The sequence below is a fragment of the Collinsella sp. CLA-ER-H6 genome (assembly GCF_040092305.1).
In the GTDB taxonomy this organism is placed as follows: Bacteria; Actinomycetota; Coriobacteriia; order Coriobacteriales; family Coriobacteriaceae; genus Collinsella.
Genome location: NZ_JBBNLS010000009.1, coordinates 1 through 57,671 on the forward strand (window position 1 = coordinate 1; position 57,671 = coordinate 57,671).

The following is a 57,671-nucleotide window of genomic DNA, read 5'->3' on the forward strand; positions in this document are numbered from 1 at the left end:
TAAAACGCTCCGCGTTTTCTTTACGCCCGCGCCTCGACCGAGGTTCGAATCCATGCAGTGCCGACGTAAAAGAAAAGCCCCCGTTGCCGGAGGCTTTCGATTTCAATTGGTGCGGCGTATAGGATTCCGCGCATCCGCTGCGCGGATCCGCACCGGCTTCGCCCGCCTGCCGGCGTGCTCGCCCGCGGGCTAAAACGCTCCGCGTTTTCTTTACGCCCGCGCCTCGACCGAGGTTCGAATCCATGCAGTGCCGACGTAAAAGAAAAGCCCCCGTTGCCGGAGGCTTTCGATTTCAATTGGTGCGGCGTATAGGATTCGAACCTATGACGTTCTGATTCGTAGTCAGACCCTCTATCCAGCTGAGGTAACGCCGCAGCGCAAGACATATAAAACCACTTTAGCTTATTGGAGTCAAGCACAATCTCAAACTTTTTTGTGGAACGCAGTTTTGTCATGCTGCTCCGCATATACCGCCGTTCCCCGTACGATCGATTGGCTTTTCGATCACGTCAAACTTAGCATCAAGTTCCCTCAGGAGCGATCTCACCCGCTGGGCACAGTCATAATCGGCAAACGAGATGCTCAGCATGCGCGCGACCTGGTTGGAAGTCCCAACTCCATAGAAGTGCTCCAGCGCCACAAGCCCCTCGTGCGTCACAAAGGTCTCGACCACATGCGGCGACTCCTCAAAGCACCATTGTGTCAACGGACCCTCACTCGTCTGCCGAACCACCAGGCCGCCCATGCCAGACGGCTCACACGTTACAAGCAGGTACTCCCCGCCCTCGTCGCTCTCAAACAAAACCACCCGATCATCAAACAGCTCCATCGCGTCCCCTTTCTCTCGCTCTTATTTAGCAAAAGCATAGCAGGTAGATGGCTGTATACAGAACAGTTGTTCGTGTGTTTTCTATTGAGCTGTCCGCACGGCATGGTATGGACCTGCGCACGAAATAGGGCGCCCCCGAAGGAGCGCCCTTGCATATCCCCTATGCAGCCAACTTACGCGACCGGCTCGATCTTCTCGAGACCACCCATGTAAGGACGCAGAACCTCGGGGATCGTGATGGTGCCGTCGGCGTTCTGGTAGTTCTCCAGAATGGCGGCCATGGTGCGGCCGGCCGGCAGGCCGGAACCATTGAGGGTGTGCAGGTAGCGCGAGCCCTTGAAGTTCTCGGGGTCGCGATACTTGATGTTGGCGCGGCGAGCCTGGAAGTCACCGCAGTTGGAGCAGGAGCTGATCTCCTTGTAGGCGTTGTAGCTCGGCAGCCAGACCTCGACGTCGTAGGTCTGACGGGCAGAGAAGCCCAAGTCGCCGGTGCACAGGCTAATCACGCGATACGGAAGGCCCAGCTGCTGCAGCAGGTACTCGGCCTCGGCGGTCATGCTCTCGAGCTCCTCGTCGGACTCCTCCGGCTTAGCGAACTTGACCATCTCGACCTTGTCGAACTCGTGCTGACGGATGATGCCGCGGGTGTCGCGACCGGCGGAACCGGCCTCCTCGCGGAAGCAGGGGGTAAAGGCGGTGTAGCGGCGCGGCAGGGTATCGGCGTCGAGGACCTCGCCAGCGTGCAGGTTGGTGAGCACGACCTCGGCGGTAGGGATCAGGAAGTTGTCGCCCGAGACGTGATAGGCGTCATCCTCGAACTTGGGCAGCTGACCCGTGCCAAACATGGTCTGACGCTTGACGACGATAGGCGGCCACCACTCCTTAAAGCCACGGCTGGTGTGCGTATCGAGGAAGAAGTTGATGAGGGCGCGCTCCAGGCGGGCGCCGGCGCCACCGAGAACGGTAAAACGGCTGCCGGAGAGCTTGTTGCCGCGCTCGAAGTCGAGGATGTCCAGATCGGTGCCCAGATCCCAGTGCGGCTTAAAGTCGAAGTCGAACTCGCGCGGGGTGCCCCAGCGGCGACGCTCGATGTTCTCGTCCTCGTCCTTACCGTACGGGGTGGCATCGCACGGAATGTTGGGCAGGTGAGCCATGAAGTCGTACTGCTCCTGCTCGAGAGCGGTGCGGCGCTCGGCCAGACCGTCAATCTTCTCGTTGACGGCGCGCACGGCCTCCTTGGCGGCCTCGGCCTCGTCCTTCTTGCCCTCCTTCATCAGGGCGCCGATCTTCTTGGACTCGGCATTGCGCGTAGCCTGGAGCTCCTCGACCTCGGTGATGACGGCACGGCGCTCGTCGTCGAGCTCAAAGAACTTCTCGCGATCCCAAGACGTCTGGCGGTTAGCCATGGCGACATCGATGGCATCGGGGTTCTCGCGAACAAACTTGATATCAAGCATTAGATCCTCCGGCGATATACATTCCACTTAGGTTGCAACCTTGTACATGTATGGGCAAGTATATACTTATGAGCGTTTACGACCCAACTCAACTACGCAAGAAGGCACCCAATGGACGCAGTTTTTTCCTTTTTGTTTGGCACCCGCACCGGTTTTGCCATCCTTTTCGCCGGCGGCATCCTGTTATTTGCGATTCTTGCCTTTGTAATGGAGAAGCGCACCCATAAGATGTACGTCGACCGCGGGCCCAAGTCCGAGGATGAGGAAGACAGCTTCTGGGACTAACCCGCCAAAAAGGGGCAGGTTTATTTTGGTCGGTTTTATCTGGGCAAATGCAAGCGCCTCGCAACTGGAATTGAGCCAGTTGCGGGGCGCTTTTCGTACATGTGACAAAACCGCAGGAAAAACCTGCCAAAATAAACCTGTCCCTAAATGGCAGGTTTTACTGGAGAGTTGCGTCGATTGCCTTGACCAGGGCACTGCGCATGCCGGCATCCTCGAGCGCAACGACGCCCTTGATGGTGGCGCCACCGGGCGAGCATACGGCATCCTTCATCGCCGCAGGATGCTGACCAGTTGAAAGCTGCAACTTTGCCGTACCTAGCACCATCTGGCTCACAATGCGATAGGCATCGGCACGCGGGATACCGTGCTTGACCGCCGCATCGCCCAGGGCCTCGATTGCCATAGCGACAAATGCCGGAGCGCAACCACCCACCGTGCCGCCCACGAACAGCAGGCTCGTATCAAGCTCGACCACCGCACCGAGCTTGCCAAGCAGATCAAGCACCACGGCGCTCTGCTCATCACTAAGCGTGGAAGCCTTCTCGCAAGCGATGACGCCCTCGCCCACCGAAACCGGTGTGTTGGGCACCGTCGAGATATGCGCGACGCCCGGCAGGACCTGCTCCCACTTGGCACTGTCCCAGGTCCAGGCAACCGACAGAACGACCTTTTTGGCAAGAGCATCCTTGAGCGGGGCGAATACCTTCTCGATCATGTACGGTTTGACCGCAGCGACCACGATATCGGATGCGGCGACAACCTCGGCGGCATCGTGGCAGGCGACCATGCCGCGCGCCTCGCAGCGCTCAACCAGTGCGTCGTAGCGACCCGCGCAGGCGCACATGTCGCTCGCGGCTACACCGGCAGCGATCCAGCCATCGGCCATGGCGCTCGCCATATTGCCAAAACCGACAAACCCAATCTTCATATCTCATAGTCCTCTCAGACACGCTCTTCAAAACGAAAGCTATTGTCCCACGCCATTGTTTCGTATTGCCGACCTATTTGTGATACGGCTCGCCACGACTGATCTTGCAGGCACGGTAGATCTGCTCTAGCAGCACCACGCGTGCCAGGTTATGCGGCAAGGTAATGCGTCCAAAGCTGAGCATCTCGTCGGCGCGGGCGCGCACCTCATCACTCACGCCGTCCGATCCGCCGATTACAAAGGCGATGTCGCTGTTGCCTCGCAGCATAAGATCGTCGAGCCGCGCCGAGAGCTCCTCACTCGAACGCTCCTTGCCCTCGATAGCCAGCAGGATCACATGCGCTCGAGACGGCAGGGCAGCAAGAATCGCCGCCCCCTCCTTGTCACGTGCGGTATCCACACCGCCCGCCTTGGCCGGGTCGATATCGGCCACCTCGCGGATATCGACCTTGGCATAGGCACCCAGGCGCTTGGTGTACTCAGCGCACGCGTCCTTCCAAAAGCGCTCCTTAAGCTTACCGACGCAAACGACGGTGTATTTCACGCGCGTCTACTCCTTCGAATCGTTTTGAACTTTTCCGGCGGTCAGCATCTGCTCGAACATAGAGGCCGACTGCGAGAAGTCGCTCGGCAGCACGACCGTCGAGGTTTTACCCGTGCGAGCGAACTCCGTCATCATCTCGGACCACTGCGTAAACATGAACAGTTGGTTGGCCTCGTCATTGCCGACACCCGTCTCCTGGATGATCTCGAGCGAATCTTTGATACCCAGCGCGATGGCCTTGCGCTGGTTAGCGATGCCCTCGCCCGCCTTTTCCATTGCCTCAGCCTCGGCGGTCGCCTCGGTGACGCGCTTGATGCGGTCGGCCTCGGCGAGCTCCTGTGCCGCAGCGCGCTTGCGCTGGGCGGCGTTGATGTCGTTCATGGAGTTCTCGACCTCGGTCGGCAGTGCGATTTTGGTGATGAGCGTCGACACGAGGGTGAAGCCGTAGGCGGCCATCTGCTCGGAAACGGTAGCGTTGACATCCTTGGCGATGTCATCCTTCTTGGCAAAGACCTCATCGAGTGTGTAGACGGGAATCGAAGAGCGCAGGGCGTCGGTGATGAAGTCACGCATCTGGTCGACGGGCTCCTGCAGCATATAGTAGCTCTTGTAGATGCCCGAATCCGCCGGGCCAGCACCCATGTCATAGCTCACGTGATATTGAGCCGAGACCTCGAGGCCGATGGTCACGTTGTCCTGAGTCTTAACGTCGATACCAAAACCGTTTTTCATGGTGCGCAGACTCACCGTGGCAGCCTTGCGGTCGATCACGGGCACTTTCATGTGGAAGCCCGCGTTGACGATGCGGTTGAACTTGCCCAGACGCTCGATGATCACGGCATGCTGCTGTTCAACGACATAGCAGGCGCTGGGAAGCAGCAGCAACAGGATGATGATGGGAATCAAAAGGCTGGTAAGGGCGGCAATGATACCGGAAAACAGCATGGTCTCTCCTCTGATAGGCACACGTTGGCATTAGGATACCCGTCCAAGGAGATCGTGCATATCAAAAAAGCCCCCATTGCTGGGAGCTCTTTCATGTAATGGTGCGGGCGAAAGGACGTCCGCGTATCCGCTTCGCGGATCCGCACCGGCTTCGGCCGCCTGCCGGCGTCCTCGCCAGCTCGCTAAAAACGCTCCGCGTTTTCTTTACGCTCGCTCCTTCGCAGGTTCAAGTCCCTGTGATGGGCCCGTAACAAAAAAAGCTCCCATTGCTGGGAGCTCTTTCATTTAATGGTGCGGGCGAAAGGACTTGAACCTTCATGGGGTTGCCCCCATACGGACCTGAACCGTACGCGTCTGCCAATTCCGCCACGCCCGCGTGCAGGAATTAGAATAACGGAGCGCCACCGCGAACGCAAGAACTATTTTTGAAAAAGTTTGCAGGCATTTTCCCAGGCGGCCTGCGCGATTGTTTCGGCGTCCTCACCTGTGCGATCGACACGGTCGTTAACCAGCGCGTTTGCCGTAATGGAGATCATTGCGGGCTCGCATTCAAGACCGCGGATGGGCTCCGGAGCCATATACGGGCAATCCGTCTCGAACAAAATTCGATCGAGTGGGGTTGCCGCAAATGCCTCGCGCACGTCATCGTTGCGCTTAAAGGTGGCCGCACCACCATAGGCGATATAGCAGCCCAGCTCCACAAAGCGCTCCATCGTGGCGCGGTCCTCGCCAAAGCAGTGCAGTACACAACCGGCCTGGGGCACGCCCACCTCACGAAGCGCGTTGTAGGCGTCCACGTGCGAGGTGCGCTCCTGGTCCGTGTCCTCGTGGCGCAGATGTAGCTCCACCGGCACGTTACGGCACACGGCAAGCTCGAGCTGGCGCGCCATGCAGTCAATCTGCACGCTATGGGGCGCCGGCGCGATGTCGTCGTCGTAATCCATGTGGTAGTCCAGGCCGATTTCGCCAATACCGGCGCATAAGGGGTCATCGAGTGCGGCAACGACCTGTGTGTGAACGTCGTCGGTATAGTCCGGCGCGCCATACGGATGCACGCCGGCAAGATACTTGATCTGCGGGATATCCTGCATCGGCAGAATTTCGCGCACGAGCCAGTCGCTATAGTCCGTCACGCTGCGTTTGTCAGCGATGGGGTCGAACATCGTCACCAACAGGTCGACACCCGCGGCTTTGGCGCGCACGAGCGTCTCGGGCACTTCTTTGCCCCAAAACGAAAGCAGATGCGCATGCGTGTCGGCAAGCGGTGCCAAGGGCACGGGGCAGGCGACCGTCTTCTTTTTCTTGGTAAACGTCACGCGTGCGGCATTAGGCATCATGGATTAGCTCCTGGGCCAGACGGACAAAGTCGGCAACATCAAGCGTCTCGGCGCGCGTGGTGGGTGCGATACCGCAAGCCTCAAAGGCGACATCGAGCGCGTCCTTGGCAAAGCCGTTGGCGCTCATGGTATTTCGGATGGTCTTGCGACGCTGGGCAAATGCAGCATCAATCACGCGAGCCACAAACTCGCGATCGAGTCCCTCGGGCACCACGCCGCCAACGCGGTCGATACGCACGACGGCCGAGTCCACATGCGGCGCCGGCATAAAGCAGCGCGGCGGCACCTCAAAACGACCCGTCACCTGCGCATACAGGCCGAGCTTTGCCGTATAGCCGCCATAGGTCTTGTTGCCCGGCACTGCGGCAATGCGATCGGCAACCTCCTTTTGAACCATGACGACGGCGCGCTTGAGCGCCGGCATCGTCTGGAAGAACTGCAGGATGATCGTCGCCGCCACGTTATAGGGCAGGTTCGCGACAAACACCGTCGGCTCACCGCCCGCAGCCTGCTCAATCTGCTCCGGACCCACCTTGAGCGCGTCGCCCATGATAAAGCGGAAGTTGGCATAGTCGGCGGCATGGGCGTCGAGCACCGGCTCGAGCTCGGGGTCGGCCTCGATCGACGTGACGCACGCCGCCTCCTGCAGCAGCGCAAGCGTGAGCGTACCAACGCCCGGGCCAACCTCGAGCACGCGCTCATCGCCCGTGAGCTCGACAAGCTCGCAGATGCGCTCAATCACATGGTTGTCGATCAGGAAGTTCTGGCCCAGGCGATGCTTGGTCGCAAGGCCAAACTCCTCCAGCAGCTCCCTTGTTGCCGTGGGGTTTGCCAAAGGCGAAGTTGTCATAGTTGCCTCCTTAGCATGGTGGCGGCGTCTTGAAACAAAAGGGCATGGACCGTTGCGGCCATGCCCTTACATCTAAACAGCAAATTGCCGATATGGCGCGCGGCGTCTTAGCCCAGACGCGGGAACAGCGGCTCACCCTTCTCAACGGGCTGACCACCAGCAAGCAGGCCCCAAGCGCAAATGCCCTTAAGGTCGTCGCTCGTGGCCTCGTCCTCGCAGGACAGGCGGCGCAGGGCCTCGGCAGAAGTCTGAGGCATGAGCGGCATCAGCAGGTGAGCGGCAATGCGGATGGCCTCGAGCAGGTTGTAGATCACAAATGCCAGCTCGTCAGCCTTGGCCTCGTCCTTGGCAAGTGCCCAAGGCTCGGAGTCCTCGATGTAGTGGTTGGCGGCGTGGATGAGCTCCATGACCTCGTCCTTGGCTCCACCGTAATCGAGCACGTCCATCTTGGCCATGTAGCGCTCGACCAGGCCATCGGCGATCTTTGCCAGCGGGTTGTCGAACGCATCGAACGACGCGGGCTTGGCAGGCGCGCAACCGTCAAAGTACTTGCCGCTCATGTTGAGCGAACGCGAGATAAGGTTGCCCCAGCTGTTGGCCAGGTCGGCGTTGTAGACCTGCTCCATGCGGTCGAAGCTGATGGCACCGTCGGTGCCGGGGACGACGTCGGTCATAAAGTAGTAGCGATAGCCCTCAACGCCCAACATGTCGATAACGTCCTGCGGAGCGATGGCGTTGCCGCGGCTCTTGGACATCTTCTCGGCCTTGCCGGTCTCGGCATTGCGCACGGTCAGGAAGCCGTGGGCAAAGACGTGCTCGGGCAGGGCCTCGCCGATGGCCATGAGCATGGCGGGCCAAATGACGCAGTGGAAGCGGATGATGTCCTTACCCACGATGTGGAACTGCGCGGGCCAGCGATAGGCCAGCTCGGCACGCGCCTCGTCGGTGTCGACACCGTAGCCGACGGCCGTCATATAGTTGAGCAGCGCATCGAACCACACGTAGGTCACATGACCCTCGTCAAACGGGACCTGAATGCCCCAGTCAAAGCTCGTACGGCTCACGGAAAGGTCGTTAAGGCCGCCCTCGACAAAGCTGCGTACCTCGTTCATACGGAACGCAGGCTCGACAAAGTCAGGGTGCTCGTCATAGAGCTTGAGCAGCTTGTCCTGGAAGGCAGAAAGCTTAAAGAAGTAGGACTCCTCCTGCACGCGCTCCAGCGGACGGTGGCAGTCGGGGCACAGGTGCTGGCCGACGCTGCCGTACTCCTCGTCGCCCTTCTGGACCTGCGTATCGGTGAAGTAGGTCTCGTCGGGCACACAGTACCAGCCATCGTAGCTGCCCTTATACAGGTAGCCGGACTCCTTCATGCGCTCCCACAGGTACTGCACGGCATGGTGCTGGCGCGGCTCGGTGGTGCGGATGAAGTCATCGTTGGAGATCTCGAGCTTGTTCCAAAGCTCCTTGAAGTGCGGAGCCTGGCTGTCGGTCCACTCCTGAGGCGTCATGTTGTGCTTGGCTGCGGCCTCGGCGACCTTCTCGCCGTGCTCGTCCATGCCGGTCAGGAACTTGACGTTATAGCCGGCGGAGCGGCGATAGCGAGCCTGAACGTCGGCGATGATGGTGGAATAAGCCGTGCCCAGGTGCGGATCGGCGTTGACGTAGTAGATGGGCGTCGTGATAAAGAACGAAGGCTTGCTTTGATCCATGGGGTTTGTCCTCCAGAAAAACGTTGCATACAGAGGATGATTCTAGCGCAAGGGCTGGATATCCTCCATCTATTGCATATCGAGCACCATGGCATAGACATCGCGCTTGCGGCGCGAATACTTCTGAGACAGGCGCTTGGCCACCGCAGACGCGGGCTCCCCCTCCTCGAGCGCGGCGCGGATATCCTCGCGCAGGGCCTCGTCGGGATCCGCTGCCGCGGCGCCAACCGGCACGGCACCGGCCTCCTCATCCTCGCTCGGCGGCGCGATGACCAGCGCAATCTCGCCCTTTACCTCGCCGCGAGCACGCAGCTCCTCGGCAAGCTGGGCAGCGGGCCCGCGCAAGACTTCCTCGTGCAGCTTGGTGAGCTCGCGGCAGACGGCAACCTCACGCTGGGGAAAGACCTCCGCCACGGCCTCGAGCGTCGCCACGATGCGATGTGGAGACTCGTAGAAGATGAGCGCGCCAGGCACCACGGCAAGGCGCTGCAAACGACGCACGCGGTCGCCATGCTTTCGGCCCAAAAAGCCCTCGAAGAAAAAATGCTCGCAGGGAATGCCGGACGAAACGAGCGCCGTGACGCAAGCAGAGGGCCCGGGAATAACTTCTACGGGTACATCGGCCTCACGTGCCGCCTCGACCAGCGCCTGGCCGGGATCGGACACGCTCGGCATGCCGGCGTCCGAGGCAAAGGCGAGGGTCTCCCCCGCCAGCAGACGGTCGACTAGGCCGGCGGCGCGGCTGGCGATCACATTCTCGTCGCAACGGACAAGCGGCTTGGAAATGCCCAGGTGCATCAGCAGCTTTGACGTCACACGCGTGTCTTCGCAGCAGATGGCATCGGCGGCGGCAAACGCCTCGCCAACGCGCGGGGACAGGTCGCCCAGGTTGCCGATGGGCGTGCCGACCACATAGAGTTTGCCCGTATGGGCGCTGTTTTGCGTCATATCAACCTATTCAATCATGCCGCGCTCGAGCGTACCGAGCGCCGCGCGGGCGTCCCATGCTGCAATGCGCTTCTCGGTCTTCCACGTTTGGAAGAACCAACCGGCAGCCGGCGCAAACGAAGCCAGCTGATTGGCGATAAACACGCGCTCGTAGGCATTGCGGCCCTCGGGCGTAACCGACGAGTTGGCAAAGATCGCCGCGCCCGACCATTCGCCCACCAGCACGGGGAACCCAGTCGAAATCGCTTCTTTGAGCTCGCGCTTGTTGCGCGAAATCGCCGTCGTCAGCCCGCGGGGGCTCGTGATATCGAGCGCATACTCGTCGCGGTAATGGTACAGGTGAAGGTCCATGTAGACGTTCTTGTACTTGGCGCCGCGCATAAAATGCTTCCACTCGCTGGGATGCCCCGAAGACGAAAAGACGACGATCTTATCCTCGGGCATATACGAACGGACGAGCTCATAGGCATCGCGATAGAAGTTGCGCAGGTAGTGGGCCGGAATGCCATCCGTCATGGTGAAGAGGCTCTTGCGGACACTCATCTGCGGCGTATCCAGCAGCTCAATGCCCATCAGGCTCTCGGCCTCGCCGTAGCGATCGGCCAGGCGCTCGAGCACGTCGAGTGCGACATGACGACCGTTGGTGGACGAATGCCACTCGGCAACAGCCTCCGGCGTGGCGGGCGAATCGTTGGAATCGCCCTGGCCACCGGGCACCGTCGCCAGATCGAGCAGCACGCGGATGTCGTACTTGGCAGCCCACTCAATCGCGCGGTCGATGTAATCGACAACCGAGATGTAGGAGGCATCGGACTCCTGTGAGCCAAAGGCATACCAAGGCACCGGCAGGCGCACGGCGTTGAGGCCGATCTGCGCCATGCGACGGAAATCATCCTCGCTCACAAACGTCTCGTAATGACGGCGCATGCGCTCGTTATAGGCGGCGGTGCCCATGGCCTCCTGCAGCTCGGCCGCATTGGATGCACCGGTCGCCGCGTATAGCGACGGGGTCACCCAAGGCTCGGGAATAAACCAGCCAGAGAGATTAACGCCGAGTATCCTCTCCATCACTGCCCCCTTCGGATCGTGCAGGCCGAGCCTGCATCGTATTGCATAGGAAAAGTATCGTTTTGAGTATACCCGCGCGTGCGGACAGACGACCGAACGGTCTGTAAAGTGGCGCAAAAGCGGGAGGAATGTCTGAGCGGGCGGGCCCGAGATGTGCACGCACGTCGGAAGTAAGCGCCGGAAAGCGCATCCCACTCTGAAGCCAAATTCCGGGACGCAATTTCCGCAGAGCCCTCGATAAAAGAAAAGGACCCCTTTGCAGAGGTCCTTGTCAATTCAAGGTGGCGGGGAAGGGAATCGCGCCCGCGCTCCGCGCGTGCGGACCGCTGCGGCGCTTCGCGCCTTGCGAGCTGCGCTGGCAAACGCTCACGCGTTTACTCAGCTCCGCGCCCTCACGGGGTTCGATTCCATGTGGGGGCTGCATAAAAGAAAAGGACCCCTTTGCAGAGGTCCTAGTCAATTCAAGGTGGCGGGGAAGGGAATCGAACCCCTGACACGAGGATTTTCAGTCCTCTGCTCTACCAACTGAGCTACCCAGCCATTTGAGGTGTGCCTTGTTTCAAGGCTTGATTAGTATAACCAAGGACGCGTTCCGGTCAACCGAGAATTTTAAAAAAGTTTTTGAGCACAGCCTCGGTTCTATAAATCGGCACGTCAGAGGCATCAGCCGGCAGCAAGAAGTTTTTCACTCAGAGCCGCACGGGCAAACTCACTTGGCGTCATCCCCTCGGCAGCCGCCCGTCGACGAATGGCCTCCTTCATTCCCAGAGGAATCTTGACCGACAGCGTTGCCGTCCCCTCACCTGAGAGCGGGGGCCGTCCACGCACGATCCCACCAACGGTGTGTTCGCCATCCGGAAACTCTCCGCGCTCGTACGACTCGCACCACGCGTCAATCATTTCATCCGTTACAACCTGACCATTAGCGGCCGTATACGTCTTGCCCATCATCAATCCCTCTGCCGAGCTCGCTCGATCTCTTGCCAGAATTTCTTCTGAACCGGAGACAGGGCATGAATAATGAGCCATCCACGAATTAGTTCGACCGCAACAAGTTCCACACTTCGACCATCTGGAAGCCATCCAATGGCAAGCCATCTCGGCGGCTCGTCCTCCGACTCGCGGCGAATGCACTCAGTAACCGCGAACCAGGCACCAAGCACCTGCTTTTCCGTCAAGTGTTTTTTGGCGTTCGGATGGATCTCAACATCCATGCATCTTCTCCTCCATCTTACCCAATTTCGTATGACGAAAGTCCGCTGTCGCCAATTCTTAAGCCGGTACGCGTTGGAGAGCAGGGGTCGAAACAATGATTGAAGGACGCTCTAGTACGGCCCAGGCGCCGGGGCAGGAGCACATGCGCCAAGGACGAACGTTTTCGTAGCGCGCGAGGATATTGCCGTCGCGATCGATGAAGGCGATGTCGATGGGATAGACCATAAAACACGTATGGACCGAAGAACAGCGTGGAAACGCCATGACGAGCGGCAGGCCGTTGGCGGCAACCGGACGCCGTCCCAGCATGCCGCGCAGGCGCACGACAAACGACTCCGCCACCGCAAACTCGGCCGGCGTCCAACCCAGCCTGTTGAGTGCCCGCGCGTAGGCGATGTAGGACGAGACCGCGGTCACATGACCACCCCCGGACGCCATGGATCGACCGTCACCGCACGCTCGTGCGACAACGTTGTCGGCGCCCCCAGCGGAACGCCAGCGATGCTGAGAGAAGTCGGCCACGGCTCATAGTGCATGGTGCAGGTGTAGGTCCTAAACGTACCGGATAGGGAGAGCAGGCCACCATCCGATGCCTCCGCGCCTTGCTCGCTCGACACTTCGATCTGCAAGTCATAGCCTTCCATGGCATTCAGAATTTGAGTCTGAACCGTCGCCGAGGCATCGGCAGAGCTCTCGTCACCCTCCCCGCCCGGCGCCACAGCGTGCGCCAGCACGATGTCGGGCACCACGCGGTCGAAGCGCGCGACAGCGCTGGCAAAGATCATAACGTTGTACACGATGAGCGCCAGCACCAGCAAAACGGGCGTAACCACTGCCATCTCCACCGTCGCTTGGGCGCGCTCCTCGCGCAGACGCATGCGGATACTCATTACGACCCACCGCCCAGAGCGCCAACCAGCGTGGCGACATCGACGGTGAGCGGGATGGAGCCGCCGCCGGGCAGAGGAATCTCCGCAAGTGTGAACACCGTACCGCTAATGGTGCGTTCGACTTGATATTCCAACGCCTCGCAAAGCGCCTTGGGATCGGTCACGCCCAACGGAATACTTCGCAGTTTGTCTTGCGCTTGAGAGAGACCCGCAATGTCAGACCCCGGACTCTTAATGATATTGGCGGAATCGGTCAGCACCGGCTTTCGCAGGCGCAAGTCGCACGGTTCCAAACCCAGCGCCGCCACGGACGCCGAAACGGTATCGCCGAGCCACGATGCGATGGAGCCCAACGCGCCGCTGCCCCCTCCTAGGCCTTTAATCATCTCGTCCATAAGTTCGTCGGCTGAGCCTTGGATATCACCGTATCCCACGAGTAGCCGTCCCCAAACATCCATGACGCCGTCGAGCACGCCGGCAACGCCGCCCGAGCGTTCCTTCAATGTCGAGAAAAATCGCGAAAGCACGTTGTTTTGCGCCGTCGCCTCATCGGGCGCCAGCACCGCGGCAGAGATAGCACCGCGATCGCCAAGCCTGACTGCCGTGTTAAACGAAGAGTTGAGCTCATCGGGGCTCGAGATGGCACCCGAAACCGCAAAGGCGACCACGCCGTTGCGGCCAGGTGGGGCGATACGCGGGCGCTCGCCGGAAAGCTCCTTGATGGCCTGGTCAAACGCATTGCCCGCACGGTCGGCCTCATCCTCGGTCTGACGCTCAAGTTCGAGTTCTTTGTTGCGGCATTTAACGTAGTCTTCCAGGGCGTCTTTGAACTTGTCAAAGTGGTATTCGAAGCCCCTTTCGACAGAAGTCGTTGCAATCGCAACGTACCCTAAAGACGACACACCGAAATGGCATTCGCTACACGTTTCGTGACCGTCAAAATCTGCGACGGATGCCAGCCCACCCGGCTTTCCTTTTTTGTAATTTGGACAGTCAGTCCCATAATGCAAATAGGTAACTTTATCTACTTCACTCGTGGGCCAACGCGCATCGGTATAGAGTTCAGTCGTCCGCGCCTCATCTGGATTTCGCGGAAGGAAAGGGATGCGGGCGGAAACTTTGCCGTCCTTTTCAGTTATATATGCCCGCTCGACTTCTTCGCTCGCATACGCGAAGAACACCTTTCGTGCAGCAGAATCTGCCTGTTTTTCCGGACCCTCGCCAAGCGGCTTCTCATTTGCCAGGCGCTGGCGATAGTAGGCCTTCGCGCGATCGAGCGCCACTTGCGGCTCCCACGTAACGCTCGAAGCGTAATGTGGATTTTGAGCACCAGAGAGATCCGCTAGGCTTTTCGCACGCTCCCACATGCAAGAACAGCTGCTGACCGAGCCCTTGTCCGACCCACCACAATCCGCCAGCCAAGCGCGCTCTTTAGCCTTCGCCGTGTCCTCAGAAGCCTTCCGCAGCTCCTCGGCCGCACGCTCTAAATCATCTGATGTGCCTTTAATGGTATCGGTCGAAATCTCTGACCCTTTGAGCGCAGCGAAGTCCGACTCAGATGTCCTGGGCACGGCAAGCGCCGTACCGGTATAGGTCACACTATCGGTATCCTGCGCCGACACCGCCTGCGTGGCACGCGCGGCGATCAGATACGGCAGAGCCGTCTCGATTTTCTGTAAGCCTTCCGATGCGCTTTTGGCAAACTTGTTGCGCGTTTTAATGATCTCAATCCCGGTGTCGACCATATTGCCGGCAACTAGTTCGGCACCCGGGATGAGGATGGCGACCAGGCCCGTCCCGATCGTGGCAAACCCCGCCAGGCCCAAACTCAAGATGCTCGCATCAACCACCGTGGCAGCCGTGTGATAGGACGACACTACGTTGGCACCCGCCAGCGCGCCGCTATCGGCCGCCACCTGAGTATCCCCGGCACGCGACATGCTCCATATCGCCGCGGTCGACGAAAACAGCAACGTGAGCACCACTAGGATGACCACGGCAGAGGAAAGCGTGGTGTAGGCACCGTCTTCGATAAACAGGTCGATACCGGCTCGACCCATAAAGCCGCCTCGCTTGCGATGGCAGCTCGGACGGCGCGTCAAAACGCGTCTAGACCAGAAACGCTTAATCCCATGCAGCAATCCACGAATCATAATCTCCCTCCAGCCATTCGGGACGCGATTGATACGAGACATCGACCTTGAGCTCAACGTAGCCGCCCTCGGCGGTACCCATAGCCTGCGCAAACGCACCGATCACAGGCAACGGCTTGACCTCGCCGGAAACGGACACGGACGAGACGCCACCCGCACCGGCCCGGCCAAGCTCGATATCCCACGACAACGGCCCGCCGGCATGAAAGATCGAAACGTTGGGCACTGCGGCAAGCCGGCGGCGGGCGAACTCCTTAAGATCGTCGTCCTCCGCCGTCGTCGTGGTCATGAGCCGCGCGGTCTCGGCGGCGGCAGACTCCATGACCGCGCGCGCATAAAGCAGGCACACCGGTTGCAGTGCGAGAAGGATGAGCGTCAGAAACGTCGGCAGCAAAAAAGCGGCCTCGACCGTAGACTGCGCCCGGTCCTCGCGCGCGATATCAATACAACGCGATGTCCTTAGCGCCCGCAGCGGCGTCGATAACCGACGTCGAGGCAACGCCATGGGATGCCGCCCGCTCAGCCAGCGCCGCCAAGCGCCCATCGGTGCCAGCACGCCAAAGCCCCGCAATCGCCAGCACGATCGATAACAGCGCCACTGTGACGATGGCGTATTCCACAGTCGCTTGGGCAGCCTCTTCACGCAGAACGCCATGCATTTCACGATCCCTCCTTTGAGCTTATTGTTTGCGGGACCAGGCGCACGGCGCGCAAACGACACGAGGCATCGCCAGCATCCGCGGCAACCGTCACCATATCGACCCAGCCGCGTCCGTCGCGCACGATGGCGCCCCACACGTTTCCCTTGATGTCGAGATAGCCGCTCAGAGCAAGTTGCGCCGTGGGTACCTCGCGATAGGCACGCAGCATATCCGCCGCCGCTTCGGTCATCGGTCGGTCTTCGGACCATGCAAGCCGGACCGCAATCGCGTTGCCCTCAGGCGAATCCGTCGCAGTGCCAGACCGCTTGTCGAGCATCCGCAGAAAGGTTTGCGCCGTGACAGCGACATCCGAATCGTCCGCATCTCGCATCTCATCTTTTTGAGACGCCACCGCCGAATCTGAGCCCGAATCGAAGGCGGCCCCAGGACGCTGCAGCCGCGCGGCGTTTAGCCCCCAAACCGCCACTGCCACCGCCACAACCACACAGGCAAACACCAGCAGTGCGCCGGCAGGCCGCCTACCCTCTACAGGCTGTTGATGCCCTCGCTGATAGCGTTCCATAGATCTTGGACCTTGCCCTTAAATGCGACAATGGCAATGATGGCGATCACCACGAGCACGCCGACCAAGATGGCGTATTCGGTGGTGCCCTGCGCACTCTCCTCCTGCAGTAGCTCCCCGGCATGCTGGCGAGCGCGAATTGACTGGCAAACAGCCCAGCTCCAGACCTTGCCAGCAACGTCAGTCATCGTGTTCATGTATTCCTCCCTACATCATCCCGCCTGCTCCCAACAGCGGGCCCAATATGGACAGAAGCAACGCCGGCAAGATGAGTGTGCCGGTGGGAATCAGCAGCTTGACGGGCGCACGCTCGATCTCGCGCTCGACCGCGGCGCGATGAGCCGCACGGATCTCGCGACTTTGAGCGGCCAGCGTCTCGGAAAGTGGGGCACCCAGAGCGAGCGCCTGCCCCACCGTGGTGGCAAAGGTCTCGAGCGCTCGCACGTCCAGGTCGCGCGCGGCGGCCAACAACTCGTCCTCACGCGTGCCCACGCCCACCTGCCACGCCATGCAGGCCCGCTCAAGGCGAAGAGCCAGCACTGACCGGCGGTTGGCGCAGAAGATCTCAAGCGCCGCATCAAACGAAAGGCCGGCCGAAAGGCCCAAGCGCACAACATCGATCATCTCGAACACTTCGCCGAGCGACACTCGCGCCGGGCCGCCCGCTCCAACCGCGCTCTTCATTCGCGCGGTCAGGGCATCGACCACCGAGCGACCCGCGGCGGCGACCAGCACCGCCTCTCGCTTGCAGGCCCCTGCGATCTTGCGCGCATCCGCCCGATCCAAACCCGTCGCGACAAATACACTCAGGGCGCACAGGCAAGCCGCAACTGCAACCGGGGCGCTCATAGCTCCACCCGCATAATGCGCCGGATAACCACCAGGGCAACGGCGTTGAGGGCAAGACCCAGCACCACAGCGCCCGCGCCGGCAGGCGTCGCAAGACCGCGACGAAAATCTGCCGAAAGCAGCGCCAACACCGCGCACATGCCCGCCGGCATCGCCGCGACCATATGCGCAGACATGCGAGCCTGCGACGTCTTAACATCCAGGCGGCGCTTGAGCTCAATGCGCTCCCCCACCATGCTCGACGCCTCGGACAGTAAGTCGGCAAGCGGAGCACCGGTGCGCTGAGACACCTTAAGCGCCAAGGTCACAAGCGAAAGGCCGGGGGCGTCGATGCGCACGAGCAAGTCATCGAGCGCGTCGGTCGCCGAGATGCCGCAATCGATTGCCGCCGCCACCCGCAAAAACTCGGTATGCACCGGTTCTTGCGCATGAGCGCCCACAAAGCGCATGCCCTGGGCCAGCGAATGTCCCGAGGCAAGCGACATGGAAAGTGCGGTAAACGCCTCGGGCATGGCCTCTTCTGCATCGTGTTGCTCGCGCCGGCTCTCAAAGCCATCCCGAGCGGCGCCAACGGCAAACGGAGCAACAAGTCCCAAGGCAAATCCGAGGGGCGATAACGACACCATCGTTAGCAAAACGCAGCAGACACCGCTCGATAGCAGCAGAAACGCCAAACACCCCGAAGCATCCTCGATCGCGAGGCCAAGGCGACGCGCCGGAGCCAGCGATGCCCACGAACGGGCGATCTTTTTCAGCGGATCGTTTTCCACCAGCTCACGCGGCAGCTTCTCTGCCACCGTCTCGAGCGCCTGACGCGCCAGCTCCGCCGGCGGTACCTGCGGCACACGAGGTTCCGCCCCGCACGCCGTCGCAACAGAAAACCCTGCCAAACCCCCTACGACGAGGGGCACAGCGACCTCCATTCGTCCACCTCCTCTTGTGTGAGCGTCCCCGACCGCAGGCCTTCTGCGATAAACGGCGGCTCGCGGTCAAGCTTCCAGGTGCGCTCGGCGGCATCGAAAGTCACATAGCGCTCGAGCTCTACGCCGCCCGACGCGGCGCGACGCACCCCCGAATACGAGGAGACGAAACGCCTGCCATCGGCGTGGCGCTCGGACATCACGATGCCGTCGAGCGCCATGGCAATCTGCTCCTCGATGAGCTCGCTCGGCAGATCGATGCCATAACGTGCAAGCAACGTCAGACGCACCACGGTCTCCTGCTCGGAACCCGCATGAAGCGTGGTGAGCGACCCGTCGTGGCCCGTGTTCATGGCCTGCAACATGTCGCAGCACTCGGCACCGCGCACCTCGCCCACCACGATGCGGTCGGGGCGCATGCGCAGGGCATTGGTCACCAGGTCGCGGATCGTCACCGCGCCCTCGCCCTCAATTGAAGCCTCGCGCGCCTCTAGGCGCACCACGTGCGGATGATGCGCAAACTTGAGCTCAGCAGAGTCCTCGATCGTCACGATGCGCTCGCCGGTGGAGATCTCGCATGACAACGCGTTGAGCAGGGTGGTCTTACCAGATCCCGTGCCTCCCGCAACCGCCAGGTCCTGTCGCAGCGACACCGCGCACGACAGCAGCTGCGCATACCAAAGCGGCAGCGACCCCAGCCCCACAAGCTCGTCCAGCGAGCAGATACGGTCCGAGAACTTTCGGATGGTGAGAATCGGTCCGTCAATCGCCACAGGCGGAATCACCGCGTTGACGCGATAGCCCGTTTTGAGGCGGGCGTTGACGATGGGGCTGCGCTCGTCGATACGGCGGCCAAGTGGCGAGATGATGCGGTCGATAAGCACCCGGATCTGCTCATCATCCTCAAACGCATGCTCGATGGGGTACAAGACGCCGCCGCGTTCAAAGAAAGCCGAGCGGCAGCCGTTGATCATGATTTCGGTAACGGTGTCGTCCTCGATGAGCGGCTGCAACGGCCCCAAGCCCACCACGTCATCCAAAATCTCGTCGATGATAGTCTCGCGCTCGGGCGTCGCGAGATCGGTCGGCTCCTCAACATTGAGCGCCGCCTCCACCGCAGGACGCAATTCCGAGCGGGCAAGTGCCGGGTCGATATAGGCGCTGATACGCGCCACTTCGTCGTAACCCATGCGGTCCATCACGGCGCGCTTGGTGCGTCGTTTCACCGCGCGGCGACGCCCCGCATCTACAGGCGCTGCCGCCGCTGCAGCGCCGGCAGCCTTAATCCTCGTTTGCAGGCTCATCGCTGATCACCCTCGCGCGACCAGGGAAGGCGAATACGCGGGCGTTCGGTGCGCATTGCACGGTCGGCGACCATATCGCTCCAAGGGCCGACGGCGCACCCCAGTTCCACGAGCATCTCGCGCGTGGCCTCGCGCACGCTGGTCGCAAAAGCGCTGGTCTGCCCCACTGCCTCGTCAGCGCGCCCAAACGCCATGAGCGCGGCGAGATCCTGCCCGCCATCGGCGATACGAATCTTGGAGCTCAACGCACAGGCAATCTCAAAGCGCATGGCGACGTCCTCGTCTGCCCCGCGCGCACCGAACCGGTTGAACACGGCGCTCATGCGCGTGCGCGGCACACCTACTCGACTTGCCAGTTCAATGGCGCGCGACGCCGATGTCGCGGACGACACCGCCGCATCGCCAACGACCAGGCAACGGTCGCTCGCCGCCACCGCAGCCGCCACGGCATCGCCCCAAAAGACCGAGGTATCGATAAAGACCACGTCGGATTCGCGACGCAGGACATCAAGCAATAGCTCCACCGGACGTGCCATGAGCTCGGCTTGCTCGGGCGCCGCGACGGGACCCCAGAGCGTAACGCCCGGCGCCACGCGCATCGATGTGGCTACGATATCCGGCTCGGTGAGCGCGCCCGCCGCCGACGGCTCGATAAGTGCCGCCATATCGCGCGGAGCATCGACGCCTAACAAGTCGTAAAGGTTTCCAAACATCAGGTCCAGGTCGAGCACGGCGGCACGCAAGCCCAACAGCGACGATGTGTGTGCCATGGTGGCAACGATTGTCGACTTGCCGCAACCGCCCGAACCCGAAATGGCGCAGATGACCGGAGCTCGATGCTGCGGAGCGGCAGCGTCTGCCGGCAGCATCGGAGGCGGCGGGGCGGGCGTCGGCGACAGCGTCCCCGTCTCCCCCGCCGCAACCACACGCTGCGTCCAAGCCGGCATGGCGGCTTGTTCGGTCTGCAAGGCAGGCTCGTTCTGTGCAATCTGCTCATGCTGCATCAGCGACAACTCGCCGCACCCGGCAAAGCCCTCAACTTCGTCGAGTTCATCCGCCAGATTCACGCCGTGCACGTATCCCATATCTACAGCCGGGGAGTCGCCAGCATGCTGTGCCGGCCCTCCAGCGTCATCGTATACAAGGGGGTTCCGGGGGCGCCGACCATGCTCGGCTTCCGCTTTTCCATAATCATCAACACGCGGGCCTCTTGTAGCGCGAGGCGCCCCGGGTTCCCTATCAACAAAAGCATCGGGCTCAATCGTCATGCGCCGATCGGAATCAACCGCTCCCTCGCCCGCGCGCCCGTTGCCGCATATACTGTGCGCAGCGATGACCTCGGTCGCCCCCGCGCGAAACAGTCCCTCGATATCCGACGGATCGAGCACTTCTATCAACACGACCACGCGACTCACGCGGCCTTCGGCCGTCAGGCGCGCAACAGTCTTGCGCACATCTTCGATATCAAACAGAGACGCCGCGATGATGGCAGCCCCGCGGCGCGACGGAAACGCCCGCGCCATGGAAACCAGCCCGTCCAGGTCACCCACGCGAAGCACCTGTGCACCCGCATCACGGCCCTCGACTTCCTGCTGCAACAGCCCGTAATCGCCGCACGCGCAGCACGCAAGCCAGATCGCCTTCATCACTCGTCGCCTCCGCTCTTTTTGCCGCGCGCCGTGGCGGGAATCGTCAAGCTGACCGTTCCCTTGCCCGATGCCCCCAGCAGTTCCTTGACGTCTTCGGGGTCAGCCGCCAGCGTCACCCATTCGATCTTGCCCTCGCGCGTGGCACCGGAATTCTCACTGGTATCGATCACGTGCGCGCCGCACAGTCGATCGGTTACGCCATCTTTTTGCACGTACACGTCCACATAGCTGCCCACGCCCGTGGCACCGCCGACCGAGTGCTCGGCATCGACCGCCACCGAAACGGCGACCTTGCCCTTAGGCACCTCGAGCTTGTGGCTCTCGGCCTTGGTGTAGACATTGCAGATCACGGCGTTTTTGGGAATACGCGAAGTCGTCACGTCGCCGCGCACCTGGCGCAGCTCGGTCGCCGCGTCACGCGGCAGCAGACTCGTCAGCCATTCCTGGGTTATGACATTGGTCTCATCGAGGGTCTCGCCCACATCGATATCGCGCGCCGCGACGCATACCTCGACGCGATCGCCACTGTACTTGGCCAAGGTCTCAGCCTGGACCTGTTCGGCTTGCGAGCGGATCGACGAGCCGTAAACCATGCAGAGCAGAGCAGCGAGCACGCCCGCGACCAGACTGATGGCGATGCGCTTGCTCTTGTTCACGGCCGCTCCTCTCATGGCAGTGCCGGGCGAATGCCCGTACCACCATTGTCTGGGCAGTCAGAGCGCAAAGCGGCGCAATCGCGATCTTGGTTTTCGATGTCAAACCAATCGCTGACCAAAAGCTGACCAGCCCGTCAAGCTCGTGGCAAGGTTTTGGCCAGCACGTCAGCAAACTGCATGTTTCGAGGCTTTTCCGCAGCAAAAAAGCCGTCTCCCGAACAGTTGGGAGACGGCTGTCATAGGAAAAATCAATTACAGATGGACATCGGGATCGAGCATTTGAGCGCTCACGCGCATGGATGACGCCAGGTTTTGGAACGTTTCCAGACGCAGGCTGTCGATCTGCCCGGCGTCCTCGGCCTCGCGAACGGCGCAGCCCGGCTCATGGGTATGCGTGCAATCGCCAAACCGGCACGCGTGCGATGCCTCGACAATCTCGGGGAAGGCGCACGCCAGACCCCGCTCGTGACCCACGAGCGGTAGGCTGCGCAGGCCCGGGGCATCGGCGATCACGCCGGCGTCGCCCGGCAGCGCCACCATCACGCGCGCGACGGTAGTGTGACGGCCCTGGTCGTCGCGTTCGCGCACACCGCCGGTCGCCAACGTATCGTGGCCCAGCAGTGCATTGAGCAGCGTCGACTTGCCGGCACCCGACTCGCCCAGAATCATGGCGCAGCTCCCGGCAGGCACGCAGGCACGGACCTCGTCCAGGCCGCGGCCCTCGGCAGAAGACGTCACGATCACGCGCACGTCCGGGCCCACTAGGCGGCGCACGCGGTCCAGATCGCGCTCGAGCTCCTCGGCATCGCAGCGGTCAGCTTTGGTGAGCACCACCACCGGCTCGGCATCGCAGTCGAGCGCCAACACCAGCGAGCGCGCCACGCGGTCGAGCAGCACCTCACCGGCACCGAGCGCCTGCACGATTAGCACGCTATCCACGTTGGAGCAGAGCACCTGGCGCTCTCCACGGGCACGGCCGCGCCAACGCTCAAAGCTCGTACGGCGTGGCAGCACGCACTCAATCACGCCCATATCGTGCCCGGGAGCGCGGCGCACCGCCACACGGTCGCCCACGGCAGGCAGCAGGACCTCGTCCTCGCCGCGCGACTTGGCAAACCCCACGGCATGCTCGGCGCGGAAGGCATCATCGGCAGTCGCCACCAGCGGAAACCCGCGATCCAAGCGTACCACGGCGCCAAGCTGCATCTGCTCGGGCTCCTCGGCATGTGCGCAAAAGTCGTCAAATGCCGCTTGCTGAGCTTCATCGACCGGCAGGTCATCGAACGCCGGAACATCCTGCAGCGCGTCGAGTCCCGGCACGTTTGCCAGCAGCTCCTCGGCTGATGCGGGGGCCTCGGTCGCAAGCTTCCGACGACGATCGCGCTTAGCCCGCGCCCCCGTCGTCTTTTTCTTCGCTTTAGCCTTAGCCTTGCCCACAAGCGCCTCCCAGCACCATAAATCACAACTGAGCAGGTATTTTAAATCAAAAAGAGCTGGCCGGGCAAACGCTCGATCGGCTCACAAACTTTCCCTCAGCCCTTTATCATCCGCGCGGGAGAAAAGCCAGCAAGGATACCGCAGGGCCCGCCCCGGAAGCCCTTTCTCCCGAACGATCCCGCAGCGCGAAGCGCGAGGACCAGTGAGGGAGAAAGGGCGTGGGGCGGGCCCGGACGAGAACGTTACTCCTTCTCGACCGCGCGCATGATCGCCTTGTAGATCTCCATCAGCGGGATGATCAGGAAGGCCAGACCCAGCGCGGCAAGAACGCCCTTGAGCTCAAGCGTCACAGGGCCAAAGAACATCTCGGCAAGCGTCGGCTGCACGGTCACGATCACCGTCAGCACCAGTGCCAGCGCGGCGGAAGCCCACAGCCACTTGTTCTGCTTCTTCATGGTGAACAGCGACGCACGACGGCTGCGCATATTGAAGCAGTGGAAAATCTCGACCATGTTGAGCGTGATGAACGCCATCATCACGCCTTCCTCGTCGGCATTGCCGGCGATCATATCGGCGATGTGGATGTAGCCCATGTCAAAGTACACGCCCACAAAGAAGCTCGCCAGCACCAGCACGGTGATGATTAGGCCCTGGACCACGCAGTCCAGACCCATATGTCCGGCAAAGACGCCGTCCTTGGCGTTGCGCGGCTTGCGCTTCATGATGTCGCCCTCGGCGTCCTCCATGCCCAGCGCGAGCGCGGGGAAACAGTCGGTGACCAGGTTCACCCACAGCAGCTGCACCGGCTGGAAGATGGTAAAGCCGATGAGCGTGGCGATGAACACCGAGAAGACCTCGGCAAGGTTAGCCGAAAGCAGGAACTGGATGACCTTGCGGATGTTGTCGTAGATGCGACGGCCCTCTTCGCAGGCACCGATGATGGTAGCGAAATTGTCGTCGGCGAGCACCATGTCGGCGACGTTCTTGGTGACGTCGGTACCAGTAATGCCCATGCCCACGCCGATGTCGGCGCGCTTGATGGACGGGGCGTCGTTGACGCCGTCGCCCGTCATGGCCACGATCTGGTCGCGCGACTTCCAAGCCTCGACGATGCGTGTCTTGTGCTCGGGTTGGACGCGGGCGTACACGCCGTAGTCCTCGATGTGCGCGTCGAGTTCCTCGTCGCTCATGCGATCGAGGTCGGCACCGGTGATGGCATGGTTGCGATCGGTGACGATGCCCAGCTGCTTGGCGATGGCCACGGCGGTGTCGATGTGGTCGCCCGTGATCATGACGGTGCGAATACCGGCATCGTGGGCCTCGCGGATGGCGTCGGCGACCTCGGGGCGGACAGGGTCAATCATGCCGGACAGGCCGCAGAAGACCAGGTCGTGCTCGAGCGCAGCGGGGCTGCAGTCGCTCGGGACCTCGGTGTAGGTGCGGCTTGCCAGCGCCAGCACGCGCAGGGCCTCGTCGGCCATGGCCTTGTTGGCGGCCACGAGCTCGGCACGACGCTCCTCGGTCAGCGGAACGACCTTATCGCCCTCGTAGATGTGGGTGCACAGGCCGATCACCACGTCGGGCGCGCCCTTGGTGTACTGCTCATACTCGCCGTCCAGGGTCTCGACGACCACGGACATCATCTTACGGCCCGAGTCGAACGGGGCCTCGCCCACGCGCGGGTGCTCGGCAGTCAGGCCAGTAAGACCAGCTTTGCCGGCATCGTTGACGAGCGCGCACTCAGTCGGCTCGCCCACGGCCTCGCCCAGGTCCTCGTCCCACTGGGCATCGGAACACAGCGCCATTCCGGCCAGGAACTTCTCCTTAGGCGCAGCGAGCTCGTGCTTGACGACGGTCATCTTGTTTTGGGTAAGGGTACCGGTCTTGTCGGAGCAGATGGTCTGCGTGCAGCCGAGAGTCTCGACGGCAGAGAGCTTGCGGATGATTGCCTGGCGCTTGGCCATCTTGGTCACGCCAAGCGACAGCACGATGGTCACGACGGCGACCAGACCCTCGGGGATGGCAGCGACGGCGAGCGAGACGGCGACCATAAAGGTATCGAGCAGGGCGGTCGGGTCGGTAAGAACGTTGCCCACGCCGTGGCGGATGATATCGACACCAAAGATAACGACGCAGATGACGATAACCATGATGGTGAGGATGCGGCTGAGCTCGGCAAGCTTCACCTGCAGCGGCGTGAGCTCTTCCTTGGCCTCGGCCAGGGCGCCGGCGATCTTGCCCATCTCGGTATCCATGCCGGTACCGACTACGACGGCGCGGCCACGGCCGTACACCACGGTGGAGCCCATGTAGCACATGTTCTTGCGGTCGCCGAGCGGCACGTCATCGGTGCCGGTGGCGAGCTCGATCACGTTGGCATGCTTCTCGACAGGCACGGACTCACCGGTGAGTGCAGCCTCTTCGATCTTCATCGTGGCGCTCTCGAGCACGCGGCAGTCGGCCGGGACGGAGTCGCCCGCCTCGAGCATGATCACATCGCCAGGTACGAGCTCGGCACTCGGCAGGTGCACGAGCTTGCCGTCGCGCAGAACCTTGGACTGCGCCGCGCTCATCTCCTGCAATGCCTCGAGAGCTTCCTCGCTCTTGGCCTCCTGAACCACGCCCAGCACCGAGTTGACGATAACGACGAACATGATGATGGCGACGTCGGCAAAGTCCGCCTCACCCTTGACCATGCCCGTGAGTGCACTGATGACGGCGGCAACGATCAGCATGATGACCATGGGGTCGGCCATCTGCTCAAAGAAGCGCTTCCACAACGGCGTCTTCTCGGCTTCCTCGAGCTTGTTAGGGCCTGTCTTGGCGAGGCGCGACGACGCCTCGTCGTTGCTCAGGCCGAGGTTCTCATCGACACCTTGGTCGCTGAGTACCTCCGCCGCAGCGGACAGGTATTCCTTTTGCATATAGAGTCCCCTCCTGGGATTCGGGCCACTCAGCAGATTGATGCCCGATCATAATTCCCAGGAGAAGGGCAAGGGCTCATCAAGGCTGCCGTGCTGAGCGGCAGTTGATAGTGGGGCTATGGTACCCCAAAGCGGCGCGTCTAGCCAAAACATTCCAATTGGAAACACGGCTCGAGTGCAACGATGCAGACCGTGTGATGCTCAACATTGATAAAACGTTTTTTCTTCGGCGCATCGTCAAACTGAAATATCGCCCAGATAGCAGCGGTCAGAACGGTTGGTAAAGATTTTCCATATACCGTTTTTACCGCAAAAAAAGAACTTCTAATTCGGCATACGGTCGATTTTTGAGGGTATTCGGTCGTCATTTCGTTATAATCATCTCAGTTTTATTTCTTATGGTTTATCTATCAGCGCAAGACGATGTCAGATGGAGGTCTGAATGTACAAGCGCACCAAGATTGTATGCACCATGGGTCCCGCCTGCGATAGCGACGAGACCATCCGTGAGATGATCAAGGCGGGCATGAACGTCGCCCGTTTTAACTTCTCGCACGGATCCTACGACGAGCACCACGGTCGCATCGAGCGCGTCCGTCGTATTTCCAAGGAGCTCGGTCTGCCCGTCGGCATCCTGCTCGACACCAAGGGCCCCGAGGTCCGCACCGGCCTTCTGGTCGATGGCAAGAAGGTTGCCGTCAAGACCGGCGATAAGATCGTCGTCACCGCTCAGCCCACGTCCGAGGATTTCCACGGCACCTCTGAGCACATCTCCCTCGACTACCTGGCTCTGCCCTCCGAGGTCGAGAAGGGCTCCCTTATCCTGATCGATGACGGTCTGGTTGCCCTCGAGGTCGAGTCCGTCGACGGCCAGGACATGACCTGCGTCGTCAAGAATGACGGCCTGATCGGCGAGCGCAAGGGCGTCAACATGCCCAACGTCAACATCTCGCTGCCCGCCATCACCGAGCGCGATCGTCAGGACATCCTCTTTGGCCTGACCGAGAACATCGACTACATCGCCGCTTCCTTCATCCGTGACGGCGAGTCCGTCCGCGGCATCCGCGAGCTTTGCCGCGAGAACGGTGGCGAGCACGTGACGATCTTCCCGAAGATCGAGTGCGCCCTGGGCGTCGAGAACTTCGACGAGATCCTCGAGGCTTCCGACGGCATCATGGTCGCCCGTGGCGACCTGGGCATCGAGATCAAGCCCGAGCTCGTTCCGCACATCCAGAAGGAGATCATCGCCAAGTGCAACGCGGCCTACAAGCCCGTTATCACCGCTACGCAGATGCTCGACTCCATGCAGCAGAACCCGCGCCCGACGCGCGCCGAGGTTGCCGACGTTGCTAACGCCATCTACGACGGCACCGACGCCGTTATGCTTTCCGGCGAGTCCGCTGCCGGTAAGTACCCGGTCGAGGCCGTTAAGATGCAGGCCAGCATTGCTCTCGAGACCGAGAAGTACCTCCCGGCTCACGCTCCGCTCGAGGTTCCGGCTGACGCTCACGGCACCCGCGTCGTCAACAACGTTGTGGGTATGTCCGCTGTGAACATGGCCACCACCGTTGGCGCCAAGTGCATCACCGTGCCGACGACCACTGGTCGTACTGCCCGCCTGATCTCGCACTTCCGTCCCAACATGCCGATCTGCGCGTTCTCCCGCCACGAGTGGGCCGTCCAGCAGATGATCATGTACTGGGGCGTCATCCCGCACCAGGCAGAGATTACCCAGGGCACCGTCAACGGCACGATCGTCAAGGCGATCGAGACCGCTAAGGAGCTCGGCTACGTCAAGACTGGCGATTTGACCGTCGCTACCGCCGGCGATCCCCGCATGAGCGTCCAGCTCGAGGACAAGGTCTCCTCGACCAACGTCGCTTACGTCGCTCAGGTGCGCTAAATCGCACTTGCAAGCAGATTTGCATTGCAAAGGGCCCGGAAGGCATTGCCTTCCGGGCCCTTTTTCTGTGCACCGATGCCTACCGCACGGCATGGCACGCACCCATTTCATTACCAAAAGCGCGAAATCCGCCCTCCGAGGCCCAAAAAATAAAGCCCCAAGCGCTAAAAGTGTTCGCCCGGTGGCAAACCCACACCTTAACCGACGCTGCTAAATCGTTTTAGCAAGAACCAGATCAACCGCGTTTTCGGAAGTGCGGGGAAAAATTGCTTACCCACGAGCATAAGTCCTTTTATTTCAACAAAACCCCTGATAAAGTTGGCTTAAATACCGCTTGTACCTGACCTATTTGTCTTTTTCACCGCACTTCCGAAACGGATAGCTTTTCTAGCCCAAACAACGCTCAAACGATCGGATCGCTATGTCATTTCTTGCCTGCGGACCTACGGCTTTTCAGTACTATCGCATCCCGCCCCAAATACTGGGACTCTATCCGGCAATCCTGCCGCCCGACCATGACCATCGCTTGGTGCATTACTCAAAACAACCGGTATTTAAAGACTTGCTCGGCACACCAGTTTGGAGATCCGTGAGTGAAAGGAAACAGCGCGCGAACGGAAAGCTATTTCATAGCCGTCTGCTAACCCAAGAGCCGCCTCCTGGGTCGTTTAGACAGACTGAACATGGATTTGATGTCACTTCACCGGAGTTCACGCTGCTCAGCCTTGCCACGCAGGTCTCACGCAACCAGTTACTCATGGCGTGCTACGAGATGTGCAGCTCCTTTGCAGTGTTTAAGCCCTGCGAGCGAACGCAACAACAACTCGATGAAGCTATTTCGCTTAAGTTCATTCCACCCAACTGCGGCTGGGAGCGAGTTAACGACACCAAGGGCAATGACACCAACTTGTGGAAGCGCACGCCGCTTCTTACCGCAACGGATATCGCCGCGTTCGCCAAGCAAGCCGCAGGCCTGCGCGGCGTCAAACAACTGCGCTGGGCGGCCGAGCACATGACGGGGCAGGCCGCCTCGCCCTTCGAAGTACAGACCTCCATGCTTATCTCGCTCCCCCGCGACGAGGGCGGCCAGGGCATCGAGATCGCCAACAACGCGCGCATCCCGCTCAGTGAAGCCGCACGTTCGCTGTATGACAAAACCTGCTGCTACGCCGATATCCTCATCGAAAGCGCCACCGACAGCATGGGCGTCATTCTGGAATGCCAAGGCCGCTCTGCCCACGACAGCGAAGCCGCGAGCCTCTCCGGTGCCGAGCGCGCCACCGCACTCACAAGCATGGGCTACGACGTCATCCAAATTACCTATGACCAGATCAAGGAGAAGAAGAGCTTCGATCACATAGCCGAGCTCATCCATAAAAAGGCCGGGCTTCCCCACATCCCAAAGACCAAACAGGAGCGCATTGCCGAAGATACCTTACGGCAAGAGCTACTTGTCGATTGGGTTGAGCTATTCACTGCCGGGCCGGCCAGCTAGCAGCTAGCAATCAGGGGCAGCGCAGGCACATCGGGCGATTCGACACGGGCGGCAAAACCCGCCTCGGTCAGCTCGATGACCTCGGTAAACGTTGCGTCGAAGAATTTCTCGGTCAGCAGGCGGTATGGCGGATGGTCGGGCTCGCCGGGGTTTTCGCGTACAATCTCGTGCATAACGCCAATGGTCTTGAGCACATACTCCTTATGGATGGGATACTGACCAAAACGCGTCGCCGCAGTATACAGGCGATCGGTCGCGCGCGGAATCGAAACGATCCCGAGCGTCTTACCAAACCAGTCAAAGTCGCCTTGCTTTTTAATGCGGAATTCCTCGCACGGCTTGCCGCCGTGCGCCTCCAGGTACTGATTCACGCGCGTATTCCACACGGTATCGGCCACGAGGTGAGACCAAACGCCCAGCGTCAGATCGAGCAGCGACTGCGCCACGTCATCGGGCGCGAGCGAAAGCTCGTTAGCACCGGGACCGGCAACCGGCTCGGCATCCTTGTAGCGTTGGGGATAATGTACCCGATTGAGTCGCTCGCGCTCCTCGACAATCGAGGTCGCGGCAGCCGGCGTACCAACAGGCGCCCCTTTGAGCAGCGGCGCCACATAGGTATCCCAGAACTCGTGCTCGCGCGGCTTAGGGATAGGCTCGGGCTTTGCAAAGTGCGTAATGCGGTATGGGATGGGATCGGCGATGCCAGGGACCATATAGCCCACGAAGATATCCGGAACCACGCAGCCAAACAAAAAGGCATTGCGATCGCGCACGCTATTGGCAAGCGCACCGGTGCGCTCCAGCAAACGCTCCGTCTGAGCGATATGAATGTTCCAGCTTGGCATAGCCACCCCCATAAAAACCTGGATAACTATACCATCACGGCAAAGCCGCGCGGGCGGCTACGCACGCTCTACGCAGCAACTATTCCGCAGCGCCGCTCTCGGTTCCATACGACGACACCGGCGCCTCGACCACATGGTGATATCGATCGATATAGATTGCACGGGCACCCAGGCGTCGCACCAAATCCTGGTGATGTGTGCTCATCAAGACCGTCTTACCCGCCGCGACGTAGGCCAGCAAGAAGTTGACCACGATGTCGCATGAATCCTCGTCGAGCCCATTAGTAGGTTCGTCGAGAACCAAGATATCGGGGTTCATCGATACGACTGCCGCCAGCGCCACACGCTTCTTTTGCCCACCCGAAAGCTGATAGGGCGAGGCATCGACCAGGTCGGCAACTTGAAACAGTTCCATGGCATCATGCACGCGACGGTCGAGCTCGTCTGCCGGCAGCCCCATCTGCGCGGGACCAAAAGCAACTTCCTCACCCACCGTAGCGCAGAACAACTGGGCGTCGGCATTCTGGAACACAAAGCCCACGCGCTGATGAAACCGCTGGGCCGTCGCGGAATCCTTGAGATATGTCGCATCGACCATACACCCGTCAAACAGGTATGCCCCTGCGTCCGCGAGTTCAAGGCCGTTAATAAGACGCATAATCGTCGTCTTACCGCAGCCGTTGGGACCGAGCAGGGCAACGAGTTCACCACGATCGACCTGCAGCGACACGCCATCGACAACCGTATGCCCCGCATAGGAGAACACCACGTCGCGCAACTCAATAAGCGGCGCGCCCTCGGCGCCGCCCGCACCGTTCGTGCCCGCCGCACTATTCATATCGATCGTCAAAACGTCGCCCTTCCCTACTCACATCGACGGCTAGACCGCCCGCGCTACAGTACCGCACACAACACGGCGAGCAACGCCACGCCGACCGCATAGACCGCATCGCACCAGCCAAAGCCGCTCCGCGCGGGAGCCGGATACGCGCCGGCAAAGCCGCGGCAGAGCATGGCCTCGTCCATCGCGCGGCTGCATTCCATCGCCTTGATAAAGGTCATGCCCATGATACCCGCGATCGAATCGGTACGCGAAAATCCCTCAGGCGCACGGCCAACGCTGCGCAGCATGACCGATTCGCACAGATTGTGCGCCGTTCGGGCCAGCACCTCGATGTGCTTGAGCGCCATATCAAACGTAAAGATGACCTCGTCGGGTAGATGCAGCATTTTGAGCGCCGCCGACATGCGGCTCCAGGTGAGCGTCCACGAAACACCCAGCACCAGCGACACATTAATAAACGTCTTGAGCGCGATCTTGAGCATGGCGCCCATGGCAGACGCGCTCAGCAACAGGGCAGGCAGCGCCAGAACCACCGCAAGCCCCGTGGCGCCAAGCGCCGGTACAAAAGTCGCGCGCAACCCGCGCGCGGGGCGCACCGCGACCAGCACCAGCGCGATAGCCGCCATCAGCATCAGGTACAGCGGGCTCTGCGTCAGACACACGCACAGGACGCAAACGAACATCCCCACCAGGCGCACCGGAGCCGAAACGCAAGAAAGGGCGCGGTCGACCATCGACCCGCCCTCGTGCGTGCCTCCACCCAGGCGAACCCGCTCAAGCAGGCTCGCCAGGTGCAGGACATTCTTTTGCATCACACGATGCCGAGCCCCCACGGGCTCATATCGCTCCTCGGCCGCAAGCCAGCTAGGCAGTTCGGCTATTGCCATGAGCACCGCTTTCCTTAACCGTCAGCGAGATCAGGCGGAATGCGATGGTGAGCACCGCCACGCCAATCACGCCGGACAGGATATACATGGCAGCCTGACCGGCAAAGCCAAGGCCCTGCTCCTCGGAATAGGCCTGCAGATAATCGCCCGTGGGCAGGGCATCGGCAAAGGTCGGAGTATCGAGGCCAACCGAAGTCTGCAGACTGTCGTCACCAGCCTCCTGAACGGCGGTCGCGGCGCCCTCGGCGTCCCACTCGCCCCATGCGTCACCTGTGGCAAGCAAGCCGAGCGGCGTAGCCACGACAAGCACGGCGACCAGAATGAGCGTGGGGACCAGCGAGGTCTTCTTGGCAGTACCATCGCCGGCAAGCTGTCCATCGACGGCCTCGGGCCCGACGATAACACTCGGCGCCGTCTTCTTGATAAAGCCGTAGATCGCGGCAGTCGCCACGCCCTCGACCACACCGGCTACAAGCATGTGCGGAATCAACATGGCCGGAATGGAAACAGACAGCGGGAAGGGGCAGTATAGCGGGGCACCCGAGGCGTTGGTGAAGAGCATCGGCTGAATGCCGAACTCGATGGCAGCGCACAGGGCAGCCACGCACAAGCCGATCCAGCCGCTCACGATGGCAGAAACCGAAGTGCCCCAGCTCTTGTCGTGCAGGCGGCCGTTGAGCGCACGGAACACGATGGCTGCCACAAATGGCAGCACAAATGCCATGTTGAAGCAGTTGGCTCCAAAGGACAGGATGCCGCCGTCGCCAAACAGCAGCGCCTGCAGTGCCAGTGCGACCGAAACCGCAATGGCCGCGGCCTCGGGGCCCAGCAGCAGCGCGATGAGTGCGCCGCCGACGGCGTGACCCGTGGTGCCACCGGGCAGCGGCACGTTAAACATCATGAGCAAGAAGGAGAACGCAGCGCAGATGCCCAGGAAAGCCATGTGCTCGCGATCGAGCGTGGCGCGTACCTTTTTGATGCAATGGACCCAAACGGGCACCATCGCCACCGCCATGACGGCATCGGTCTGCGGGGACAGATAATTATCTGGAATGTGCATGTACGCCTCCCGGTTATCGGCGCACGGAATTGCAACGCCGCTTGAATCACCTTTCCAGTGTTACGTAATGTCAGATTCGTAACACGCCGCGGGCTATCATAGCAAAACGGCGCGCTGCCGACAAAGCAGCACGCCGTTATGTAATGCGCGTGTCATATATGCAGGCTCAGCAGTGCCTTATACCGAGCATAGCAATCACGTAGGACTCGGCGGCAGCCACCGCTGGCCTATACCCAGCGCAAGCCCTAGCCGCGGACCTCGCCGTTTACGCCCTTGCACACCTTGGTGACGATCTTCTGGTGCGCCTTCTCGACCTCTTCGCTGGTCAGCGTATGGTCGTCGGAGCGATACGTAAGCGCAAAGGCCATGGACTTCTTGCCCGCTCCGATGCGGATGGGATCGCGGTAGACGTCGAACAGGCGCACGCCCTCGAGCAGCTTGCCGCCGGCGCTGGTAATGCGGCGCTCAAGATCCTCGCAGGTCACAGTGTTGTCGACCACGATAGCAAGGTCGTGCTCAACGGCCGGGTACTGCGAGAACTCGCGGTAGTTCTCCTGATTGCGGGCGCCCTTAATCAGCTTGCCCAGGTCGAGCTCAAAGGCAACGACGACCTCGTCGATGCCCATCGCCTCGCGCGCCTCGGGGTGAATCTCGCCGACCCAGCCCAGCACAGTGCCGCCGGACAGAACCTCGGCAGCACGACCCGGCTGCAGGAAGGCATAGCCCTCGCCCTCGACGGGACGGAAGCGAACCTTCTCGATGCGCAGCTGGGCAAGCAGCTCCTCGACAATGCCCTTGCCAAAGAAGAAGCGCAGCTTGCGGTACTTCATGTTCCAGGACCGCTCGCTCCACTGGCCCGAGAGCACACCCGCCACGGACTTGGTCTCCTTGGGCAGGCTGGCGTTCTCGCGACCGTGGAACAGGCTGCCGACCTCGTACAGGTGCACGTTGGGCGTACCGTGCGCCTCGTTGTAGGCCACGGACTGCAGCAGGCCCGGCAGCAGCGAACGACGCATCTCGGTCTGCTCGGCTACCAGCGGGTTCATGAGCACCACGGGGCAACCGCGGCCCTCGGTGGGCATACCGATCTTCTCCAGGTCACCCGGGGCGGCAAAGCCGAAAGTCGTGGTCTCGTTGAGGCCGCAGGCGCGCAGGATCTCGCCGACCTTACGGGTGAGCTTCTGCTCGCGGGTCAGGCCGCCAATGTGGTTCTTGGCAGCCGGGATGGTCGCCGTCACGCGGCCCATGCCCCACAGGCGCAGGACCTCCTCGATCAGGTCAATCTCGCGCGGCAGGTCGGGGCGGAAGCTCGGCGGGGTAACCATAAAGTCTTCGCCGTCGCGCTCGACGGTGCAGCCCAGGCGGGTGAGCGAGCGCTCGATAAAGTCGGACTCGATGTCGGCACCGCAGATGGCGTGCACGCGGGCCAGGCGCAGCTTGATGCTGTCGATGGTCTTGGGCGCGGGGAACACGTCCACATAGCCGGGGGCGACCTCGCCGCCGGCGATCTCCTCAATCAGCGCGCAGGCAATGTCGGCAACATCCACGCAGCCGGTCTCGTCAACCTGGCGCTCAAAGCGAATGGAGGCGTCGGAGATCAGCGACAGATCGCGGCTGGTGTGCGAGGTGCGACCGGCGTTGAAGCAGGCGCTCTCGACCATCACATCGACGGTATCGTCCTCGATCTCGGAATCCATGCCGCCCATAACGCCGGCCAACGCCACAGGGCGCTCGCCGTCGGTGATGAGGCCCATGCCGGCATCGAGCACACGCTCCTCGCCGTCGAGCGTCGTGAACTTCTCGTCCTGCTGGGCGGCGCGAACCACCACGCGGCGCCTGCCATCGCGCTCGGCAAAGGTGTCCAGGTCAAAGGCGTGCAGCGGCTGACCGGTGAGCATCATCACATAGTTGGTGATGTCGACGATATTGTTGTGCGGGCGCACGCCCAGGGCGTTAAGGCGCTTGACCATCCAGTCGGGCGACGGGCCGACCTTCACGTTGCGCACGATGCGGGCGACGTAGCGGTCGCACAGGCCCTCGTCGGCAATCTCGACGGAAAGCTCGTCGTCGGTCGCACGGCCGGTCTCCGCCTTGATAGCGGGCAGCTCAACGTGGAAATCGCGGTCGAAGATGGCACCGGTCTCGCGGGCCATGCCGATCATGGACAGGCAGTCGGGGCGGTTGGGCGTGATCTCGCAGTCGAGCACGGTATCACTCGAGCCCACGTACTCGGCAAACGGCATGCCGCAGGGCGTATCCTCGGGCAGGATCATAATGCCGGAGTGGTCGCCGCCCAGGCCGAGCTCGCGCGCGGAGCAGTTCATGCCCATGGACACGACGCCGCGAAGCTTGCTCTTCTTGATCTTGACGTCGCCGGGCAGGACAGCGCCGATCATGGCCGTGACGATGTGGTCACCGGCCTCGAAGTTCTGCGCGCCGCAGACGATCTGCAGCGGAGCGGGGTTGCCGTCGGCGTCGAGGTTCTTGTCACCCACGTCGACCGAGCACACATACATGTGGTCGCTATCGGGGTGCGGGGTCTTGGTGAGCACCTGGGCGGTCACCACGTGGTCGAAGGACTCGCCCACGGTGTCGATCGCCTCGACCTCGGTGCCGGTACGGATATATTCGTCCGAAAGGGTCTTGGGATCCTCCGGAATATCGATCATGGTCTTGAGCCAGTCGTAAGAAACACGCATCTAGCTCTCCTTTCATACTGAAAGCCTGCGAAGAGATGCAGGTGGAAACTTCAACTTTGTGAACATTCCTTACAAAGCGAGGGTTGTCCAAGTGCGGCAGATCGGCCCTAAAAAGGAGCGCCGCGTACTTTGGTACGCAAGCGACGAATGAGCGCCGAAGTGCCGTGCTTGGGCAAGCCGCAGCCTAGAACTGATTCAAGAAGCGCATATCGCCAGTCATGAGAGTTCTGAGGTCGGGCAGGTCGTAGCGCAGTGCCGCGACGCGCTCGGCGCCAATGCCAAAGGCGAAGCCGGTATACTTCTCGGGGTCGATGCCGCAGTTGATCAGGACGTTGGGGTCGACCATGCCGCAGCCCAAGATCTCGATCCAGCCGCTGTGCTTGCAGAAGTTGCAGCCCTTGCCGCCGCAGACGTGGCAGCTCACGTCCACCTCGCAGCTCGGCTCGGTGAAGGGGAAGAAGTGCGGACGGTAGCGCGTCTTGCGGTCCTCGCCAAACATGCACTTAACAAAGTAGTCGAGCGTGCCCTTCAGGTCGCCAAAGGTGATACCCTCGTCGACGACCAGGCCTTCGATCTGGTTGAACTGCGGCAGGTGGCAGGCGTCGGCCGTGTCGGGACGGTAGACGGTGCCCGGGCAGATCATGTAGATGGGCGGCTTCTGCGACTCCATGGTGTGAATCTGCACGCCCGAGGTCTGGGTGCGCAGCAGCACGTCGGACTCGCCATGGGCGTGAGCCTCGGGGTGCGCGACGCTGCCGGGGTTGTTATCGACCACGTAGAAGGTATCGCGGGCCGAGCGGCTCGGGTGATCCATGGGGGCGTTGAGCGCAGTGAAGTTGTAGTAGGAAGTATCGACCATGGGGCCGGACTCGACGGTGTAGCCGATGCCGCAGAAGATGTCCTCGGCCTCCTCGATGATCTGCTTGATCAGGTGCTGGTGACCGATCTGCGGACGGATGCCCGGCAGCGTGATGTCGACGGCCTCGTGCTCGAGTGCGTGCTTGAGGGCGGCGGCCTTCATCTCGGTGGTGCGCTCGTCGAGCATGCCCTCGATCAGCTGGCGCATCTCGTTGGCGCGCTTGCCCATCATGGGACGATCCTCGGGGGCGAGTTTGCCCATCATGCGCATCAGGCCGGTGATACGGCCTTTGCGACCGAGCAGCTCAACGCGCGCAGCCTCGAGCTTGGCGGCGTCGTCGGCGCTAGTGACGAGCTCCTTGGCCTCTTCCTCGAGTTTGACCAGATCATCAATCAGACTCATGTCTTCCCTTTCGTCTCTCGCGTTCCCCGCTTGCCGAGGCGGCTGCCGCCGTCTGACGTTGCGAAAACGCGGCCCGGTTCGGTAACAAAAAACCGCCCTCGGGCATGTGCATTGCCCAAGGACGGTTGAATTCCGCGGTACCACCTTGTTTGACCCGGCGGATGTCTGGCCCGCCGCGCCCACTCTTTGCCCCTTGTCGCGAGGCTCACGGCTTCCCTACTGGGGCTTCGCCGCCGCTGGCCGCGTGCCCGTTGAGGTTGCTGCTCGGGAGTGAACGCTTGGCCCTTGCCACCGCAGGAAGGCTTGCAGCCCATGACCTTCCCTCTCTTGCCGGCGACGCGACGGGCAAAACCCTCTCCGTCAACGCATTGGGCTATAGGATAACACATTCTGCGAGCATATCGCCGCGTTCCGTTTTGTTCGCGCTGGGTACAAGGCAGGTAGCTGTGCAAACTGGCCGCGCGCCCACCTGCGGCGCTCGACCTGCGAGATTAAGGATACGGTATGGGAAAGAAACTCGATAAGAAGGCCCAGGCCGCCGTGGCAAAGGCTGCCAAGGGCGTCAAGGCCGCTAAAGTCGATAAGGCCGTCAAAAAATTCCGCAAGCTCGAGGGCAAGCTGTGGACTCGCGAGTACCTGCTCAAGATTGCCGAGTTTGACGGCGCGACTATTGCTCCCGCCAACGGTGCCGCCGCCCGTGCCGACGCCATGGGCACCCTTGCCGGCGAGCACCATAAGCTCCTGACCAGCGAAAAGTCTGTCGAACTCGTGTACTCGCTGGCACGCGAGACCGTCGCCGGCGGCAAGATCGACGACCCGCAGCTGCTTGACGAGATCCGCGTGCTCGGCCGCGATCAACGCGAGGCAAGCGTTATTCCTACCGAGGAGGCCGAGGCCTGGACCAGGCTCACCTGCGAGGCCGACGCCGTGTGGCACAAAGCCAAGACGGCCAACGACTGGGCGAGCTTTGAGCCCTATGTGGATAGAATCGTCGCCCAACTTAAGCATCAGGCAGAGCTCATGGATCCCAAGCGCGACCCCTACGATGTTTGGCTCGACCAGTACGAGCGCGGCCTTTCCGCCAAGAGCTTCGACGCGTTTTGCGAGGAGGTCAAGGCCACGGTCGTGCCGCTCGTGCACGCCATCGGCGAGCGCGGCCAGCAGCCCGCTGCCGACTTTTTGCATGCCCGCGTGCCCGAGGCTGCCCAGCGTGCCATGAGCTTCGATCTGATGAAGCTTGTCGGCCTGAACCTGGACGACACCACGCTCGCCTTTACCGAGCACCCGTTTAGCGAGGGCTTTGCCGTGGGTGATGCGCGCATCGCGACGCACATCTACGAGAACGACTGCATCTCCAACGTCTTCAGCATCATCCACGAGGCAGGACACGCCATGTACGAGCTGGGCGTCAATCCTGTCTATGCGCGCACCTGTCTTGAGGGTGGTACCTCCATGGGCATCCACGAGAGCCAGAGCCGCTTCTTTGAGAACACCGTGGGTCGCAGCCGCGCCTTTATGGGACCGCTGCTCGAGGTGCTGCGCCGACACGCACCCGAGGTCTACGGCGGCGTCGACGAGGACACGCTCTACCGTGCCGTGAACATCGCGCAGCCGTCGTTGATCCGCACCGAGGCCGACGAGCTCACCTATCCGCTGCACGTTATGGTGCGCTACGAGATCGAGCGCATGCTGTTTGCCGGCGAGGCCACGGCCAAGGACATCCCCGCACTTTGGAATCGCTTTATGAACGAGTACCTGGGCATTCCCGTTCCTGACGACACGCACGGGTGCCTGCAGGATACACACTGGAGCGGTGGCTCGTTTGGTTACTTCCCCACCTATGCGCTGGGCAGCGCCTACGACGCCATGTTCGTGCCGGCCATGTGCCGCGACGGCATCGACCTTACCGGTGCCTGCGCGAGCGGCGATCTGGCGCCCGTCCGTGCCTGGCTGGGCGAGCACATTTGGCAGTGGGGCCGCGCCAAGGACGCGCCGGAGCTCATCAAGGGCGCGTGCGGCATGGCGTTCGATGCCCGCTACTACTGCAGCTACCTGCAGGACAAGTTCACCACGCTCTACGAGCTGTAAGGCATAACCGACACGCCAACGCAAAGGGGACGCCGCGGAACCAATCCGCGGCGCCCCCTTTCCACCTAGTTGTTTAAGAACGTCCCCAATGACTACCTTACAGAGCTTCCAGCGCGGCGGCGATGCGCTTCATGGCGGCATCGGCGGATGCTTGGTCGGGCGCCTCGGCCAGCACGCGGATTACCGACTCGGTTCCGCTCTTGCGCACGAGTACGCGGCCCTCGCCCGCCAGCGACGCCTCGGCCTCGGCGATGGCGTTCTGCACGCCCATGTTCTCGAGTGCGGCGTCCTTGTCCGCCACGCGCACGGCCACCTGCGCCTGCGGCAGCAGCTTGCACGGAGCCGTGAGCTGCGAGAGCGTCTCGCGCTCAGCACGAATCACTTCCATCACGCGCAGCGAGGTCATAATGCCGTCGCCCGTGCGCTCGATATCGCCAAAGATCGTATGGCCCGTCTGCTCGCCGCCCAAGCTGTAACCGCCCTCGCGCATCTTGGCATACACGTGACGGTCGCCCACGCCGCTGGTCACGGCGCTCAGACCGGCAAGCTCCAACGACTTGATCAGGCCAAAGTTGCTGGCGATCGTCGGCACCACGGTACCGCCCGAAAGGCGACCGTGTTTGTTCAGATACACGCCGCACACGTACAGGATCTGGTCGCCGTCTACCACGCGACCGCGCTCATCCACGGCCAGGCAGCGGTCGGCATCGCCATCGTAGGCAAAACCCACGTCCAGACCCTGCTCCACCACATGGCGCTGCAGGCGCTCCATATGCGTGGAGCCGCAATCGACGTTGATGTTAAAACCATCGGGCGCGGCATTGATCACGCGCACGTCGGCACCGAGCGCGTCAAACACCGGCTTGGCCACCGAGGAAGCCGAGCCGTTGGCGCAGTCGATACCGATCTTGACGCCCTGCAGCGAAAAGTTCGCACTTGCAATGAGCGAAGCAATGTAGCGGTTGCGGCCCTGCATGTAGTCCACCGTGGCACCGATGTGGTTGCCCGTGGCCAGCGGAACTTCGCTCTTGCCATCGATGTAGTCCTCGATGAGCTCCAGCACGTCCTCGTCCATCTTAAAGCCGTCGCTGTTGACGAGCTTAATGCCGTTATCGCAAAACGGGTTGTGGCTCGCGCTGATCATGATGCCGCAATCGAAGCAGCCTTCCACAGTCTGATGCGCTACGCCCGGCGTGGGGATCACGTGCAGCATATAGGCGTCCGCACCGCTCGCGACCAGGCCGCTCACCAGCGCCGCCTCGAACATATAGCTCGAGCGACGCGTGTCCTTGCCCACGATGACGCGTGCCTTGCGCTCGCGGTTGGCGCCGTAATACCAGCCCACAAAACGGCCAATCTTATAAGCGTGCTCTACCGTCAGCCCAACGTTGGCCTCACCGCGAAAGCCGTCGGTGCCAAAGTACTTCATGCGCTCTCCTTACAAAATAGGGGCGAACAGATTGCCTGTCCGCCCCAAAATGGTACTCGATTATCTGCGCTACCAGAAAAACCCTACGCCGACGCGCTGTCGCGAGCCGCCTGGCATGTAGGAGTCTGACGCAGCGTAAGCGGCTTGTCCCCCGCCTCGGCCGACGTGGTCAGCGTATACGTGATCGTCGTCGTCTCGCCAGCATGCAGGTCAACGGTGCCCGAATAGAAGGGGATTCCATGCCACGTGGCGGCGCCAAGACCAAACTGGGTGCCCTCGACGGTCAGATCAGTAATGTTGCCGCCCGTCGGGGCAAACAACGAGACATTCAGACGCTCGTCGTCACGCGCGGCATCGGGTGCGCTCGCCGCAACGTAGTCGGGCAGCTTGCCAGCCTCCTCCTGCGTCATGATGTTCGTCAGGGTAACGGTGATGCGATAGGAGCACGTGCCGTCACCGTTCTTGATGCCCTGGCCAATCTGCGTATCGGCGTTCAGGTACCAGTCGAGCTTGGAGAAGCTCAGGTTGTTAAAGTAAACGCCGGCAACAGGATCGGCACTCGGGTCATCCGGATCGGGCAGCGAAGCGTCAATGCCCGTCTCTTTGATGGCATTCTGCTCATCATCGTTTCTCATCCACGCGATCAGACGGCCCTCTTCGGCACCGCGCTCAACGGCGCTGACAAGCTTCGTAACATCGACATCGCCGATACCGCCAAGGATCTTGTCGAAGGCAGCGCTGGCGACGGATGCAAAGATGCCGTCCGACTCCTCGACCGGATAGTTCCAGTACACATCGTGCATGAGGACCTTTGCGGCGTTGGTGCCGTCGACAACCGTTCCGTCGGGCAGCGAGACATTACCGACCAGGCCCAGCAGATACTGCAGGAACACCGGGTCGATACCGATGACGCCATCAACGTCCTGTCCATACTGGGACTTCCACAGCGCGGCGACACGCTGCGAGTTGCGGGGCCAATCAGGCGAATAGGTATTGCCCGAGTTGTACAGGTTACTGTGGTTGCCGAACAGCGCCTCATCCTCTTCGTCGACGCTCTCGACTGCCTCATCCTCGCTGAGTCCAATGCGGGGAACAAACTCGCCAATCGACATCTGGCCGTCAGTGACCGAAATCAGGCCCTGCGAACCGCCAAAGCCGCCGCAAGCACGAATCTCGACGTTGTTCATGGCGTACATAAGGTAGTTGCGCGTCTGGCCGTTGGCGCCGAGCATCTGGGGGAGGACGGGGGCGACCTTCTCCGCCGCGTCAACCGCGCCGTTGAGGGTGGCAAAGCCGTCCTTGGCCTTATCGACCAGCTCGGTCACCTGGGAAATATGAGTATCGCCAATGCCCTGGATCTTCTCGTTGGCGCTCTTGAACACCTTCGAGCTGCTGGAAAGCGAATCGGCGACCGCCTGCAGCGCGGACACGTTAATCATGCCGTCCTGGAACAGTTTGCCGGGCGTAGCCTGCGAAAGGTTATCGGCCATGGGAACCAGCGCATTGCTCGAGACATCGGACAGGGCGTCAATCATGGTGCGGGCCGCATTGATATCGCCGCCATACACCGGGATAAACGAAGCCGCCGTCCACAGCGGGCTCGAAGTCTCCGCCTTCATGCTGTCGCAGAGCTCATCGATCTTCTTCGCGTCGTCAGGCAGCGTCGAAAAATCGCCCGACGTGACCTTGTCCTTAAGGCCACCGACGATCTCGACAGCCTCCTTCGCTTCGCTCTTTACGGTCTTTGCCGAGTTAAGCAGCATAAAGCCGCTTGCGCCAAGCGCAACGAGAAGCACCGCGACTACAGCGGCAATAATGGCGCCGGTGTGACGCTTTTTGCGCTCGCCCTTGCGATGGCGATGACGGACCAGACCGTCAGAGGTCGAACTCGACGAAGCGTCGCTACCGTAGTTCAAGCCAAAATCGTAATAATCTTCCTTGGAACCCGAGCCCGCAAACTCGGCACCGCTATCATCCAGGCGGGCGAACGTGCCAGTCTCGGAGGCGCCGGTGTAGATCGTGCCAAGGTTACCCGTAAGCCCCGCGCCACCGGCAGAGGGAGTATTGTTGTCGGCCTTGCCGGCATTAACGTTGCCGGCGGCATTCGCGGCGTTGGCAGCACCTGCGTTGTTCGCAGGTACCGAAGGAGCCCCGCTCGGCTGCGACGCGGAGGTTGCACCGCCCGCAAAGACATTCCCTCTTGCACGGCCGGTCTTTTTTGCCTTTTGAGACTGCTCGTACAGAGCGGTAAACATCGCCGTCTCGCCCGGGGACACGCGCTTACCGGAGCCGCCCTGTCCAGCGTCGCCCGGCGTGCCGGCCTTACCAGCCCCGTTCGGACGCGGCGGAACTGCAGGACGGCCGCTATCGCTGCCCTTAAAGTGATTACCAGCCATAAAGAAATCCTCGCAATTGAGTCGCAATGAAAAAGTCCATAACGTTACTAGTTTATGGCATTTTGAGCATCGACAGCTAAACTCCAGACACGGACATCAATTGGCGAAAATGCGGCACAACACCTTTTCTGTCTTGGCAGCGGCGTCAACTACACCGTGAGGAACATCATCACGATGATCATGGCAAAGCCGATAAGGTCGGTCGGCAAAAACACCGTGCCCAGCATAACGGCGCTGGTGATGGTCGCCGAAACCGGCTCCACAGTTCCGATGAGGCTCGCACGCACCGAGCCGATGTCCTTAACGCCCTGCATATAGAGCATGTAAGCAAAAAACGAGCCGATAACCACGAACACCGCGAGCGCCTCGATACCGGCGGCATCGAGCGCCGGCATATGCGCCCAGGGCTGCACGAAGACACATGAGACCACGCCCGCCGTGAGCATTGCCGAGCCCGTGACGATGGGGCTACCGTATTCGGGCAGGATCTTGGCGGGGATCACCGCCATACAGGCGGCGCTAACCGCACACATAAGGCCTGCGACTAGGCCAAGCGGCGATATGCTCAGACTGGTAGGGTCGCCGCCGGTAGCGATTAAAAAGGTGCCGCCCAGGGCCAACCCAATGCCAACGGCCTCACGCACGCGAGGCATGCGATGGTCGATCACGCAGGTGTAGCCCATAATGATGACCAGCTGCAGGCACTGAAGCACCGTCGCCGTTCCGGCATTGGTCAGGCGCACGGCCGAAAGATAACAAAACTGATTAAAGAGCAGGCCAAAGGCAGTAAAGAGCAGCAACTGCTTGCGGTCGGCAGGCGTGGTCCACAGCTTGACCAGGCGCGCACGATCGCGCGTGACGACCACGACCATAAACAGCAGACCGGCGAGAATCTGACGCACGCTCATGAGCCACAGGGTATCGACGTGGTAGGTATCGAACAAAAAACTCGCGCTAGTGCCCGAGAAGCCCCAAAACGAACCGCCCGCCAGCGTGGCCAAGACGCCCGTGATCAACTTGCGCGTCGAAGCGCTGTTCAGGCGATTGCGCCATGCACGGCGGGTGCTGCGGCTGAGCTCGTCGGTGCCCTCGGGCACATCAATGTTCGATATATCGGTCATCGGCACCGAAGCCCCCGCGCCTTCGACCTGCTCGACACACTCTTTGCTCATTCCACTCCCCCGAAACAGTCTGGAAGCAATTCGGCTTACCTTACCACGGCGAAGGCACCAGCCGGAGGCTTGTCCGCTTATCGGTAGGACAATTCCGCAGGCGTCTTTCCATAGCTCGATACCGCAATGGCCTTGCATTATGCGACAGCCAAATCGCGGCAGCAGGCTCTTTTGAAATGGATATGACAAAGCCCCCGAATTCCACAATGTAAGCGATTTTTAAAAATGTTCTTGCCACCGAGTTCAGGCTCCGTTATATTATCCCTTGCGCACTTGCGCACCCTTGATCGGGCGTTTAGCTCAGGGGGAGAGCGCTTCCCTGACACGGAAGAGGTCAGAAGTTCAAATCTTCTAACGCCCACCAAATGTTCGCAGCTCAGAGGCTATGTTCTCTGGGCTGTTTTGTTTTATGTCGCCAAATCCGCTGGCAGCCCCAACCGTCATCGCAACGTAACATCAATTCACCTGACAAATGGCTGCCAAACAAATTCAATACCCCAACATCAACAATAGCCAGGCACAAAACTGCGCCGCAAGCTGCTCCAACCGCCCAACTGGCCAAAAGCCGACCATCTACTTGCCGATCTATCCATCGGCATAACCAATCAGTCCGCACCGCAACTTCTCAGCAAAACGCCGCGATGTCTGCGCCCTGCGGTATCCTTGAGCCACTTGCACCTGCAGCACCAAGGAGCCGCCATGCGCACCGAGCTCGATGTCCCCTTTTCGCACAAAGAAGAAGCCAAGGCGCTGGGCGCCAAATGGGACCGGACCAAGAAGATCTGGTATGTACCCAGCGGCGTCAACCCCGAGCCCTTTGCCGAGTGGCTGCCCGGTGTTGACCGATCCGACCCCTCTGCGCCGTATATATTTCTAGTACTGGGCAAGCGCGAGTGCTGGAAGTGTCACAAAGAGACCTCGGTCGCGGCCTTTGGCATTCCCTATCGAACCGATAACGACGAGAGCATCGCCATCGCGCACGCGCCCAACGAAGCCGGGCACATTGCCATCGACACGGCCAACGCCAACGCACTCGCCATCGTGCCCGCTCTTGGCTGCGTGCCGGGCGAGATCCGCGACTACCTTCATAAGCGTTGCGGCTACAAGCCCGTAGGCGCGCGAGCCTCCAAAGCCCCGTCGCTCGGCAACACGTGCACCAGTTGCGACGCGCTGCAAGGCAGCCGCCATCTGTTCGAGGAGCCCTCGTCCCCGTTTGCCCTCACTGCCATCAACAAGCTGCCGGCACTGGAGTTTGTGCGTGTCGAAGTTGTCGGCGTCTTTGGCGTCCCGGCCACGCGCACCAATTTTGACCAGGCGCTCTTTACCTGGGCACGCGACCATCACGCCGAGTTCCACAAGCAGCTCGGTGAGGGGATTTATTTGTAGGGACGGAGAGGCCTTCACAGTCAGCTCCTCCGCATCACCTATCCCTCGTCGCCGGCGTCGTACACGATATCGAGGCCACAAACGGGGCATTTCTCCGGACACACCGGCATATGAACGCCTGTCCGTTTTCTCACTTCGTCGCTGAGCCTGTCGCACGCATCGATGAACCGAATGTCGAGACACGGTATTTGTGAGCCGCAGCAAGGGCAAGCGACGACAAACGACCCGCAATCAACCTCTACGCTCGGAAACATATTGTTGTCTATAAGGGCACACGGCAGTTTTCCGTACTTCCCCATCGCAATATCGCCTCGCCAGCTCATACACGCTCCCCTCTCGCTATACAAATCAGAAAGAGCATGCACCGGCGGGCGTGCGCGAGATTGCATCGCCACGCGATCCGATCAAACAACACGATCGTCAAAGAATGCCAAAACCAAATAGGCTAATACGGCAGAAGCCCCGCCTTTTCACGCTTCTTTTCCGAGCGATCGAACTCAATGCGATGGGCCTCAAGAAACACCGTATTGGGTCGCCACTGATGCTCATTCGGCTGCCTTAGCGTCGTACCCGCAAAGGAAGCGTAGTCGGTCTTATCCAACAGGTACGATCCACACAGCCGATATTCACCGCAAACAGGCTCAAACGAAATCAGATGAGCATCGAATAAAGCATGTAAGTCGCGCCGAAGCAGAATGCCGTTGCTGGCAACCTGCGATTTGGGTCCCGAGTAATTCTCGATATGCGCAGCCTCCAGAGCTTCGCTGACGCCGCAGTCCGACACCGCGCAACGGCCGTCATAGGCGGCAACGAGCTGCTTGCGGAACCATTGTTGCCCCAATCGCTCGCGCCTTAACGCATAGCGGACCTTTTCGTCGTCGGTCGCACCCTGTCCGGCAAACTCAATATCGACGGGCATGCGCTTCAGATAACTCATGTCGGGCACAAAACGAGGGTCCGGTCCGCCTTTATGAACAGGACCGTGCAGAATAAACCATCCGTTTTCGGGCTCGAACCGCTCAACAAACGCAAGGCCGAGCACCTTATAGCCCACCTCGGTTGCGAATATGACTCCGACTGGGACGCCACATTCCATGCAGTTGAGCATTTTACGGTTGTAATTCTGGTCTCGAAAACCAACGGTACCCGGCGCTTGAACCGAGTACTTAATGACCCACGTACCATCGTCCAAATAGAGCGGAGGCACATCGGTGTAGAAGCTCTTTTTAGAGTTATGGACCGAGAGCGCAAAGATCTTATTGGGGTCTTGCTTCACCCGATCCTGGCCCGGCCAGAAGATCCCTGAATCCCGCGTTACGGGAAAGAAGTCCGAGCCAATTCTCAAACGATACTGATACTGAGGGCTATCTTCCTTGGTGTGGTGCGGAAGGCTGGTCCAAACGCCGCCGCGCTGTTCCTCACCCAGAAACCACTCCCATGCCTCAACGTATTCGGAAGGCACGAGACTGCAGGCGCGGTCATAGCTTGGTCCATCCATCAACGGAACAGCAAGGTCAATGTCGTTCATCGCCAGCACCTACAACCATACGAACGCGAGTCATGCCCCTCAATAATATGGCCGGAAGTCAATTATTACGAGATCTCATTCCGCGATCGGCACATCGTTGATGCTCTCGGTTTGCCGCTGGCGCGCTTGTACCCCGCTACCCCACTTCCCTGTATACTGATGTAGCACGTGTTTCATCCGGGCTTGTTGGGCCGGGTCGTTCATGGGAGGGTCTTATGGCTGCTTCGAATCCGCCTAAGGGGAGCGTTTCTTCTTCGTCCATCAAGCCGGTTACGCGCAAGGCCGTGCGCTGCCAGCGCGAGGTCGCCTGGCTTATCACGCAGGCAGCGGGCAGGCTTGTGGCGACCACCCAGGACGTCAATGCGCCTACGCCGAGCTTTGTGTTAGCGGCGGCGCTGGATTTTGTGCGCCAATTGGAGCTTGCCGCACAGGATACCAGCGGCCACCTCGACTACCAGAATGTTATGGCGCCCGACCTGCAAACGTTCTGCCACATGGCCAAGTTGCCCGCCGCGCCCAATGCGCTTTCGGACGCAGGCTACATGTTTACGCTTTCGGGCGCGGACCTTATCCGCGATATCTACGCATACCGCAGCGAGCTCGCCGAACGCAGCGTCTTTGGCACGGCTGAAGTCAAACCGGGATATGTCATCAAGCTGGTTCTTAGGCTGTTCTTGATGGACGGGTTCGGGGCCATGCCGGCGTAAGCCGAGTCTTTAGCATCACCGTCGACTGGGCAACAACCGCTTTACCTTAGTGGGCGCCAATCGAGGGTCGATTATTGGGTCGCCTCGTCCACTAACGCATTTATTCCACGCGCTCTGACAGTCGATACTTGCGGTTGCGGCTCGTCGCCGGCGCCGTGGGCTCAAGCTCGCCTTGAGCAATGAGCGCGTTGACGCGCGACCTTACCTGGGAAATTGTAAGCCCCGTACGTTCTGCCAGCTCACGCGTCCCCAGCTCGCCGTAGTGTTTGAGTGCCGTCACAATTAAGCCCCCGCCATGATCGACCGGCTCGATCTTTGAACGGTAAAGTACGACCTTGAACCGATCGAACCCCGGGCAGAACAGGGGCTCGGCCAGACCATGCGCGCGCATGGCATCGATCATCATCGGGATGCCCGAGCCATTGCCCTCAGCCGGCGAACCTGCGCCATCCGGCAGCGGGACAATCGACATGAGCTTCACAAGCGTCGCGTTACGGCATCGGGAGCTGCCGTCAAACAAGTTCTCGCGAGTCTTTCCCCCGTAAAGGCCGCCAGGATTCGTCACCTCGACACGATCGTCAAAGACGTCGACGGCAATCGATTGTCCACAGAACCGATCCCCGTATTCTCGATGGATTACGGCGTTGGCGATTGCCTCGCGCAGAACCTCCTCGGGAATCTCAAGCGAGTCGACACGCGAGACGCCTTGGACGGTCGAGGTTCGCCGCAAATTCTTGGCGACGGCCACGACAGCATCCGAGATCATCTCGCCCGACGTTCCCTCACAGATTGTGCGGTCCATGAACCTCAACGAACCCGCGGCGCCCTTCTGCGTTCCGGCATGGACCGCCACATCGATAAAGAGCTTGGGATAAAACTGCTGAGGGTAGGTGCCCGCAGCCAGGAGCCCGGCCTTAGTCACATTACCCTGGGAGTCGAGGAAACTCAGGCGCTCCAGCTTTGTTTTCTTGTCCGTCGCGCCGCGCATAGCTCGGGGCGTCAGCGAGAAAGCACGCTCTATCGTGCGGTCGACCAGCGTCTCGTCGAGATTGTCCGCGCCCGCACCCGCCACCGCGTCGCGATCGCTCGGAGTCGCTCGACCGTATGACGCCAATGCGAGCACCTCGGTCGATGAAAGCGGCACATCTTTGTCATCGATGCGCTTGTAGCTGCCGCCCTGGGCGCCCCGCTCTATGACATAACAAGGCTTGCTCGACGGGTCGAGCTCCTCAATCGTGATGACCAGAACCACGGTGCCCTGGAGCTCCACGCGCTCAATGGTGTATTTGGGCGGATTGGCCAGCTTTCCGCGACCGCCGGCATCGCCCATGCCCGCCACGAATTGGTTGAGCACTTTCTCGGTCTCAAAGTTTGCAACTGGGACAAAACCCGCGCGCTCGCTCACTCCGAGTACGATGATGCCGCCGGCGGTGTTTGCGAAAGCGCTGACCGTTTCCCATACGTCGCGGGAAAGCGTTGTGGCGCTCTCCTTGACCTCGACGTTAAGATCGTCCGAGCCCATGCGCCTTAAAGACTCGAGCAGACCGGTCAGCTCGTTTTCGTTCATCTGCACGTCCTTTCGCTCGGTTCTGCGAAGAATGCCGCGAATGGATTTCCTTCGTCTCTCAGTTATCTCTCGTAATTATCTCTCATCTTTCTGTTATCTCTCATATTAGAGATGAGTGAGAGATAAAAGATAAGATGTCTGCCATCTGTTTCATATAAACATGTTTTTGCTGGTAGAACAATCTGTATTGAGATAATACCATGATTGCTTGTCTCTTTGCTGCTCAGTTATCTCTCATATTTATCTCTCGTCTTTCTGTTATCTCTCGTATTCGTGACGAATGAGAGATGAGAGATGTGCGGGCGGCGGATGAGCGTGGATTTTGGACGGTCGGGAAATGAGGGTGGATATTTGGACGGTATTTGGGCGTTTTGAGGCTGATTCCGTCCGAAAATCCACTCTCGTTCGATAGGTATCCGGAAATCCTCGCTCGTCCGTCCGAATATCCACTCTCGTTTGGCGAGTGTCCAATTTTCCACGCTCGTGCGGCGGGCACGCGGGACCTATGCCCAATCCGGCTGCATCGTCTCCAGTTCGCCGCAGGGTCGCGGCCCCATATGGGTATACTCTCGAGGATTCGACTCGATTCGCCCCCGCTGGGGCGTCAAAGGAGACTGCATATGCCCACCACCTCAACCGACCCGCGCGCCGCAGCCGCTACACTGCTGGTGCCCGGCACTACCTGCCACGGCTTTGCCGTCGAGCGCCGCGAGACCGTGCCCGAGCTCGACTCGGACGCTTACGTGCTGCGACACACTGCCTCGGGCGCTCGCCTGCTGTACCTGGCATGCGACGACGAAAACAAGGCCTTTGCCATTGGCTTTAAGACGCCGCCGGCCGATTCCACCGGCGTGTTCCATATTCTTGAGCACTCGGTGCTGTGCGGATCGGCTAAGTTCCCCGTCAAGGAGCCGTTTGTCGATCTGATCAAGAGCTCCATGCAGACGTTTCTCAACGCCATGACCTACCCCGACAAGACCATCTACCCCGTTGCCACCACCAACGAGCAGGACCTATACAACCTGATGGACGTGTACCTGGACGCGGTGTTCAACCCAGCCATCTATACCAAACCCACCATTTTTGAGCAGGAGGGCTGGCACTACGAACTGGACCTGCCGGAGGGCGACGGCGACAGCAGCGCCGCGAGCCTGCACGAGGGCACGCTGCGTTATAACGGCGTGGTGTTCAACGAGATGAAGGGCGCGCTGTCCGACCCCATGAGCGTGCTGGACGATGCCGTCAACGCCGCGCTCTATCCCGACACCGCCTATGCGCACGAGAGCGGCGGCGACCCGCGCGCGATTCCCGCGCTCACCTACGAGCAGTTCCTGGACACGCACGCGCGACACTACAATCCCTCCAACTCCTACATCACGCTCTACGGCGACCTGGACGTGGACCGCGCACTGGCCTTTTTGGACGAGCGCTATCTGTCGCAGCCGAGTGCCGCGAGCCGCCGCATGGACGCTGCCGTTGCCGCCGGCGAGGACCCGTCCACGCTGGCGCCCAATCCGTTGGACGCGCAGGCGCCCGTGACCTGCGAGTACAAGCGCATCGAGATGGCCACCACACCCGAGAACGCCCTGGTGGGCCTGGGCCTTGTGCTGGGCAGCGCGCTCGACCGCAAGCGCACGATCGCGGCGGATATCCTGTTCGAGGCGCTGCTGGGCTCCAACGAAGCGCCGGTTAAGAAGGCCATTCTGGCCGCCGGCCTGGGCGGCAACGTGGTGAGCTACACCGCGGCCGAGAGCCTGCAGCCCTACGAGCTCATCATGCTGCAAAACGCACAGCCCGGTGTGGCGCGCGAGCTGCGTCGCGTGTTCCAGGACGCCTGCCGCGACCTGTGCGAGCACGGAGTTCCGCGCGAGCGTCTGGAAGCCATCATCAGCAGCAACGAGTACGACCTGCGCCAGCGTGACTATGGCATCGCCGACGGCGTGGCCATTGCGTGCGACGCGCTGAGCACCTGGCTCTACGATGACGACGCCGCGACGCTGGCGCTCAAGTACGGCCCGGTGTACGAGGAGCTGCGTAGCGAGCTGGACGGCAGCTATTTTGAGGACCTGCTGCGCGAGCTGGTGCTGGAAAACGACCACATGGCACTGGTCGAGCTGGTGCCGGTGGACGCCGCCGAGGGTTCGGAGGGTGCCGAGGCCGCCGAGCTGGCAGCCAAGCGCGATGCCATGACCGATGCCGAGCTGACCGACGTGGTCGAGCGCACGGCCGCGCTGCGTGCCGCGCAGGAGGCGGAAGACACACCCGAGGCCAAGGCCACGCTGCCGCGCCTGCGCGTGTCCGACATTGGCGAGGCGCGCCCCGAGCCGCCACTGGTCGTGGACACGACCGCGCCCATCCCCTGCCTGCGCCACGGCATCCCCACCAACCGTCTGGCCTACGCCATGCAGTATTTCGACCTGAGCTGCGTCGCGTTTGAGGACCTGCCCTATGTGACACTGCTCTGCCGGCTGCTCAAACAGCTGCCCACGAGCGAGCACTCGGCCGAGGACCTCGACAACGTGCTCGCCGGCAAGCTGGGCTTTTTGAGCTTTACGACCGAGGTCATGACCCAGCCCGACGTGGACGGCGTGCGCCCCTATCTGCTGGTGAGCGCCGGCGCCCTGTCCGAGAAGATCGATGCGCTGGCGAGCCTACCGCGCGAGGTGTGGTCGAGCACATTGCTGGCGGACGCCGATGCCGACCGCGTGCGCGACGTGCTCACGCAGATTCGTATTGGGCTTGAGCAGGGCTTTATCAACAACGGCCACTCGGCGGCGCTCGGTCGCGCGATGAGCTACAGCTCGCCTTCGGCCGTGGTGCGTGAGCAGCTCTCGGGCGTAGACTTCTACCTGTTCCTGCGCGATTTGCTCGACCACTTTGACGAGCGCCTGGACGGCCTGCGTGCCAAGCTTGCCGAGCTGGCAGGCCGCATCTTTGTGGCCGACGGCTGCCTGGCGAGCTTTACCGGCAGCGATGAGGACTTTAACGCGTACTGGGCCGCCGCGGGCGACTTGGGACTGGGAGCTGGCGACGGCGCCGATGCCGGCCGCGACGCGCTCGTGGTGCCGACGCCGTGCGACCGCCACGAGGCTTTTGTCATCCCCAGCGACATCTGCTTTGCGGCAAGCGCGTGCGATCCGCGTCGCCTGGGCATTGACGTGACGGGCGCCTGGGCGGTTGCCGCCAACGCGCTCTCCTACGACTACCTGTGGAACGAGATCCGCGTGAAGGGTGGTGCGTACGGCTGCGGATTCCGCGCGGCCGGCGAGCGTCAGGCGGCGTTCTACACCTACCGCGACCCGGCAATCGACCCCTCGATTGAGCGTGTGGCGCGCGCAGGCGAATGGCTCGGCAGCTTTGAGCCCGACGAGGCCGCCTTTGAGGGCTTTATTGTGAGCTGCGTGAGCGGCATGGACGCGCCGGTGAAGCCGTACGCGCTCACCAAGCGCCGCAACACGACCTACCTGGCCGGGCTCAATCCGCATGCGCGCGAGGAGCGTCGCGCCCAGATGCTCGCCGCCACGCCCGGTGAGCTGCGCTCGCTCGGCGCCGACGTGACGCGCATCGCAGCCGAGTCGCCCACCTGCGTCTTTGGCGGCCGAAACGTCATCGCCAAGAGCAACGCCGGCTTTAACGTAGTCGACCTGCTGGGCTAAGGCACGGCAATCAAAACCACCACAAAGGAGACAGCACCTTCGTGGTGGTTTTGCCGTCTTTATCGCGTTTGCCCAGATAAAGCCTGCCAAAATAAACCTGTCCCTTTTTGGTAGGTTTGGGAGAGAGGGCCGGGATGGACAAGGCTGAGTTGCGGCGGGCGGTGATTGCTCGGCGCGATGCTCTTGATTTGGACTTGCAGGCGGCGAAGTCTGCTGATATCTGTGCGCGGCTGGTTGAGCTGCTGGGCCGCTCGGATGCCGCGGCGCCGCGCACCGTTGCCGTCTACGCCGCGATGGGTTCCGAGGCAGACCCTGCCGCGTTTGCCGCTGCGGCCGCCAAACGCGGCTGGCGCGTGGCCTATCCGTGCATGCTCTCGGCAATTGATGCCGCAGCTTGTGGCCAGCGCATGTGCATGCGAGCAGTTGCCGCCGACGATGCGTCCGCGGCTCCGTTTATCGCCCACCCCGCGAGGGCCTTCGCGGCCACGGACATCGACAGCGACCGCTTCCCCATCGTGCCTGCCGAAGCACTCGACATGATTGTTGTGCCGCTCGTGGCCTTCGATCAAACCGGCGCGCGCCTGGGCTACGGCGGCGGCTGCTATGACCGCTACCTGCCCATGCTCTCGCCCGTATGTCAAATCGTCGGCATCGCCTTCGACGAACAACGCATCAACCACGTCCCCACCGATGCCCACGACCTGCCGCTACCCAACATCATCAGCGCCTAACCGCCGTCACATCAGCCACGGCCACAGTCGCAGCCTAGTGCTCCTCGCCGGCGCGGGCCAGGTCGTAGGGCGTGGTCTGGTAGACGTAGTAGTTGAGCCAGTTGGTGTAGAACAGCTGAGCCTGGCTGCGCCAGACGTTACGCGGCTCGGCGGTGGGGTCGTCATTCGGGAAGTAATGCGCCGGCACCTCCGGGTTGAGTCCGCGCTTCACGTCGCGCTCGTACTCCAAGCGCAACGTGTCGGTATCGTACTCGGGATGGCCAAAGACAAAGAAGCGACGGCTGTCGGTCGACTTGACGATGTACAGGCCCACCTCGTCGGACACGGCCACGACCTCAAGCTGCGGCTCGGCCTCCACGTCCTCGCGGCGCACATCGGTGTTGCGCGAATGCACGGCATAGAAACGGTCGTCAAAGCCGCGGACCAGCGGGCTTTGCGGCTTCACCAGATAATGCTCGAACACGCCACTCGCCTTTGCCGGCAGGTCGTACTTCTGGATACCGTAATGATGGTAGAGCCCCGCCTGCGCGCCCCAACAAATGTGCAGCGTAGAGTGCACGTGCGTGGTGGACCAATCCATGATCTGGCAGAGCTCGGGCCAGTAGTCGACCTCTTCGAACGGCATCTGCTCCACCGGCGCGCCCGTGATGATCAGGCCGTCGTAGTGGATGTCGCGGATGTCGTCGAACGTGCGGTAGAACGTCTCCAGGTGGCCGGCGCTCACGTGCGTGGCCTCGTGCGTTTTGGTACGCAGCAGATCCACCTCCACCTGCAGCGGCGTGTTGGAGAGCTTGCGCATGATCTGCGTCTCGGTGGCGATCTTGGTGGGCATGAGGTTGAGGATGAGCACGCGCAGCGGACGAATGTCCTGGTGCAGCGCGCGGTACTCGGTCATGACAAAGATGTTCTCGCTCTCGAGCTGCGCGGCGGCAGGGAGGGCGTCGGGGATGCGAATGGGCATGGATGCTCCTTACGAGTCAGTTGCAACTATGGTACAACGACCGGCTCCATCCGCGCGAGCACATCGCCCAGCGATGCCGTCAGCAGCCCAAATCACTCCAAAAGTAGAGATTAAGGCATGTCCAAAAATCTACGGCGCTTTAGCCTAGCAAAGTGGCAGCAGGACGATACAATGGTTCGACGCGAAAAACTCGGCCGAAAGGATACGTATATGTACCAGACGCGTAAGATCGGTGTGGTCGGCCAGGGCCACGTAGGAGCACATGTCGCCAACAGCCTGCTCATGCAGGGCATTGCCGATGAGCTGTACCTGTGCGATATCAACGAGGCCAAGGTGACGTCCGAGGTCCAGGACCTGCGCGACTCCCTTTCGTTTGTCCCGTACAACACCAAGATCGTCAACTGCTATGACCACTACGAGGAGCTAGCCTGCTGCGACGTCATCGTCAACGCCGCCGGCAAGGTCGCGCTGGCCGCCGGCAACCGCGACGGCGAGCTGTTCTTTACCACCGACGCCGCCCGCACCTTTGCCAAGCGCATCGTCGACGCCGGCTTTGACGGCATCTTCGTGAGCATCTCCAACCCCTGCGACGTCGTGTGCACCGAGCTGTGGCATCTGACCGGCTACGATCCCAAGAAGATTATCGGCTCGGGCTGCGGCCTGGACTCTGCCCGCCTGCGTACCGAGATCTCCAAGAAGGTCGGCGTGAGCCCCAAGTCCATCGACGCCTACATGATCGGCGAGCACGGCTTTAGCCAGCTGGCAGCCTTTAAGGCCGCAACCATCGCCGGCAAGAGCCTTAACGAACTTCAGGCCGAGAACCCCGACAAGTATGCCTTCGACCACATGGAGGTCGAGGAGCTCGCACGCAAGGGCGGCTATGTGACCTACCAGGGCAAGCAGTGCACCGAGTACGCCGTCGCCAACTCCGCCGCGCGCGTCTGCGCCGCCGTGCTGCACAACGAGCACGCCGTGCTTTCGGCATCCACGCTCATGACCGGCCAGTATGGCGAGGAGGGTATCTTTACCTCCCTGCCGTGCGTGATCGGCGCCGAGGGCGTCGAGGAGGTCTACACGCTGGACCTTTCCGAGCACGAGCTCGAGGGCTTCCACAAGAGCTGCCAGCACATCCGCGACAACATCGCCCAGCTCGATTGGTGGGATACCGAGGCCTACGACGCCAAGTAAGCCGCTGGCTGCCGCAACCTTGCGAATCTATGCGCGATACTAAGCGGGCCGCGCCGGAAACCCACCGGCGCGGCCCGCTTTTTACGCACGCTGTTCGCTTGCGAATCGAAGGTGAATGCTTTTCCCGTTACCTAGTACCGCTCGATGCCCATGTAGCGACGAATCTCAGGGCTGTGGTCGAACACCTTTCCGCGGGCGGCGCGCAGCTCGCAGCTCATGTTGTAGAAGAATATCGGCTCCAGGAACGAACGCACGTTGGCAGGCACCTCGCCCACGCCGTACTCAAGCGCGTCGAGCACCATAATCGTATCGGTGTGCGTGTTGAGGAACGCAAGAGCGCGCTCCTCCATGGGGCGGCACTCGCCCGCGCCAAGCTGCACAAAGTAGAACACGCCGGGCTCGGTAGCCTCGAAAGGACCGTGGAAATACTCGCCGGAGTGGATGTAGCAGCAGTGCTGCCACTGCATCTCCATAAGCGAGCAAATCGCCATGGCGTAGGTCTGGCTAAAGTTGGGGCCGGAGCCCAGGATGTAGAAGAACTTGTGCTGCTGGCAGAGCTCGGCAAAACGGGCGCCCAGCTCGGCGTTGACCTTCTCGCGGGCGGCGGGCAGCAGCGCATCCATCTGCTTTAGGCCCTCGTACATGTCGGCGAGTGCCTCGTAGCCTTCCTGCTGGTCGAGCAGCTCGGCGGCGATCAGAGCGCCGATGCCCTGAGGCACCTCGGCCTGCGGCACGCCCTCGCCCCAGGGGTAGACCCAGGTGGTCCACTTGCCGTTGTCGATCTTGGAGCCCTCGCAGTCGGTGAGGGCAACGACCTCGGCACCGGCCGCCAGCGCCATCTCGCAGCCGTCGACGACCTCTTGCGTGTTGCCGCTGTGGCTGCAGGCAATAACGAGCGACTTCGGCCCTAGGCTCTTGGGGGCCATCAGGCAAAACTCGCGTGCCGTGTAGACCGTCGAGGTAAACGTGGTGGCCTCGCGCTTGAGCAGCTCGTTGGCCGGCATCAGGTCAATCATCGAACCGCCGCAAGCGATCCAAAAGACGTTCTCAATCTTGCCCTTGCGCTCGATGATTTCCTGAACCAGATCATGTGCGTTCATCCTGGTTTTCCTCCTTGTGTGGCGGTTTTGAACGACGACAGCTCGTACCTGCGGTCGTTCTATGTTGTCCTATTTATAGCACGCACGACGACGCTCGTGAAGTCATTTCACCAAACTTGTTCTATGTTGTTCTATCTATGGACGTTAGATGTCGAAGACGTAGCGCGAGCCCACGATCTTTTGGCGTCCGAGCAGCAAGGGCCGCTCGTCCGCATCGGTAAAGTACGCCTCCATATAGAAGAGCGGCTCGCCGACCGGCACCTCCAACAGCGGGGCCGCCTGAGCATCGGCAAGCGCAATCTCCACGGTGCAAGGGTCGGACTTGAGCGGCGCGCGGCCCGAATGCTCGGCAACGAGCGCAAAGATCGAGTTATCGGTGAGGTCCTTATCGGCAAGTGTCTGCAGATAGGGATGGTCAGCCAGCACAAAGGCGTTGTTCTCGAGCATGACGGGGATGCCGTCGGCCGTGCGCACGCGCTCGACCACGATAAGCTCGCAGCCGGGCTCTACGCCAAAGAACGCCGCGTCCTCGCGCGTCGCCGCAACCACCGTGCGCGATACCAGGCGCGCACCCGGCACCATGTCGTTGGCAGCGCAACCCTCGGAAAAGCTCTGAACGTCACCCTTCTGGACAATCTTGCGCTTGA

At 61.3% G+C, this 57,671-nt stretch carries 49 protein-coding genes and 4 tRNA genes (1 of these 53 running past the window's edge); 10 read left to right on the forward strand and 43 right to left on the reverse strand.

Features of this window, described 5'->3' with window-relative positions; translation table 11 throughout:
- Nucleotides 1–297: 297 nt before the first annotated feature.
- The 3 genes from AAAX77_RS05170 to serS all read right to left on the reverse strand — a co-directional run bounded on the left by AAAX77_RS05170 (nt 298) and on the right by serS (nt 2,286).
- Nucleotides 298–374, reverse strand: a tRNA-Arg gene (locus tag AAAX77_RS05170).
- Between the two features lie 77 nt (nt 375–451).
- On the reverse strand, nt 452–829 hold the full coding sequence (locus AAAX77_RS05175) for a hypothetical protein (protein ID WP_138113992.1): 378 nt from the start codon (nt 827–829) through the stop codon (nt 452–454).
- A 173-nt stretch (nt 830–1,002) separates the two neighbouring features.
- The gene (serS, locus tag AAAX77_RS05180) at nt 1,003–2,286 is read right to left on the reverse strand and encodes a serine--tRNA ligase (protein ID WP_148345518.1); all 1,284 of its coding nucleotides are present in this window, start codon (nt 2,284–2,286) and stop codon (nt 1,003–1,005) included.
- 111 nt (nt 2,287–2,397) lie between these two features.
- On the opposite strand from serS, the gene AAAX77_RS05185 reads away from it, so the two are divergent.
- Complete coding sequence (locus tag AAAX77_RS05185) at nt 2,398–2,571, forward strand: DUF6724 family protein (RefSeq protein ID WP_006235069.1); 174 nt, start codon at nt 2,398–2,400, stop codon at nt 2,569–2,571.
- A 157-nt stretch (nt 2,572–2,728) separates the two neighbouring features.
- Here AAAX77_RS05185 and proC read toward each other — a convergent pair whose 3' ends face one another.
- The 26 genes from proC to AAAX77_RS05315 all read right to left on the reverse strand — a co-directional run bounded on the left by proC (nt 2,729) and on the right by AAAX77_RS05315 (nt 26,121).
- The gene (gene proC / locus AAAX77_RS05190; protein WP_138113988.1) at nt 2,729–3,499 is read right to left on the reverse strand and encodes a pyrroline-5-carboxylate reductase; all 771 of its coding nucleotides are present in this window, start codon (nt 3,497–3,499) and stop codon (nt 2,729–2,731) included.
- Nucleotides 3,500–3,572: 73 nt separating this feature from the next.
- Nucleotides 3,573–4,043, reverse strand: coding sequence for a 23S rRNA (pseudouridine(1915)-N(3))-methyltransferase RlmH (rlmH, locus tag AAAX77_RS05195; RefSeq protein ID WP_271759214.1), 471 nt, complete (start codon nt 4,041–4,043; stop codon nt 3,573–3,575).
- A 6-nt stretch (nt 4,044–4,049) separates the two neighbouring features.
- Complete coding sequence (locus AAAX77_RS05200; protein ID WP_195362148.1) at nt 4,050–4,988, reverse strand: SPFH domain-containing protein; 939 nt, start codon at nt 4,986–4,988, stop codon at nt 4,050–4,052.
- A 289-nt stretch (nt 4,989–5,277) separates the two neighbouring features.
- Nucleotides 5,278–5,364, reverse strand: a tRNA-Leu gene (locus AAAX77_RS05205).
- A 43-nt stretch (nt 5,365–5,407) separates the two neighbouring features.
- Entirely contained in the window at nt 5,408–6,325 is a 918-nt protein-coding gene (locus tag AAAX77_RS05210) for a TatD family hydrolase (RefSeq protein WP_349105113.1), read from the reverse strand.
- On the reverse strand, nt 6,315–7,175 hold the full coding sequence (gene rsmA / locus AAAX77_RS05215; RefSeq protein WP_349105115.1) for a 16S rRNA (adenine(1518)-N(6)/adenine(1519)-N(6))-dimethyltransferase RsmA: 861 nt from the start codon (nt 7,173–7,175) through the stop codon (nt 6,315–6,317). Before rsmA ends, AAAX77_RS05210 begins: the two co-directional genes overlap by 11 nt.
- A gap of 107 nt (nt 7,176–7,282) precedes the next feature.
- Nucleotides 7,283–8,884, reverse strand: a complete 1,602-nt coding sequence (metG, locus tag AAAX77_RS05220) for a methionine--tRNA ligase (RefSeq protein WP_349105116.1) — start codon at nt 8,882–8,884, stop codon at nt 7,283–7,285.
- A gap of 69 nt (nt 8,885–8,953) precedes the next feature.
- On the reverse strand, nt 8,954–9,832 hold the full coding sequence (gene rsmI / locus AAAX77_RS05225) for a 16S rRNA (cytidine(1402)-2'-O)-methyltransferase (protein ID WP_349105117.1): 879 nt from the start codon (nt 9,830–9,832) through the stop codon (nt 8,954–8,956).
- 6 nt (nt 9,833–9,838) lie between these two features.
- Nucleotides 9,839–10,900 (reverse strand): cellulase family glycosylhydrolase, encoded by a 1,062-nt coding sequence (locus tag AAAX77_RS05230; protein WP_349105119.1) that lies wholly within the window; start codon nt 10,898–10,900, stop codon nt 9,839–9,841.
- Nucleotides 10,901–11,367: 467 nt separating this feature from the next.
- Nucleotides 11,368–11,440: transfer RNA gene (locus AAAX77_RS05235), tRNA-Phe, on the reverse strand.
- A gap of 123 nt (nt 11,441–11,563) precedes the next feature.
- A complete protein-coding gene (locus AAAX77_RS05240; protein ID WP_099432624.1) occupies nt 11,564–11,848 on the reverse strand; it encodes a ribbon-helix-helix domain-containing protein in 285 nt (94 codons plus the stop codon).
- Between the two features lie 2 nt (nt 11,849–11,850).
- The gene (locus AAAX77_RS05245) at nt 11,851–12,114 is read right to left on the reverse strand and encodes a hypothetical protein (protein ID WP_349105120.1); all 264 of its coding nucleotides are present in this window, start codon (nt 12,112–12,114) and stop codon (nt 11,851–11,853) included.
- Between the two features lie 58 nt (nt 12,115–12,172).
- Complete coding sequence (locus AAAX77_RS05250; protein ID WP_349105121.1) at nt 12,173–12,532, reverse strand: DUF192 domain-containing protein; 360 nt, start codon at nt 12,530–12,532, stop codon at nt 12,173–12,175.
- Nucleotides 12,529–13,005 (reverse strand): hypothetical protein, encoded by a 477-nt coding sequence (locus AAAX77_RS05255; protein ID WP_195363289.1) that lies wholly within the window; start codon nt 13,003–13,005, stop codon nt 12,529–12,531. Before AAAX77_RS05255 ends, AAAX77_RS05250 begins: the two co-directional genes overlap by 4 nt.
- The gene (locus AAAX77_RS05260; RefSeq protein ID WP_349105122.1) at nt 13,005–15,065 is read right to left on the reverse strand and encodes a hypothetical protein; all 2,061 of its coding nucleotides are present in this window, start codon (nt 15,063–15,065) and stop codon (nt 13,005–13,007) included. The genes AAAX77_RS05255 and AAAX77_RS05260 overlap by 1 nt, the downstream gene beginning before the upstream one ends.
- Before the next feature lie 64 nt (nt 15,066–15,129).
- The gene (locus AAAX77_RS05265) at nt 15,130–15,663 is read right to left on the reverse strand and encodes a TadE family protein (RefSeq protein WP_349105124.1); all 534 of its coding nucleotides are present in this window, start codon (nt 15,661–15,663) and stop codon (nt 15,130–15,132) included.
- Entirely contained in the window at nt 15,599–15,817 is a 219-nt protein-coding gene (locus AAAX77_RS05270; RefSeq protein WP_349105125.1) for a hypothetical protein, read from the reverse strand. Before AAAX77_RS05270 ends, AAAX77_RS05265 begins: the two co-directional genes overlap by 65 nt.
- 1 nt (nt 15,818) lies before the next feature.
- Nucleotides 15,819–16,382 carry a hypothetical protein gene (locus AAAX77_RS05275; RefSeq protein ID WP_349105127.1) on the reverse strand — a complete coding sequence of 188 codons (564 nt, stop codon included), beginning with the start codon at nt 16,380–16,382 and terminating at the stop codon, nt 15,819–15,821.
- Entirely contained in the window at nt 16,346–16,579 is a 234-nt protein-coding gene (locus tag AAAX77_RS05280; protein WP_006235091.1) for a hypothetical protein, read from the reverse strand. The genes AAAX77_RS05275 and AAAX77_RS05280 overlap by 37 nt, the downstream gene beginning before the upstream one ends.
- Nucleotides 16,580–16,589: 10 nt before the next feature.
- Complete coding sequence (locus AAAX77_RS05285; RefSeq protein WP_349105128.1) at nt 16,590–17,231, reverse strand: type II secretion system F family protein; 642 nt, start codon at nt 17,229–17,231, stop codon at nt 16,590–16,592.
- Complete coding sequence (locus AAAX77_RS05290; RefSeq protein WP_349105130.1) at nt 17,228–18,076, reverse strand: type II secretion system F family protein; 849 nt, start codon at nt 18,074–18,076, stop codon at nt 17,228–17,230. The genes AAAX77_RS05285 and AAAX77_RS05290 overlap by 4 nt, the downstream gene beginning before the upstream one ends.
- Nucleotides 18,077–18,126: 50 nt before the next feature.
- A complete protein-coding gene (locus AAAX77_RS05295; RefSeq protein WP_260699098.1) occupies nt 18,127–19,455 on the reverse strand; it encodes a CpaF family protein in 1,329 nt (442 codons plus the stop codon).
- Complete coding sequence (locus tag AAAX77_RS05300) at nt 19,452–21,101, reverse strand: P-loop NTPase (RefSeq protein ID WP_349105131.1); 1,650 nt, start codon at nt 21,099–21,101, stop codon at nt 19,452–19,454. The genes AAAX77_RS05295 and AAAX77_RS05300 overlap by 4 nt, the downstream gene beginning before the upstream one ends.
- Nucleotides 21,101–21,760 carry a Flp pilus assembly protein CpaB gene (gene cpaB / locus AAAX77_RS05305; protein WP_349105133.1) on the reverse strand — a complete coding sequence of 220 codons (660 nt, stop codon included), beginning with the start codon at nt 21,758–21,760 and terminating at the stop codon, nt 21,101–21,103. Before cpaB ends, AAAX77_RS05300 begins: the two co-directional genes overlap by 1 nt.
- A 252-nt stretch (nt 21,761–22,012) precedes the next feature.
- Nucleotides 22,013–23,092 (reverse strand): ribosome small subunit-dependent GTPase A, encoded by a 1,080-nt coding sequence (gene rsgA, locus AAAX77_RS05310; RefSeq protein ID WP_138114451.1) that lies wholly within the window; start codon nt 23,090–23,092, stop codon nt 22,013–22,015.
- A 347-nt stretch (nt 23,093–23,439) separates the two neighbouring features.
- Nucleotides 23,440–26,121, reverse strand: coding sequence for a cation-translocating P-type ATPase (locus AAAX77_RS05315; RefSeq protein WP_349105134.1), 2,682 nt, complete (start codon nt 26,119–26,121; stop codon nt 23,440–23,442).
- Between the two features lie 442 nt (nt 26,122–26,563).
- Between AAAX77_RS05315 and pyk the strand changes: the two genes are divergently transcribed.
- Nucleotides 26,564–28,024 (forward strand): pyruvate kinase, encoded by a 1,461-nt coding sequence (gene pyk, locus AAAX77_RS05320; RefSeq protein WP_217750949.1) that lies wholly within the window; start codon nt 26,564–26,566, stop codon nt 28,022–28,024.
- Between the two features lie 421 nt (nt 28,025–28,445).
- The gene (locus AAAX77_RS05325) at nt 28,446–29,519 is read left to right on the forward strand and encodes a hypothetical protein (RefSeq protein ID WP_349105136.1); all 1,074 of its coding nucleotides are present in this window, start codon (nt 28,446–28,448) and stop codon (nt 29,517–29,519) included.
- On the opposite strand, the gene AAAX77_RS05330 is transcribed toward AAAX77_RS05325, so the two are convergent.
- The 6 genes from AAAX77_RS05330 to pheS form a co-directional block, all read right to left on the reverse strand.
- Nucleotides 29,516–30,364 (reverse strand): hypothetical protein, encoded by an 849-nt coding sequence (locus AAAX77_RS05330; protein WP_349105137.1) that lies wholly within the window; start codon nt 30,362–30,364, stop codon nt 29,516–29,518. The genes AAAX77_RS05325 and AAAX77_RS05330 overlap by 4 nt on opposite strands.
- 79 nt (nt 30,365–30,443) lie before the next feature.
- Nucleotides 30,444–31,214 (reverse strand): ABC transporter ATP-binding protein, encoded by a 771-nt coding sequence (locus tag AAAX77_RS05335; protein WP_349105139.1) that lies wholly within the window; start codon nt 31,212–31,214, stop codon nt 30,444–30,446.
- Nucleotides 31,215–31,258: 44 nt separating this feature from the next.
- Nucleotides 31,259–32,095: an energy-coupling factor transporter transmembrane component T gene (locus tag AAAX77_RS05340; protein ID WP_349105140.1), complete on the reverse strand. Its 837-nt coding sequence runs from the start codon at nt 32,093–32,095 to the stop codon at nt 31,259–31,261.
- Nucleotides 32,073–33,155, reverse strand: coding sequence for a cobalt transporter CbiM (gene cbiM / locus AAAX77_RS05345; RefSeq protein ID WP_349105142.1), 1,083 nt, complete (start codon nt 33,153–33,155; stop codon nt 32,073–32,075). The genes AAAX77_RS05340 and cbiM overlap by 23 nt, the downstream gene beginning before the upstream one ends.
- Before the next feature lie 245 nt (nt 33,156–33,400).
- Nucleotides 33,401–35,854 carry a phenylalanine--tRNA ligase subunit beta gene (pheT, locus tag AAAX77_RS05350; RefSeq protein ID WP_349105144.1) on the reverse strand — a complete coding sequence of 818 codons (2,454 nt, stop codon included), beginning with the start codon at nt 35,852–35,854 and terminating at the stop codon, nt 33,401–33,403.
- Nucleotides 35,855–36,038: 184 nt separating this feature from the next.
- Nucleotides 36,039–37,115: a phenylalanine--tRNA ligase subunit alpha gene (gene pheS, locus AAAX77_RS05355; RefSeq protein ID WP_117770495.1), complete on the reverse strand. Its 1,077-nt coding sequence runs from the start codon at nt 37,113–37,115 to the stop codon at nt 36,039–36,041.
- 504 nt (nt 37,116–37,619) lie between these two features.
- Between pheS and AAAX77_RS05360 the strand changes: the two genes are divergently transcribed.
- Nucleotides 37,620–39,203: a carboxypeptidase M32 gene (locus AAAX77_RS05360; RefSeq protein ID WP_349105145.1), complete on the forward strand. Its 1,584-nt coding sequence runs from the start codon at nt 37,620–37,622 to the stop codon at nt 39,201–39,203.
- 97 nt (nt 39,204–39,300) lie between these two features.
- On the opposite strand, the gene glmM is transcribed toward AAAX77_RS05360, so the two are convergent.
- The 3 genes from glmM to AAAX77_RS05375 form a co-directional block, all read right to left on the reverse strand.
- Nucleotides 39,301–40,632: a phosphoglucosamine mutase gene (gene glmM / locus AAAX77_RS05365; RefSeq protein WP_316365705.1), complete on the reverse strand. Its 1,332-nt coding sequence runs from the start codon at nt 40,630–40,632 to the stop codon at nt 39,301–39,303.
- A gap of 83 nt (nt 40,633–40,715) precedes the next feature.
- Nucleotides 40,716–43,028 (reverse strand): DUF4012 domain-containing protein, encoded by a 2,313-nt coding sequence (locus AAAX77_RS05370; protein WP_349105147.1) that lies wholly within the window; start codon nt 43,026–43,028, stop codon nt 40,716–40,718.
- A 149-nt stretch (nt 43,029–43,177) separates the two neighbouring features.
- Complete coding sequence (locus AAAX77_RS05375) at nt 43,178–44,200, reverse strand: EamA family transporter (protein ID WP_349105148.1); 1,023 nt, start codon at nt 44,198–44,200, stop codon at nt 43,178–43,180.
- Between the two features lie 289 nt (nt 44,201–44,489).
- Here AAAX77_RS05375 and AAAX77_RS05380 point away from each other — a divergent pair.
- Nucleotides 44,490–44,564: transfer RNA gene (locus AAAX77_RS05380), tRNA-Val, on the forward strand.
- Nucleotides 44,565–44,899: 335 nt separating this feature from the next.
- Complete coding sequence (locus AAAX77_RS05385) at nt 44,900–45,586, forward strand: DUF5710 domain-containing protein (protein ID WP_349105150.1); 687 nt, start codon at nt 44,900–44,902, stop codon at nt 45,584–45,586.
- A 445-nt stretch (nt 45,587–46,031) separates the two neighbouring features.
- On the opposite strand, the gene AAAX77_RS05390 is transcribed toward AAAX77_RS05385, so the two are convergent.
- Nucleotides 46,032–47,114: an HNH endonuclease gene (locus AAAX77_RS05390; protein WP_349105151.1), complete on the reverse strand. Its 1,083-nt coding sequence runs from the start codon at nt 47,112–47,114 to the stop codon at nt 46,032–46,034.
- Between the two features lie 215 nt (nt 47,115–47,329).
- On the opposite strand from AAAX77_RS05390, the gene AAAX77_RS05395 reads away from it, so the two are divergent.
- Nucleotides 47,330–47,821 carry a hypothetical protein gene (locus tag AAAX77_RS05395; RefSeq protein WP_349105152.1) on the forward strand — a complete coding sequence of 164 codons (492 nt, stop codon included), beginning with the start codon at nt 47,330–47,332 and terminating at the stop codon, nt 47,819–47,821.
- Nucleotides 47,822–47,921: 100 nt separating this feature from the next.
- Here the strand turns inward: AAAX77_RS05395 and AAAX77_RS05400 are convergent, their stop codons facing one another.
- Complete coding sequence (locus AAAX77_RS05400; RefSeq protein ID WP_349105153.1) at nt 47,922–49,388, reverse strand: ATP-binding protein; 1,467 nt, start codon at nt 49,386–49,388, stop codon at nt 47,922–47,924.
- Between the two features lie 620 nt (nt 49,389–50,008).
- On the opposite strand from AAAX77_RS05400, the gene AAAX77_RS05405 reads away from it, so the two are divergent.
- Together AAAX77_RS05405 and AAAX77_RS05410 are read left to right on the forward strand one after the other, a co-directional pair.
- Nucleotides 50,009–53,044, forward strand: a complete 3,036-nt coding sequence (locus AAAX77_RS05405) for an insulinase family protein (protein ID WP_349105154.1) — start codon at nt 50,009–50,011, stop codon at nt 53,042–53,044.
- Nucleotides 53,045–53,178: 134 nt separating this feature from the next.
- A complete protein-coding gene (locus AAAX77_RS05410; protein ID WP_349105156.1) occupies nt 53,179–53,775 on the forward strand; it encodes a 5-formyltetrahydrofolate cyclo-ligase in 597 nt (198 codons plus the stop codon).
- Between the two features lie 34 nt (nt 53,776–53,809).
- On the opposite strand, the gene metA is transcribed toward AAAX77_RS05410, so the two are convergent.
- A complete protein-coding gene (gene metA / locus AAAX77_RS05415; protein ID WP_349105158.1) occupies nt 53,810–54,736 on the reverse strand; it encodes a homoserine O-succinyltransferase in 927 nt (308 codons plus the stop codon).
- A 210-nt stretch (nt 54,737–54,946) separates the two neighbouring features.
- Here metA and AAAX77_RS05420 point away from each other — a divergent pair, with 210 nt between their 5' ends.
- The gene (locus AAAX77_RS05420; protein WP_117806029.1) at nt 54,947–55,924 is read left to right on the forward strand and encodes an L-lactate dehydrogenase; all 978 of its coding nucleotides are present in this window, start codon (nt 54,947–54,949) and stop codon (nt 55,922–55,924) included.
- Between the two features lie 131 nt (nt 55,925–56,055).
- On the opposite strand, the gene AAAX77_RS05425 is transcribed toward AAAX77_RS05420, so the two are convergent.
- Together AAAX77_RS05425 and AAAX77_RS05430 are read right to left on the reverse strand one after the other, a co-directional pair.
- Complete coding sequence (locus tag AAAX77_RS05425) at nt 56,056–57,024, reverse strand: SIS domain-containing protein (protein ID WP_349105160.1); 969 nt, start codon at nt 57,022–57,024, stop codon at nt 56,056–56,058.
- A 144-nt stretch (nt 57,025–57,168) separates the two neighbouring features.
- A protein-coding gene (locus AAAX77_RS05430; RefSeq protein ID WP_148332768.1) for a GntR family transcriptional regulator crosses the window boundary here: on the reverse strand, nt 57,169–57,671 show its 3' portion. 253 nt of this gene lie beyond the right edge of the window; the window shows 503 of its 756 coding nt (coding positions 254–756); its start codon lies off the right edge, out of view; it ends in the stop codon at nt 57,169–57,171.

Coding starts and splice junctions, on each gene's coding strand:
- pheT (WP_349105144.1), bottom strand. CDS start 35,854: ATGCGTGTTTCTTACGACTGGCTCAAGACCATGATCGATATTCCGGAG.
- AAAX77_RS05200 (WP_195362148.1), bottom strand. CDS start 4,988: ATGCTGTTTTCCGGTATCATTGCCGCCCTTACCAGCCTTTTGATTCCC.
- AAAX77_RS05370 (WP_349105147.1), bottom strand. CDS start 43,028: ATGGCTGGTAATCACTTTAAGGGCAGCGATAGCGGCCGTCCTGCAGTT.
- AAAX77_RS05340 (WP_349105140.1), bottom strand. CDS start 32,095: ATGGCAATAGCCGAACTGCCTAGCTGGCTTGCGGCCGAGGAGCGATAT.
- AAAX77_RS05175 (WP_138113992.1), bottom strand. CDS start 829: ATGGAGCTGTTTGATGATCGGGTGGTTTTGTTTGAGAGCGACGAGGGC.
- AAAX77_RS05300 (WP_349105131.1), bottom strand. CDS start 21,101: ATGAAGGCGATCTGGCTTGCGTGCTGCGCGTGCGGCGATTACGGGCTG.
- glmM (WP_316365705.1), bottom strand. CDS start 40,632: ATGAAGTACTTTGGCACCGACGGCTTTCGCGGTGAGGCCAACGTTGGG.
- pyk (WP_217750949.1), top strand. CDS start 26,564: ATGTACAAGCGCACCAAGATTGTATGCACCATGGGTCCCGCCTGCGAT.
- AAAX77_RS05280 (WP_006235091.1), bottom strand. CDS start 16,579: ATGAACACGATGACTGACGTTGCTGGCAAGGTCTGGAGCTGGGCTGTT.
- AAAX77_RS05275 (WP_349105127.1), bottom strand. CDS start 16,382: ATGGAACGCTATCAGCGAGGGCATCAACAGCCTGTAGAGGGTAGGCGG.
- metA (WP_349105158.1), bottom strand. CDS start 54,736: ATGCCCATTCGCATCCCCGACGCCCTCCCTGCCGCCGCGCAGCTCGAG.
- AAAX77_RS05230 (WP_349105119.1), bottom strand. CDS start 10,900: ATGGAGAGGATACTCGGCGTTAATCTCTCTGGCTGGTTTATTCCCGAG.
- cbiM (WP_349105142.1), bottom strand. CDS start 33,155: ATGCACATTCCAGATAATTATCTGTCCCCGCAGACCGATGCCGTCATG.
- AAAX77_RS05245 (WP_349105120.1), bottom strand. CDS start 12,114: ATGGATGTTGAGATCCATCCGAACGCCAAAAAACACTTGACGGAAAAG.
- AAAX77_RS05265 (WP_349105124.1), bottom strand. CDS start 15,663: ATGGCGTTGCCTCGACGTCGGTTATCGACGCCGCTGCGGGCGCTAAGG.
- AAAX77_RS05240 (WP_099432624.1), bottom strand. CDS start 11,848: ATGGGCAAGACGTATACGGCCGCTAATGGTCAGGTTGTAACGGATGAA.
- AAAX77_RS05400 (WP_349105153.1), bottom strand. CDS start 49,388: ATGAACGAAAACGAGCTGACCGGTCTGCTCGAGTCTTTAAGGCGCATG.
- AAAX77_RS05405 (WP_349105154.1), top strand. CDS start 50,009: ATGCCCACCACCTCAACCGACCCGCGCGCCGCAGCCGCTACACTGCTG.
- rsmA (WP_349105115.1), bottom strand. CDS start 7,175: ATGACAACTTCGCCTTTGGCAAACCCCACGGCAACAAGGGAGCTGCTG.
- AAAX77_RS05375 (WP_349105148.1), bottom strand. CDS start 44,200: ATGAGCAAAGAGTGTGTCGAGCAGGTCGAAGGCGCGGGGGCTTCGGTG.
- AAAX77_RS05410 (WP_349105156.1), top strand. CDS start 53,179: ATGGACAAGGCTGAGTTGCGGCGGGCGGTGATTGCTCGGCGCGATGCT.
- AAAX77_RS05390 (WP_349105151.1), bottom strand. CDS start 47,114: ATGAACGACATTGACCTTGCTGTTCCGTTGATGGATGGACCAAGCTAT.
- AAAX77_RS05185 (WP_006235069.1), top strand. CDS start 2,398: ATGGACGCAGTTTTTTCCTTTTTGTTTGGCACCCGCACCGGTTTTGCC.
- AAAX77_RS05330 (WP_349105137.1), bottom strand. CDS start 30,364: ATGCCAAGCTGGAACATTCATATCGCTCAGACGGAGCGTTTGCTGGAG.
- AAAX77_RS05210 (WP_349105113.1), bottom strand. CDS start 6,325: ATGATGCCTAATGCCGCACGCGTGACGTTTACCAAGAAAAAGAAGACG.
- AAAX77_RS05315 (WP_349105134.1), bottom strand. CDS start 26,121: ATGCAAAAGGAATACCTGTCCGCTGCGGCGGAGGTACTCAGCGACCAA.
- AAAX77_RS05270 (WP_349105125.1), bottom strand. CDS start 15,817: ATGCATGGCGTTCTGCGTGAAGAGGCTGCCCAAGCGACTGTGGAATAC.
- AAAX77_RS05260 (WP_349105122.1), bottom strand. CDS start 15,065: ATGGGTCGAGCCGGTATCGACCTGTTTATCGAAGACGGTGCCTACACC.
- AAAX77_RS05295 (WP_260699098.1), bottom strand. CDS start 19,455: ATGAGCCTGCAAACGAGGATTAAGGCTGCCGGCGCTGCAGCGGCGGCA.
- serS (WP_148345518.1), bottom strand. CDS start 2,286: ATGCTTGATATCAAGTTTGTTCGCGAGAACCCCGATGCCATCGATGTC.
- AAAX77_RS05395 (WP_349105152.1), top strand. CDS start 47,330: ATGGCTGCTTCGAATCCGCCTAAGGGGAGCGTTTCTTCTTCGTCCATC.
- metG (WP_349105116.1), bottom strand. CDS start 8,884: ATGGATCAAAGCAAGCCTTCGTTCTTTATCACGACGCCCATCTACTAC.
- AAAX77_RS05385 (WP_349105150.1), top strand. CDS start 44,900: ATGCGCACCGAGCTCGATGTCCCCTTTTCGCACAAAGAAGAAGCCAAG.
- proC (WP_138113988.1), bottom strand. CDS start 3,499: ATGAAGATTGGGTTTGTCGGTTTTGGCAATATGGCGAGCGCCATGGCC.
- AAAX77_RS05360 (WP_349105145.1), top strand. CDS start 37,620: ATGGGAAAGAAACTCGATAAGAAGGCCCAGGCCGCCGTGGCAAAGGCT.
- AAAX77_RS05425 (WP_349105160.1), bottom strand. CDS start 57,024: ATGAACGCACATGATCTGGTTCAGGAAATCATCGAGCGCAAGGGCAAG.
- rsmI (WP_349105117.1), bottom strand. CDS start 9,832: ATGACGCAAAACAGCGCCCATACGGGCAAACTCTATGTGGTCGGCACG.
- AAAX77_RS05285 (WP_349105128.1), bottom strand. CDS start 17,231: ATGAGCGCCCCGGTTGCAGTTGCGGCTTGCCTGTGCGCCCTGAGTGTA.
- pheS (WP_117770495.1), bottom strand. CDS start 37,115: ATGAGTCTGATTGATGATCTGGTCAAACTCGAGGAAGAGGCCAAGGAG.
- AAAX77_RS05420 (WP_117806029.1), top strand. CDS start 54,947: ATGTACCAGACGCGTAAGATCGGTGTGGTCGGCCAGGGCCACGTAGGA.
- AAAX77_RS05255 (WP_195363289.1), bottom strand. CDS start 13,005: ATGAGTATCCGCATGCGTCTGCGCGAGGAGCGCGCCCAAGCGACGGTG.
- AAAX77_RS05325 (WP_349105136.1), top strand. CDS start 28,446: ATGTCATTTCTTGCCTGCGGACCTACGGCTTTTCAGTACTATCGCATC.